Consider the following 57,671-nt stretch of genomic DNA (forward strand, 5'->3'; position numbering starts at 1 on the left):
TATAGCGAACAATGCCATATTCACGTATAACTTCCGTACGCTGACTAATCGTCTCGATTATTTCATAGCCGATTAAGGCAAACGTAGTTAGCAAAAAAAGAATGCCGGCAACAGGTTTTTTAGCCCATGTAATCGTCGAGTATTTCGCTACGCCATACGCAAAGAGCACCAGAGTAGGGGTAAATAAAGCGTGAAACCAAAAGCGAAGCATGCTGAGTGAACGTAAAGTATCGCCTTCACCGATAAATGAACCAATCCCAATCATTATATTATCGTAAATTAGTCCAGCTATTACTAAAGGAAGAAAAAGCATGTAAAACGGCGAAGTGTTTTTTCTTACTACATATATGCTAAAGAAAAACAGGACGATATAGCAAAAAGAAAATAGAAAATAAAGGATTGTATCAACCATTGTTTTCCTCCTTTTGATGATACTTCTTCTTTTTATGATAACATCATATGCCAAAAAAGTGAGAAATCATGCATTTTTCTAGGCAATCTTATCGGACGAAAGCTACCTTTATCGGCAGAAAGATTCAGAAAATATTGAAATAAAAATAGGAAAAGAGGCCATAGTCAAGAGATTTAGATTTACTGAATTGATTATTAAATAAAGGAAATCTATAAAACAACAACAAAAGAACTAGTCACATATAGAGTCTAAATACTTATATAATTAGAAAAAAATATTTAATGTCCTTTCTATCTAAGTAAGTTAAATGTAAGCGGAAAATGATAAGAAAATGTATTTTTTTTACTTTTATATCTATCTATAATCCTTACAAGTACGGTTGTTAGACAAATTAAATTGGTATATCCATAAAAAGGAATTAATGGGATAAAATATTTTTTATCCCATCTTTATATTACAAAACGTTTTCTAAAGTTAAGAAATTTTTAATTACGTAATATTTCCGTGTGTTAATTGTAAGAGTGATGTATAAAATATTCCTGTTGTTATGGTAAAAAAAGGTATCGATGGAATTTTTATAGGTAAATAAACTTTAGACCTATTCTGTAAATTTCAAATAAAACGATGAGTTTTTAATTCTGTAAATAGACAATCGGAATTGTAAGAATATATAACATTTGAGCTATTGACCACTAATGAGCGCAGATGATAGTTTTAGAGCTGTTGAAATTGGTACTCGAGTCCATTTTTCAAAGCAGGTGTTTTAGCAGCATGCTAGCGCTGTTAATTGATTAGCTCCCATACATATATAAAGGGAGTAAAACTATGAAATCGTATATCTATCATTATGAATCAAAAGCATTCATAACGTATCCAACAGGAGAAGTTTGGAAGGAGAAGAATGAAACATGATCTTAATTATCCTATGCTGCCTATTTTTAGTAGGGTATGGCGTTTGGGAGTATCGCAGACATTTACGCAAGCTGCATTCAATTCCTGTACGAGTGAATGTTAATGGTATTCGCGGAAAATCCACCGTTACACGATTGATTACAGGTATTGTAAAAGAAGCAGGTTACAAAACGGTAGGGAAAACGACAGGAACACAAGCGCGTATGATCTACTGGCATACAAGTGAAGAAGAACCAATTATTCGTCGTAAAGAAGGTCCGAACATTGGAGAACAGCGACGAGTGGTAAATGAAGTTGCCGATATTGGCGCGGAAGCTCTTATTTGTGAATGTATGGCGGTACAGCCTGATTATCAAATCACATTCCAAAATCAGCTGATTCAAGCCAAGGTAGGCGTTATTGTAAACGTACTAGAAGATCACATGGATGTAATGGGGCCAACTCTAGATGAAGTTGCTCAAGCGTTTACTGCTACTATTCCTTATGATGGTCACCTTGTCACAATTGAAGGTCCATATTTGGAATACTATAAAAAAATAGCCGAAGAGCGTAACACAAAGGTTATTGTAGCTGATAACGATAAAGTATCTGAAGCGTATTTACGTGAATTTGATTATATGGTTTTCCCTGATAATGCTTCCATCGGTTTAGCAGTAGCAGAAGCACTTGGTATCGATGCTGAAACAGCGATGAGAGGGATGTTAAATGCCCAGCCTGACCCAGGAGCTATGAGAATTACAACGTTTGGCGATGAAAAGAATCCAGCATTTTTAGTAAATGGATTTGCTGCCAACGACGCTTCTTCTACGCTTCGTATTTGGGAACGTGTAGATTCAATGAACTATAGCGAAAAGCTTCCTATTGTCATTATGAACTGCCGTCCGGACCGTGTAGATCGCACGGAGCAATTTGCTGAAGATGTAATGCCATACATTGAAGCGGACGTAATGATTGCAATTGGTCAGACGACCTCACCAATCGCTGCTGCATATCAAAGAGGCGAATTGCCAACAAAAGAATTCTGGGATATGGAAGGCGCTTCTACAGAAGAAATTTTAGAGCGCATGAAGCCTTATTTAAAAGATCGTATCGTATACGGTGTCGGAAATATCCACGGTTCAGCCGAGCCGCTTGTTGAAGCTATTATTGAAATGAAAAAGATGAGAAAAGCAGTTTAATCTAGGAGGCCATTTCATGTTCGGATCAGATTTATATATTGCCCTTGTGTTAGGGGTTACACTAAGCTTAATTTTTACAGAAAAAACGGGCGTATTGCCAGCCGGTCTTATCGTACCGGGGTATTTAGCTCTTGTATTTGATCAGCCAATTACCATTTTAATGATTTTCTTAATTAGTATTTTAACGTATGTTATCGTCGTGTACGGAATCTCAAAAGTAGTTATTTTATATGGACGTCGCAAATTTACAGCGATGTTAATTACGGGTATTGTGATTAAAGTTGCATTTGATTATTTCTTCCCGATCTTGCCGTTTGAAGTGTTTGAATTACGCGGAATTGGTATCATTGTACCGGGCTTAATTGCAAATACAATGCAAAAGCAAGGTCTTCCTTTAACAGTTGGAACAACGGTTTTATTAAGTGGTGTAACATTTGGAATTATGCAAGTTTATTATTTATTTTAATACACAAACAAACCGCAGCTGGTAAAGGAAGGTGAAAGCGTTGAAAGAGAAAAAATTAAACTTTCAAGAAAAAGTATTGATGTTTATAAAGAAAACAAAGCCTACAACGGGCAAGCAAGCTCTTATCTTAACGCCAATTTTAATCGTAATTTTAGCTCTTTCAGGATGGATGGAGCGTTCGGATGCTCTTGAAAACCCTGAGACGGCTAATCCAGAGGCCAATAATGATTTAACGATGACTATGGTCGGAGACATTATGATGGGTCGCCATGTAAGAGAAGTAACTGAACGCTACGGAGAAGATTTTGTATTCCGCAACGTGGAGCCGTTCTTTAAAAATTCGGATTACGTAAGCGGGAACTACGAAACGCCGATTTTAACAAATGACGTAGATTCATATAAAGCAATGGAAAAAGGTATTCATTTATATAGTAAGCCTGCTGATCTAGCGACTGTTAAAAATGCAGGTTTCGACGTATTAAACTTAGCGAACAACCATTCAATGGACTACAGTGCAAAAGGGTTAGAAGATACGATCTCTACTTTTGAAGCAAACAAATTAGATTTTGTTGGTGCTGGCCGTAACTCTGAAGAAGCAAAGCATATTTCGTATAAAGATGCTGACGGTATCCGCATTGCAACCGTAGGTTTTACGGATGTATATTCAGACGGAATGTCGGCTGGAAAAAACAACCCAGGTATTTTAAAAGCAGACCCGGATCTTATTTTCAGCACGATTCAGCAAGCGAAAGCAAATGCTGATTTAGTTGTAGTAAATGCCCACTGGGGTGAAGAATACGATGCACAGCCAAGTCCTCGTCAAGAAGGACTAGCAAAAGCGATGGTAGACGCTGGTGCGGACATTATCATTGGTCACCATCCGCACGTTCTACAGTCATACGACGTATATAAAGGTTCGGTTATTTTCTATAGCTTAGGAAACTTTATTTTTGACCAAGGGTGGTCAAGTACAAAGAATACAGCGATGGTTCAATATCATTTAAACAAGCAGGGCCAAGCTAAAATTGATGTTATTCCAATGGTTATTAAAGCAGGTACACCAACTCCAACAGATAACCCTTGGCGCATGAAGCGTATTTATAACGATTTAAACAAGTTTTCTTCAAACCCTGAACTGTTAGAAAAAGAACGAAACAAGTTTGAATTAAACTTAGATCATTCTCGCATTATAAAACATGCAGAGGAGCGCAAAAAGAACGAAGCGCAAGCTAACTAATAGCCCGTCATACACAGAGGAGGTAAAAGATGATAAATAAACGTAATACGATTATTGTTTCCATTGTCATCTTTTCACTCATAGTAGGTGTATGTGTTTATCAATTTATGTTTCCAAAACAAGAATATGCAGTAAGTACTTCAGATCCTCGCGCCACAAAAGTAGGTATGGAAATTCTTAAACATGGTGGTACAGCAGTTGATGCGGCTATTGCCATTTCCTACACGCTTGGTGTTGTGGAACCGTACGGATCAGGACTTGGGGGAGGCGGCGGAATGCTGATTGATCCAGCGGATGCCTCTCCAACATTTATTGACTACCGAGAAATTGCACCTAAGAATGATAAAGAAGATGAGATTGGTGTACCAGGGTTCGTCGCTGGTATGGATTATATTCAGCACCACTACGGATCTATGTCGATGAGCAAACTAATCGACCCGGCCATTAATTATGCCGAGAATGGGTACAAAGTGGACAAAGATTTGCACGATAGGCTGGTTTCATACAAAGGTAATGTGAATGAAGATGAAATTCCTAGCTTTTATCCAGATGAGGACGCCATTAACACAGGTGAAATTGTCAAACAGCATGAATTAGCGAACACGCTGCAAAAGATTAAGGAAGAAGGGCCAAATGCTTTTTATAGAGGGAAAATTGCAGACGATATTACAGAAGAAACAAAAGTAAGTCACAAAGACTTGCGGAAGTATGCGCCTGTTGAACGCAAACCTCTATCGACGAATTATAAAGGTCATCAAATTATTTCAGCACCTCCGCCTTTTGCTGGTGCTACGCTTATTCAAATGTTAAAAATGACGGATCAAGAAGATATTTGGAAGCTGAAGGAATCGCATCCTAGTCTTTATTATCATTTTCTTGGTCAAATTTCAAAAGTAGCTTATCAAGACCGCTTGAAAAAAATTGCCGATCCGGCTTTTATAAAAGAAACGCCAAATGATTGGATCGACGATCATTACGTGCATTTACTTCGTAATAAATTAAATAATACTGAAACAGATCATACCAAAGTAAGCGACGTCGAAGAACATGAAAGTACCACTCATTTTGTTGTTATGGACGGTGAAGGAACCGTTGTATCAACAACAAATACGCTGAGTAATTTCTTCGGCAGCGGTGAATATGTAGATGGATTCTTTTTAAATAATACGCTCAATACGTTTGGTGAAGGAATTAATAAGCGTCAACCTGGTAAGCGTCCAAGAACATTTACAGCCCCTACCATTATTCGTGAAGGTGATGAATGGGTAATGTCCATTGGCACACCGGGAGGAAATCGCATTCCTCAAGTGTTAACGCAAGTAATTGGGGATTATTTTGAAGACAAAGATTCCATTAAAAACGCAGTAGAAAACAAGCGTGTCATTTTTGATTCTCATAAGTTTTATTCAGAAGCTAAGCTTAAACAGTCAACTAAAGATGGTTTAAAAACGTACGGCTACGACTTAAAAAACAATGATAACGCGATGTTTTACGGAGGCGTTCAAGCTCTTGTGAAAGACTTAAAGAAAAATAAGATTCAAGGTGACGCTGATCCGCGCCGCCACGGTTTATGGGAAAAAAGTACAGACTAACTTAATTGGAGGAATAGAAAATGATCGCAAAACGAATCGTAGGGATTGTAGGACCAATTGCTATTGTAGCAGGAGTAGTAGCAGGACTTGGAGCTTTAAAACATCCGGCTACTCTTTCAACAGATGAACAGCAAAAAATTGAAAATAACGTAAAAATGATTGAACAAACAAAATCAGCTGCTACAGATGCAGTAAATGATGCTGCGGCAGCTGCTGGAAAATAAATCTTATGTAGTAACAAAAAGGCATCGTCCTAGACGATGTCTTTTTTGTGTTCAATGTAATGTATGGATAAAAATGAAAGCGCTTCACAAAATATACAGATGAGTAAAAATGGAGGGTAAGATGTGAATAAAAAATTACTGTTGTTTAATATTATTGCTTTTTTTTTATTAATTTGCGTTATAGCCGCTTTTTTTATGACTCAATCGAGTACAGACCTTAGTCCTGAAAAGCTTCTTAGAAAAAATAATGATCATTCTTATGGTGTGAGTTCCTCTAATTCTCTGGCAGCAAATGTAGGGATGGACGTATTAAAAGAAGGCGGGAATGCAGTAGATGCGGCCATTGCTATTTCGTATGCCCTCAACGTAGTCGAACCTTTTGGATCTGGAATTGGCGGAGGTGGAGGTATGCTGATTGCCAAAAAAGATCAGCCTGCTACCTTTATCGATTACCGGGAAACCGCTCCAACTTCTATGAGCGGTAAAAACGGCGTGCCGGGATTTGTCGCTGGTATGGAATATATTCAGCAGAAGTATGGTACAAAATCAATGAGTGATTTGATTCAGCCGGCTGTTGAATACGCTGAAAAAGGGTTTGAAGTAGACTCTCTTTTATCTTCTCGATTGTATTACTCTAGAGGAAGGATGGATGTAGACGATCTATCCGCTTTTTATCCGAAGGGAGAAGCAATCGAAGAAGGAGAAACGCTGTCGCAGCCCGTGTTAGCTAAAACGCTAATCAAGATTCAGCGAGAAGGTGCATCTGCATTTTATAAAGGAGATGTGGCACAAGATCTTGCTGATGCAACGCCTATTTCTAAAAAAGACTTATCTTCCTATCAAGTGACAGAAACCAAGCCTGTCGTTTCTGCTTACAATGGAACGGAAGTGATTTCAGCGCCTCCGCCTTTTTCCGGAATTACACTGATTCAAATGTTAAAAATGGCAGAGAAAGAAAATCTTGAAACAATGCCTGACAAAGAATATTACGAAACGATGAACAGAATTAAAAAAGCAGCTTACTCCGACCGGTTAAAACAAATCGGAGATCCAGACTTTCATAATCAAAACTCAAGTGAATTAGTTAGTGATGATTATATAACAAACTTGGTCAATCACCCGACACGTTCTTCAGGTGAAGGCGATGAAGAACACGAAAGTACAACACATTTTGTGGTTATTGATTCAGAAGGAACCGTCGTATCTACAACCAATACGTTGAGTAATTTCTTTGGTACAGGCGAACAAGTTGACGGCTTTTTTCTTAATAACAATGCTGATACCTTTGGAAGCAAAGAACCGAATAATCGCGAGCCAGGAAAAAGAGCAAGAACTTTTACAGCTCCAACTATTATAAGAGAAAAAGGCGAGTGGGCGATGGGAATAGGTTCTCCGGGCGGAACACGGATTCCTCAAATTTTAACTCAGGTACTTTCTAAAAACCTTGAAGGAAATGAACCGCTTCAAGAAGCTGTAAATGAACCGCGATTTATTTTTGACGATTCGACTATTTATGTAGAGCCCGATTTAAATACAAAAAATATTCCTTCTGCGTTTCGAATAGAAACAAAGGAAAGCGACGTCTTTTATGGAGGCATCCAAGCGTTAACCATTAATTTTCAAGATAAACAAATGGAAGGAGCGGGAGACCCTAGAAGGAATGGAGTTTGGAAAACAGGAGATTAATGAAAAGAAAGATCCCTTCTCATATGCTTAGGCATAGTGAGAAGGCGTTTGAAAATATCGAATGGAATGAAAATCTTTGTCGCTGGAATGAAAATGTACGTAAATGGGGGAACGATCTAAAGCAGGGTGAGCGTTGAAAAACGTGGCATCACCGTAGCGCAAAGCTTTTAGCAAGTAAGGCATTTCCTGTTTGAAAATAGCATATCGTATGGCTTGAACGGATTTTTCCGTTTGTTCATTTCCAATAAATACGTATACATACAGCGTATCAACACCGTCTTTGTGGAGCCATTCGGCAAAAAGCTCATTTCGCTGCTCATTTAATTGATCAACAGCAAACTTTTCGTCGATCCAAAGAAATAAATCGTCTGTTTGTTCAGAATGTGTGAGCGTATAGCGTCGCCCAATAAAAGGAAAGGTGGGCGTGCTTCCTTGCCGGTATGTGACGCTAAATTGCTGAGGATTAAAAGCAGACAAACGGCATCTTCCTTTCACGCTTTTAAGTAGTTTATGCATAAAAAAGAGAAATTTCACACATTCGTCAAGAATTTTAAGCTGTTTTTCTTACATGCATACTTATGAAAAAGTTGTTACACTGAAGAAAAGAAATAGTGGGTGATAAAAGATGGAGCCGCTGTATATTGTCTTATCGATTTTTTTAGCAGCGATGCTATCGTATGATATTGCTAAATTTGTTCGAGGGGACCGGCCGGATTGGAAAGAGGGTCTCGTGACGGGCCTTGTGTTCGTGGGCTTTTTAGCAGCCATGCAAATGGCTTTTCACATTGTATAGCGCAGAAAGAGGCTGAGACAAAAGTAGTTTAGTTGAAGGGAAGATCCGAATGATGAATTGAGATTCTTGCTTAAGAATCGACTTCGTTCGGATTTTTTTATCGGTATAGTGAACCTAGATTTCATGTATGCAGCTGCTTCTAGCTGTTGTTTGGAGGGTAAGGCGAATACTCCTGCGGGAAAAGCCGAAGAGGTGAGACCCCGCAGAAAGTGGAGTCCTGCACGGAAATCAACAGCGGTGGAACAAGCGATCCATACTAACTCATTTATCCCATTTATTCGTCTTTAGATTCCATTGATTTCGTTATGTCTCAATCTCTTTTTTAAAGATATGCCGGATAAGTTTAGTCCGGCAAGACTAAAAAGCTTGGATATAGAATAAGCTGTTGTATACTGCATTTTTGATAAAGGGGCTTTTTACTTGTATCGAAAAAAAACACTGCTTTTGAAGCGAAGTTTAGGATTAGCTGTGTTTCTTTCTGTTATTGCGCTAGGAATTTGGATGTTTCAATTTACATTCTTTTCTCCGAGTCATCAAGCCAAATCTGCCGTAAAAGAATTTTATACGCTAGAACAGGAAGGGAACTTTTCGGAATCATGGAACCTTTTTCATTCATCCATGAAAAAGAAGTGGACAAAAGGTGCATACATACAAGATCGAGCACACGTATTTCTCAATCATTTTGGGGTAGACACTTTTACGTATTCCATTGAAGATGTTGAAAAAAGAAAGAGCTGGAAGATGGAAAATGATCGTAAAGCGTTTCCTGTTGTTTACGAAATGACCGTTATCCAAACGTATAAAGGGAAATATGGAAACTTTGATTTGGTGCAGAAAGTGTATGCTGTTCGTGAAAAAGGAGAATGGAAAGTCGTGTGGGATTATAAACAGTAGGAGAGCCTGCTGTTTTTTTATCTTCATAAGAAATGAGCATACCTCAGCTGTTAATATGCCTCTTTTTTAACAGAAAAAACGTTATGTTTTTTTACGAGTGGGTAAAATGAAAGAAGGAGGCGAACACAGATGAAATTTAAAACGATTTTATTTGATGCATATGGAACACTGTTTGATGTACATACCGTTATTGAAACGTGTGATAAGCTGTATCCGGAACGAGGAGAAAGTATTAGCCATTTATGGCGTTTGAAGCAAATTGAATATGCAATGCAATATCAGCTGATGGGACGATACGTTGACTTTTATACATTAACAAATCAATCCCTGAAATATGCAGCAGAAGCAAATGATATTGATTTAACGGAACATGAAGAAAAAATGCTGATGAGTGCTTACATGAAGCTGAATGTCTACGATGAGGTCAAAGAGGTGCTCGCCTATTTAAAAGAAAAAGGATATCGTCTGGCTATTTTTACGAATGGTCCTAAGCACATGATTGATCCGCTTGTTTCTTATCACAACATGAATCATTTATTTGAAGACGTTATTTCCGTAGACGAAATCAAACAGTACAAGCCTACGATGGCAAGCTATCACTATGCAAAAAATAAAATGAACGCCAAAAGAGAAGAAGTATTATTTTTGTCATCGAATACATGGGATATTGCCGGTGCTAAAAACTACGGGTTCGCAACGGCTTGGGTCAACCGAAAAGGAAATGTAGCTGAACATAAAGAATTGCAGCCAAACGTAATCATTAAAAGCTTAAATCAGCTTATTAAATAAAAAAAGAACGAGCATTAAGCTCGTCCTTTTTATTTATTGCTAAATGTATCTTTTGTTTCGCCTACTGCTTTTTGAGCATTTCCTTTTGTTTTCTCAGCTTTTCCTTCACGCTGAAGGTCGCGGTTATTCGTTGCATTTCCCACTTGATCTTTTACTTCACCTTTAGCTTTGGATACATTTCCTTTAATTTTATCTCCTAAACCTTTACTCATTTTAATCTTCCTTTCTATTAGTAATTAAGTAGTGTTACTTGTCTGTTCCACCATTAGAAAGAAATTAAACATATTTTCTGATTTCAACTTAAACAGAAGCTAAGCATACGATATTCAGGAGTAATGTGTAGGCACTATCATTATTATTGTTCGGAGGTTTTAAGCTCCCAATCATCATAAATCTGAGATTCATAAGGCCATGATAATAAGCTTAAAGATTCCACTGCTTTTAGAACAAGAGGCGAAGCATTATCGATGTTGAGATCCTGCGGTGCAATCCACAATGCTTCCAAAGAATCCTGTCCTTCAAACTGTACGGGATGGGAAAGGAGCTCACCGCCGGCAATGTCTACGTAATAAAAAACGGCAATGTGATGCACGTGGGTAAATTCTTTCCACTTACAGGGATACTGAAAATCTGTTGTACCCGCTTGAGAAACAATGTTAATCTCAAAGCCTGTTTCTTCACTAAACTCTCTTTTCATCGCATTTGTTAAAGTTTCACCGTGTTCTAGCTGTCCGCCTGGCAAATCAAAACGATGAATATACGGACCTCTATTTTTTCGAATAACAAGCAGCTTGTTATTTCGCATACAAATTCCATATACGCCAAAGGCGCGATCATAGTTTGGTTCCATCTTTTTTTCACTACTTTCTATAACAGAATGGCTTGATAAAGCATAGCTGGATTTCTTTATCCTACCATACATTTTGTTATAGAACCTTTTTTAATGAGGTGCTTTTACAGTAAGCGTGCGGGAAACAGCACTTTCGTTATGCAAACGGTCAACAGAGGTTACAACATATGTGTATGTTTGATTTTTGAGTGCATTTTGATCTACAAACAATTGTTTTTCTCCTGTTTTCCGAACGGTTGTCAGCAAGTTTTCTGCGTTGTTAATGTCGCCTTTTTTATTGCCTTGAAAGCGATAAATGGCATAATAAGCGGAATCATTCTGCTGATGATCTCGAATTTCAAACGCTGCTTCTTTTGTATGAGGGCCCGCGTTTTTTAATTTTGGTGCTTTTGGGGCCGTATTATCAAGCCAAGGCATTGACGGAATAAGCGCAGGGTGTTTATAAATATCGTTTTGCAGCTTGTATTTTATTCCTAGCGGGTTTCGGTTCAAATCTTTCAGGCTAAAATGCATGCTCCCCTGTACTTCTGGAAACTGGTGATTCAGAGCAATTTGCCTTGGGTACTCATCGGGATCAGACCAAGCTTCCACCGCGTTGTTATTAATTTTGTAAGCAGCTTGTCCAATATAAAGGTGGACTGGCTTTCCGCGAACTTCATCTCTCCACCAGTTGAGCAGCGTATCGTAAGCAGCGGGTTCAAATCCGATATTCCAATAAATTTGCGGAGTGATGTAATCAATGTATCCATTTTGAATCCACGTACGCGTATCGGCATACAAATCATCGTAGTTTGTTTGTCCAGCAGTCGTCTTAGAGCCAGTTGGATCATTAGCAATGTTTCTCCATACGCCGAACGGACTGATACCAAACTTTACGTATGATTTTGTTTTTTTAATAGACGTGTTTAAATCTCGAACAAGCTGATTAACATTGTCACGTCGCCAGTCTTCAATGTTGGAAAACGTTTGAGCGCCATAGGTTTCATATGTTTTTTGATCTGGGAACGTTTGACCTGCAATTTTGTAAGGGTAAAAATAGTCGTCCATATGAACAGCATCAATATCATAGTTTCTTACGACTTCGAGCACTTCTTCAATAATAAAGTTTTTTACTTCTGGAATACCTGGGTTATAGTAGAGTTGTTTTCCGTAGGAGACGACCCAATCAGGATGTTGTTTGGCAGGATGATTATCGGCTAGTTTGTTTAAATCAGTATGATTCATGGTAATGCGGTAAGGGTTAAACCATGCGTGGAATTCTAAGTTGCGCTTATGTGCTTCGTCTACCATAAAGGCTAGAGGATCATAGCCGGGATCTTTTCCTTGTGTTCCGGTTAAATATTCTGACCACGGGCCATATTTTGACGGATAAAAGGAATCAGCAGTGGGTTTAATCTGAACAACTACAGCATTCATCCCCATCTTTTTTACTTCATCTAGCAAATAGGTAAACTCTTTTTTCTGCTGCTCAACCGGAAGACCAGGCTGAGAAGGCCAGTCAATGTTGTATACGCTTGCAATCCAAGCGGCTCGAAGCTCCCGCTTTTGATACGTAGTAGGTACGTCTGCTTTAGCAGGTAATGTGCTCGAACAAAACAGCAGCAAAAACAAGATGCCTCCAACCCATTTTTTAATATGCATGTTCGTTCCTCCTTTTTTTTTGGTTGAGATAAAATTTCTTTCATAATATAGCATGCGGTCGTTATATTCACAATAGATTTTAATAAAATATTCTGAAAAATAAAATAAAGTTTTAAAAATATCAGAAAAATATTGAAATTAAACTTCAGAAAAAATATAATAATGGTAATTTAAAGAATATTTTAGAAATACGTTGCTTAACGATGGAGGAATTCATGCGCCAATTTTCCGTACTTACTTTAATCGATGCACAAATGAATCATTACAGTCCTGCTGAAGGAAGAGTAGCTGATTACGTGCTAGAAAATCCCACGACCACGTTGAACTTAACGACCAAACAGCTAGCTAAGCAGTGTCAGTGCAGCGAAGCTACGATTATTCGCTTTTGTCAGCGTGTAGGCATTAATAGTTTTAAAGAATTAAAGATTGAATTAGCAAAAGATGCTCATAAGGTGAATACCGAACAGCTGCCGAATCTTCCAGTTAATTTTGAAGACGAGACCGATGCTGTGCTTGAAAAAGTCATAAGCAAAAGTATGAGCGCACTGATGAATACAAGTCGATTAGTGAGCACTTCTGCAATTGATGCAGCTGCGGAAGCTATTCATGGAGCGAAACGAGTGTTTTTATACGGAGCAGGAGGATCATCTGTAGTTGCACTAGATGCTCAGTATAAACTGCTTCGAATTGATATTTCGGCTCTGTTTTCATTAGATAGCCATGTTCAAATGGTGATGGCTACGAATATGACAAAAGATGATGTGCTGTTTGTGGTATCCACTTCCGGTCAAACAAAAGAAGTGATAGAGCTGATGCAAATAGCCAAAGACAAAGGAGCAGCGGTCATTTTGCTAACGCAGCACGGATCATCGCCAGCTTCTAGATTAGCTGATATTCTGCTGACTATTTCGGTAGAAGAACAGCATATTCGAATTGGAACGATGAGCGCTCGTATTGCTCAGTTAGCCATTGTAGATGCGATGTTTATACGGTTATGTATTCAAAAAGGCAATCAAGTGTTTGAACGCATAATCGATACACATAATGTAATTCAAAAAATAAAGAGGTAGGGGGAAACGAGAAAATGAAGGTATTGTTTGTATGTTCTGGAGGAATGTCAAGTGCGATTGTGGTAAAAGCATTAAAAACGGAAGCCCAAAAGCACGGAACGGATATGGAAGTGCTGGCAATTGGAACAAATGAAGTGGCAGAGGAAATTCAAAAGGGCTGGGACGTTGTAATGGTTGCACCGCAGATTCGTCACCGGTTTAACGCAGTGAAAGCGGAAGCGGATAAAGCTTCTGTTCCATGCGGGCCCATTCCGCCGCAGGCTTATACGCCGCTTGGAGGTCCGACGCTTTTTAAAACGGTTCAACAGCTCGTTAGCTAAGAAAAGCAGGTGTATTCCTGCTTTTTAAATAGATAAGGGGTTTAGCTTACACAAGGGGAGAATATAGAGGGGGAAAGGGTATATGAGCAAATTTGTGTCGTTTTTAGAGAACAATTTATCGGGACCCATGGCCAGGTTATCAGAACAGCGGCATCTTCAAGCCATTCGCGATGGTGTTATTTCCGCTTTGCCGTTTATCATTATCGGAAGTTTTTTCTTGATTCTAGCGTTTCCGCCTGTGCCTCAAGATAGCACAATTGCGAAATGGGCCGCTGATAACAGCGCCAACATTTTAATACCATATCGAGTAACGATGTTTATTATGTCTTTATATATAGCCTTTGGGATAGGATACAACTTGTCTAAAAGCTATAATCTCGATCCGCTGTCAGGAGCGCAAATTGCAGTAGCTGCACTACTTCTTACGCTGACTCCAAAGCTGATTGAAGAAGAAGGGTTTATGCTTCCAATGACAAACCTTGGAGGTCACGGTTTATTTGTAACGATGATTGTATCGATTTTATCGGTCGAAATTCTCAGGTTTTGTAAAGCAAAAAATGTCACCATAAAAATGCCGGAACAAGTGCCGCCTTCGGTATCGAGGTCTTTTGAAGCACTAATTCCGGTTGCGATTGTTGTGGTACTTATGACGATTATTACCATTGTTTTAGGTATCGATCTTCACCATTTAGTTGATAAACTAGTTGCTCCGCTTGTGGAAGCAGGAGATAGTTTAGCAGGAGTGTTAATACCGGTCTTCTTAATTACGTTTTTCTGGTCATTTGGAATCCACGGCGTCTCTGTTGTTGGGACAGTGGCACGGCCTGTATGGGAAGTGTATTTAGCAAAAAATGCTGAAGCGGTAGCAGACGGAGCTTCCACGCTTCCGTATATTGCACCTGAAACGTTCTTTCAGTGGTTTGTTTGGATCGGAGGATCTGGAGCGACGCTAGGCCTTGCTTTAGCGATGCTGTTTTTCTCAAAATCTAAATATTCGAAAGCGCTTTCTAGGACATCTTTTATTCCAGCGGTTTTTAATATTAACGAACCAATTATTTTCGGTCTGCCAATTGTCTTAAATCCTATTTTAATTATTCCATTTATCATTATCCCGATTATTACAACGATCATTTCATACGCAGCAACGGCGACAGATCTTATTACTCCAACCTATGTAATGGTTCCTTGGACGCTCCCGGCGCCAATCGGAGCTTATCTATCAACCGGAGGAGACTGGCGGGCGGTTGTGCTAGTCGTTATTAATATTGCTATTTCTGTTGTCATTTATCTTCCGTTCTTTAAAATGTACGACCGAAAGATGGTCGAAATGGAAAAAAGCGATGAAGCAACGGTTGCACCATCCGATAGTTCAGTTCAAATGTAAAGAAAGAGAAGCCAACTTGTTTGGCTTCTATCTCTTTAGTAGGAGTGAGGGTCAATGTTTGTTCGGTTTCGATATAAAACTGTGTTTTTATTTCTGTTAACCATGGTTCTTTGCAACGTTATTTTTACACCTCTGCTGCAGTATGCAGGTTTATCAGCGCAGCATAGTTTATTTGCCATTACAAGCCTATCAGCAGCGCTGCTTACAACATTTATTTCCATTCGGCTTTCAACCGCAGCTTTATCTAAAACCGCCGTTTGTATACGCTTTGTTTTGCTAGGAATAGGGTGCACAGCCGTTACATATTTAGCCGTTTTTTAACAAGGAGGGGCAAAAAATGAAAGTAGTGACAATAGGGGGAGGATCAAGCTACACACCGGAATTGGTCGAAGGGTTTATTAAACGATATGATGAGCTTCCAATTCGAGAGCTATGGCTTGTAGATGTTGAAGAAGGAAAAGAGAAACTTGAGATTGTAGGGGCACTTGCGAGAAGAATGGTCAAAAAAGCAAGTGTTGATATGGAAATTCATTTAACGCTTGATCGACAAAAAGCGTTGATAAATGCTGATTTTGTAACGACACAGCTTAGAGTAGGTCAGCTTGATGCGCGTATTCAAGATGAACGCATCCCTCTTAAGTACGGAATGATTGGTCAAGAGACAAACGGGGCGGGAGGATTATTTAAGGGCTTACGAACGATACCGGTTTTGTTGAAAATTGCCGAGGAAATACACGAAGTTTGTCCAAACGCCTGGCTTATTAATTTTACAAATCCTGCAGGTATGGTAACGGAGGCGCTGCTTCGCTACGGAAAGCATTCTAAAGTAGTAGGAGTCTGTAACCTGCCTGTACATATGACAAACTCCATCGCCAGCTTGCTTCAAATAGAAAAAGAAGATGTTCACATTGAATTTGCAGGGTTAAATCACTTGGTATATGGACTGCATGTGTATGCAAAAGGAAAGGAAGTAACGCAAGAAGTCATTCGGCGATTAAGTGATCCAAAGTCCCAAGTAACAATGAGAAACATAGCTCCTATTCCGTGGCAACCGGATTTTTTGGAAGCTCTTGGCGTGATTTTATGTCCTTATCACCGCTACTACTACAAAACAAAAGAAATATTAGCAGAAGAGCTTCTGGCCTTTCAGTCAGGTACCACGCGCGCTGAAGCGGTCAAAGCATTAGAAGCCGAGCTTTTTGAACTCTATAAAAATCCAAATCTAGAAATGAGGCCTCCGCAGCTGGAAAAACGAGGAGGCGCTTATTACAGCGATGCCGCATGCAATTTAATTTCATCCATTCATAACGATAAAGGCGATATTCAAACATTAAATGTAAAAAACAATGGCGCTATTTCCTCACTCCCAAACGAATCTGCGGTTGAAGTAAACTGTGTAGTAACAAAGCAAGGGCCAGTACCACTCGCTGTCGGTGAACTTCCGGTAGAAGTGAATGGACTTGTGCAGCAAATTAAATCGTTTGAACGAGTAGGGGCAGAAGCTGCGGTTACAGGATCTTATGAAAAAGCACTAGTTGCGCTGAGCATTAATCCGCTTGTTCCAAGTGACGAGCTGGCTAAGTCGGTCTTAGATGAACTGCTTCAAGCTCATCGCAAGTATTTACCCGCTTTTTTAAGGAAGTGAACGCGTAGTATGTATGCTGTTGGACTTATGTCAGGAACGTCACTCGACGGAATTGATGCAGCTCTTGTTCAAATTGAAGGAAGCGGCTATGAAAGTAAAGTTAAGCTTCTTTATTTCATTACCATGCCGTTTTCACCGCAGTTAAAAAAGGAAATTGAGCAGGCGCTTTCTTTTGAACATTCAAATGTACAGCTGATCTGCAGCTTAAATTTTAAACTTGGCTATGCATTTGCAGATGCAGTGAAAAGAGTGTGCCAAGAAGCCGGCTTTTCTCTTGAACAAATAGATGTTATTGGATCGCATGGGCAAACCATTTACCATCAGCCTTATGCTTCGGGAAGTACAGCGATGTCTACACTCCAAATTGGAGAGCCGGCTGTTATTGCCTATGAAACCAAAACGAAGGTAGTAGCAAACTTCAGAGTGATGGACATGGCAGCGGGCGGGCAGGGTGCTCCGTTAGTTCCTCACACGGAACGGATTTTGTACAGCCGCGCTGACCATACAAGGCTGCTTCAAAACATTGGAGGTATTGGAAATGTAACGTTGGTTCCGCCAAAACACTCTCCTATACCTGTAGTAGCTTTTGATACGGGGCCGGGAAATATGATGATAGATGAAGCGTGTCAGCAGCTTTTTAATGTTTCATTTGATGAAAATGGGCGTTTAGCAGCTGAAGGAAAGATTATTTCAGAGCTTTTAGAAGACTGTATGAATCATGATTACATGAAGCTTTCTCCTCCTAAATCGACGGGAAGAGAACTGTTCGGTACACAGTACACAAAGAGACTGCTAGAGAAATATAGCAAACATAAAAAAGAAGATCTGCTAGCTACAATTACTATGTTCACGGCATCATCCATTGTACATCACTATGAAACATTTATTTTTCCTGCCTATTCTATTGACGAAGTGATTATTGGAGGAGGCGGAAGTTATAACAATACGCTGATGAATATGATTAAAACACAGCTCGGGAAGCGCTGCAGCGTGTACACACAAGAAGAAATTGGAATGTCTTCAGAAGCAAAAGAAGCCGTAGCTTTTGCGGTGCTCGCAAATGAAACACTTTCAGGTTATCCAAGCAATGTACCAAGCGCAACCGGCGCCTTGTCTCCTGTAATATTAGGAAACATTACGCCTGCACCACTATAAAAAAGGGGATGGAAGAAATGACAGAAGCAGCAAATATGGAAAATGAAATTTTTGAACTTATTGCATACGGAGGAAATGCTAGGTCACTTGCATATGAAGCGTTAGAAGCAGCTGAAGACTATGATTTTAATAAAGCTGACGAACTTTTAAAGCAGTCTCAAGAAGAGCTCAGTCATGCTCATAAAACGCAAACTGCGCTTATTCAACGTGAATTGAACGGAAAAACAATTGAAAAGTCGCTGCTTTTAATTCACGCACAAGATCATTTAATGACGGCTATTTCAGAGCAAAAATTAATTGAGCATATGATTAAGCTTATTAAAAAATTTAAAAAAGAAGGCGAAAATCAATGAAAAAGCTAGGTATTGCGATTTACCCGGAACATTCGACTGTCGAAAAAGATAAAGCGTATATAGCACTTGCGCATCAATACGGATTTACCCGCATTTTTACATGCTTGCTTTCTGTTGAAGGCGATCAGAAAAAAGTAATGGCAAATTTTAAAGAAATCATTGAGTTTGCCAATGAGCTAGAGATGGAAGTAGTAGTGGATATCGCTCCTCGCGTATTTGGGGCGCTTGGCATTTCTTATGATGACTTATCTTTTTTTCACAAATTAGGGGCTTATGCTATTCGTCTTGATCTAGGGTATACGGGAAATGAAGAGTCCATTATGACCTTTAATCCATACGGCTTAAAAATTGAAATTAATATGAGCAATGCAACGAAGTATGTGGATAATATTTTAAGTTACCGACCGAATCGAAAGCAGCTGCTCGGGTCGCACAACTTCTATCCTCATCGATACGCGGGATTGTCGTATGATCACTTTGTAAAGTGTTCAGCATTGTTTAAAGAACATAACCTTGAAACAGCAGCCTTTATTAATTCACCAAGCGCTACTTTTGGACCGTGGCCTGTTACTGAAGGGCTTTGTACGCTTGAAATGCATCGCGCGCTTCCGATCGACGTGCAGGCTAAGCATCTTTTTAAAACGGAGTTAATTGATTGTGCAATTATTGCGAATGCTTATGCATCAGAAGAAGAAATGAAGGCGCTGCGTGATGTTGTTCAGCAAGAGCGCTTTACTTTTAATGTGACGCTGTATGATACGATTACTGAACTTGAGAAAAAAATTGTGCTGGAAGAGTTTCATTTTTACCGCGGAGACGTATCCGATTATTTAATTCGCTCTACGCAAAGCCGAGTAAAATATAAAAAAGAAGAATTCAAGCCTACGCATACTCCTTCCATTCGAAGAGGCGATATTTTAATAGAAAATGAACTCTACGGACAGTACAAAGGAGAGCTGCAAATTGCGCTGTTAGACATGGAAAACTCAGGTAAAACAAACGTAGTAGGACGCATTGCAGAAGAGGAAATATTCTTATTAAATGAACTGCAGCCATGGGACAAATTTGCTTTTTGTGAGCGGTGATGAAATGGACTATATTATTGGTATCGACGGTGGCGGAACAAAAACAGAAGGCGCTGCGTACAGCTTAGACGGTCAAGAGCTCGCTGCTTCAAAAAGCGGCTATGGAAATTTGCTTATTAATTACAATACGGCTATTACTCATATTGATGAATGTATTACGGCGTGCAAAACTGCGCTTGCTGGTCATACATGTAAAGGCATTTCACTAGGACTTGCTGGAAGTAAAGCATTATCTAAAGAAGAAATAAAAAGATATTTTTATGATCGTTATCAGGTAGAAGTAGGTTTATATGATGACGCCATGATTGCACATGAAGCACTACTACATGGAAAAGACGGGATTTTAACCATTGCAGGAACTGGAGCCGTCAGCATTGGGAAAAAAGACGGGGTGTACGAATACGGAGGAGGGTGGGGACACCTTCTTGGAGATGAAGGAAGCGGATATTGGATTGGTCTTCAAGCACTTATATTGCTGACGAAAGAGCATGATCAAAGCCGTCCTTACAGCAGCCTTAGTCAGACAATCTTGCAACATGTAAAAGCAGATACCATACACGATATAAAAAAGTTTGTCTATTCATCTCCTAAATCAGAAGTTGCTTCACTCACTCCGTTTGTTGTAAATCAAGCGAGAAATCATAAACAAGAAGCAAGTGACATTCTTCAACAAGCTGGAAAGAACCTCGCAAACATGACTCTTCATTTATATAAGAAACAGCAGTTTGAAGGGAGCTGCTTGCTGGCATGCAAAGGCAGCATTTTAACGGAAGTTCCAGAAGTATTTAATGTTTATAAGGAAGCGTGTGAAAAAGAAATAAAGCATATCCAGTGGACAACACAGCGAGTATCATCTGCTAAAGGAGCTTATCAGCTGTTCATGAACGAGTATAAATAGAGAAAAAATGATGGTGGAAAAGGCAGGGGATCACAGTGAACTTAAATCATATCTTAACAGAAAAACGCAATCCGCAAACCTTAAACATTGATGAATTGTCAAGCCTGGAAATTGTAAAAAAAATTAATGAAGAAGATCATCAAGTGCCTCATGCAATCAATAAGGTGCTGCCTGTTATTGCTTTGTTAGTAGATGAAATTGTCAGTGCTTTTAAACAAGGCGGACGTCTTATTTATATCGGAGCAGGTACAAGCGGACGTCTAGGTGTGTTAGATGCATCTGAATGCGTACCAACATTCGGTACACCTGCTGAACAAGTAATTGGTATCATAGCCGGGGGAGACAAAGCGCTTCGGCATGCGTTAGAAGGAGCAGAAGATAATAAAGAAAAAGCGATAGAAGATTTGAAAGCGATTAATTTATCAAATAAAGATATTCTTGTAGGTATAGCTGCAAGTGGAAGAACTCCTTATACATTATCAGCGCTTGGGTATGCAAACAGCCTGGGGGCAGTAACCGGCTGTGTTGTAAATTCTCCTCAATCAGCTATGGAACAAGAAGCAAAGTATGCAATAGTAGCAGAATCAGGGCCGGAAGTTGTAACAGGTTCAACAAGAATGAAAGCCGGAACTGCTCAAAAGCTTGTTCTTAATATGCTGACGACCGCTTCTATGATTCAAATTGGTAAAGTCTACAGCAATCTAATGGTAGACGTACAGCCGACTAATGATAAACTCGTACAGCGTGCTAAAAATATTATTGCGGAACTAACAGGCGTCTCACCAGAGGAGGCAGCGGAAAGTTTACAAACATACAAAACGCCAAAAGCCGCCATTCTTGCGCTTCTTACTTCTACAGAAGGTGATGATGTGCATCGGCTGCTTGATAAGCATGACGGACATTTAAAAAAAGCCATTGGAGAAGCAATGGAACAGCAGATTAAAGATTAAGCCGCCAGCAAATTAAATTATTTACGTCAAGATAAAAAACTCATGTTACGCTAGTAGCATGAGTTTTTTATGATATTGGAAGTGGAGGAGCAATGAATGAAAATTGGGTTAGCGCAAGTGAGATTTCCAAAGTCAGCCGCAGAGGGTGTAGAAACGGTAGAAAATTGTATGAAACACGCAGCAGAAGAAGGATGTAACCTTGTATGTTTTCCAGAATCAATTGTGCCGGGACTTAGAGGAGTAGGGTTTGAAGTTGAGACATACAATCACGAAATTCAACAAAATACGCTTTATAAAGTTAAGTTGCTTGCCAAACAGTTAAAGCTCAACGTAATTTTACCACTGGAATGGCGCGACGAACTTGGTATGCATTTAACTGCTTTTGTAATTGATGAAAATGGAAAAGAATTAGGGTATCAAACTAAAAATCAAATTGATCCGGCAGAAGATCAATTTGGTTATAAGCCTGGAAATGGCCGCCAGTTGTTTGAAATAAACGGCGTGAAATTCGGTATTGTTATTTGCCATGAGGGATGGCGCTATCCTGAAACTGTCCGATGGGCTGCTGTAAGAGGAGCCAGCATTGTGTTTCATCCACAGTTTACTGGTGAAGTACCAGATCCGAAGTTTTATGATTATGCAATGATTGCAAGAAGTACGGAGAATGGTATTTACTTTGCAAGCGTGAATTATGCCCTAGAGAACCAAAAAAGCACGACTTCTCTTCTTTCTCCAAAGGGTGAATGTTTGATAAAAGCGAAAGCTGAAAAGCAAGAACTACTAACGTATACGATAGAGCCCGGTAAGGCTAACCGGCTGTTAGCTCAGCGTCTGTTATCAAATTTACTATTGTAAAAAAGTTTATTTTCTCTAGTTAAATTAGCATGTGCGCTCTTATAACCCTTTGGTTATTTCTCCTTATGACGATATAAACGTCAATATGGTATTATCAAAAGTTAAAGGGGTATTAAAAGGTGTGTGGAAACAATGGATCGAAAAAAAGCCGCATCAGTAGCTGGAGCATTGGTCATTGCCGTAGGAATTTGGCTGTTTCAAAGCGGGAAATTTAAAAGTGAAGCGCAGGCAGATAAGTTTACGAGTACATTTTTGGTCGATCATGAACAAACAGACAATGGATTTGAATTATTTACTTCGGATACCAATCAATACATTATGTGGTTTCCGCTTCAGTATGTTATTCATAAATCTTCTTATAAAAGCAGTGAAGATGAAAGTGAAGTATGGACAGCATCAACGAAGGAAAATGATTCATACAATGCTGGGAAAATAACGGCTTTATTTTCTAAGAAAAAAAGCAAAGCAGCTCAAAATAAAATGGATGCGTTTCAGCCTGATTACATGTTAAAAGGTAAAAATGCAACGATTTATGTGAAAAAACAAACAAGAGATGGAAAGCATAGCATTTATCATGCTTATGTGAATGATGATTATTCAGACAAGTATATTTACTATACGTTTGAACTAAAAAGCAGCGAACAGACAAACAGTACAAAACAGCAGTATTGGGTAGAAAAAATTCTTCTAAATACACAGTTTCAAAAAAACTCAGCTGAATAGTCAGCTGAGTTTTTTCGTAAGGGTTCATAATACTTTTGCTTTTTTATGTAAACGGGTACAATATGAGTAAGGAGGCCTTTGTATGATTGAAAAACAAGCAGTTGGTGAAAAAGCAGCACAATTTGTTGAAGATGGAATGATTGTAGGGCTAGGGACAGGTTCAACAGCTTATTATACAATTGTAAAACTAGGTGAACGAGTAAAAAATGGATTAAACATCAAAGCGGTTCCTACTTCTCAAAAAACAGAAGAGCTGGCAAGGAAACTAGGTATTCCCATTGTTACCTTAGCGGATGTTGAATATATTGATATAGCAATTGACGGAGCGGATGAAGTGGATAGCGAACTTTCTTTAATTAAAGGAGGAGGAGGCGCACTGCTTCGAGAAAAAATGATTGCGTACGCAGCGAAGCGGTTTATCGTGATTGCGGATTCTAAGAAAATAGTGAAGACGCTAGGAGCTTTTCCTCTTCCTGTTGAAGTTATACGTTTTGGCTGGGAAATGACGGCGAAGCACATTCGCAGTGCAGGTTGTGTACCGCAGCTTAGGCTTTTAGAGGATCATACGCCGTTTATCACCGATAACGGAAATTACATTCTAGACTGCCATTTTTCAGAAATTGAAAATCCTGCTGAGTTGGAAAAACAGCTGATAAGGGTTCCAGGCGTAGTAGAAAGCGGTTTGTTTGTAGGAATGACGGAGGAAGTCATTACCGTACAAAATCAAGATATTCATATCATAAAAAAATAGAAGCTTTGGCGTCGGGCCTAGGCTTCTATTTTTTAATTGGAAAGAACGTTCCAATTTTTCTCTAATTGATATATGTATTGAGACGCGTTCAGTACATTTGGATGAACGAAAGTATCAATTGTTTTTTGCGGACAAGCAGATCCGTATAATGAAAAAATGACAAGCTTGCTATGCTCGATTGGTGATACAACGTGAGATAAACAGCGATAAGAAGGATTTATCAAGCTTTTTACCATCTCATGGATATCTTCTTTGTCGTAAAAATCGACTTCAATTTCCGTCTTTACTAAATAACGGCTTTCAATGGCGCTGCTTCTATAATAATTGTAGCGTGCTCCTATGAAGTAAGACGGATCTGATGTTGAAACGTCCAAATTCGTATATGTTTGATCCTGCTTGCTTTTATAAAAAATAGAATCATGAGTATGCTTCATGAATTCTTGATAAGTTGTTCCATCTTCCCACAGAGCTAAAATACAAGCATCTGTTTCATCTTCCACGTTCCAACCCCCTAATTGGCCAATGAAACCATTCACGTGTGCAAGAGCAGCCCAATGCTGTTGCGTATATGAAAAAGATGCTTTTTTATCAGTCGGTATGCTGCATTTCACAATTTTTGTCAACATTCTCCCATCACCTCAATTAATTACTTCGATAAATGAAGGAAAAATCCTTCTAAAAAGAGGAAAATCATAGACATATCCCCCCTTTAAAAGCCATACATTTCAAATAGGACAATGTTAGGGAAAGAAGGGGAAATGAATGAAAGTTTTTCGTGCAAAAGCCTGTCAATCTCCTATGAGAAAAGGCTGGTCAATTATGTTTCAGCATCCGTTTAAAAAAGATGAAAGAGGCAGATCGCACCCGTTTGTTAAACGGTTTATGTATACAGAGCAACACGATGAAATTGACATTCTGGTTGAAGAGATGAATGAACTGCTGAGAGTGCAGGATTTTTGGACAAGTACTGCAAAAGGAAGAGCAAAAGCAAGATATGATGAACGAGTAGTGAATGCTTTTTATAACGATATTGAAAAAAGGACGAGCGAACAAATTGACAGTGAGTATGAGTACATTCATGTAATCGGAGAACAAGGAAGCGGCAAAACATCCTTGATCCGCCAGCTTCTTGGTATAAAAAAGGAATGTGGCTTTCTAGGAATAGGCAGTAAAGGCGCTTATTCTGCTACGTATAAGGTGAAGGATTCCCAACATTATGAAGCTGCCGTCTCTTTTTTTACGCGAAGTGAAGTGCAAAGGAAATTGGAGAATATCCTACTAAGAAGCGCTGAAGTGTATGCTGAAGGAGGCACGGATTATGACTTGGTCTTTGAGTTATTACACGGAGATTCCTCTTTTAATCTGCGCGCTCTTTTGGGAGATATCCCATACAAAGCCCGTTATTTTAATGATGATGTTCCTTTAAGAATGAGCGACGAAAATAGTTCATTCAAACAATTTGTAGATGCAATTAAACGAGAAAGTGAAATAGTAAAAGACGCTGTTGATCAAGAAGGAAGAGATTTTGCAGAGGTATGGCACAAGCGGCTTGAATGTAGGAAGATCACCGAGCAAATGCTTCTTGCAATTGAATCCCGGTTGAAAGAATACAAGGAAGGAACATGGGAAATAGGAGAAGACGACTGGCCAATATCCTGCCGTCTCACAGCAAAAGAGCTGTCTTCCTTTGGGCCGCTAACAAATGAAGAAGAAGAAAATAACGGACATCTTATTTATCCATTGTTTCGTAGAATTGAAGTTTGCGGCCCTTTTTCTTTTAAAAAAGGGGTAGCGATTTGCGAGCATCCGTGTTTTGAATATACGAGCACCATCCACGATTCTTTAAAAAAAGCAGCTTCTATTCTATACGTACATCATGGGCTTAAAGAATTAGATATTCAATTTCTTCAACAGCTCATCGTACATGGTCACGGTGCTAAGGTAAACGTTTGTGTTACACACGGAGATTTGCTTACCTCTCCAAGCTGCAGTACGGATTATGCTAAAAAACATGGCATGGCTAAAATGATAGATTATGCGCTTAAAAGCGTTTCACCTCTTATGAAAAAGCAGCTTCACTACTATTTAACAGTAGGGAGTACTACTATTTTAGAATGTGTACACGAGGAATTCAAAGAGAGTCACCTTCTGTATAAAGACTTAAAGGCAGCTTTAGTATCAGAAACGAGAAAAAAGCAGCAAGAGCTGCATCCTATTTATTTAAACTTGACTGTCTCTCAGGCTTTTTATGAAGCGATGGAGTCGCTGAACATTCCTTATATGGATAGAGAAACGTGTTTGAACATTTCTTTAGGAGAGCATGAAGGACCGGTGCCAGTCATTGCGTCCGCCTTTATTTCATCTGTCTACGAGCATTTTCTAAGCCAGCCGTCTGGGTGGTCAAGTACCTATCATTCGGTCACCGACCGACAGCAGGTTATTCAAGAATTGGCAGGTGAGTTTGCAACCGTCGTTTATTCCTATTTCAACGAACAGTTGCTTGAAAAATCCCGTAATGGCTGGCTCGCTCTTTATAAACAAAAAGAAGACGATCAAGCCTACAAATATAGCAGACTGATAGAAAACGTAATTCCTGCCAAAAATGATATCTATCAGCAGCAAATTCTTATGAGAACGGTTTATCAGTTGATCAAATATGTTGTAGAAAAGAAAGACGGCGTAATGGTTCATTAAGGAGTCAAGGGAGGTCAATATAAAAAAAGGTTTATCAATAAAAAAACAGAGCCTGATTTCAGGCTCTATTAGCGTTTAGAAATAGCAGTTAAAGTATTAGGTCCGGCAATGCCGTCAGCTGCTAGCTTATTGTCTTTTTGAAAATTACGTAAAGCAGCTTCTGTATTGGCACCGAAGATACCGTCTGTACCTTTTGTATTATAGCCAAGTGCTGTTAACTTCTTTTGAAGAGCTTGAACATTGCTGCCTTTGCTTCCTTTTTTAAGCGTTTGTTTTGTGTTAATTGTTGTATCTGCTGGTGGATTTGTTGGCTTTGGATTTGTTGGATTTGTTGGGTTTGTCGGTGTCGTCGGGTTCGGGTTCGTTCCTGAACTTCCTAAAGCTTTATACGTTGATGGGCCAACAATGCCGTCAGCCGTTAAGCCGTGGTCTTTTTGGAACTTACGAACAGCTGAATCTGTATTGACACCGAACACACCGTCCGTACCTTTTGTATTATAGCCAAGTGAAGTTAGTTTCTGCTGAAGTTCTTTAACTGCATTTCCTTTGCTGCCTTTCTTTAAAACAGTTCCTGTAGAAGGAGCTGGAGTAGAACCTGAGTTTCCAGAAACGTTGTACCCGTTTGCTGCGGCAATGTCGTTAAATGATTTAGAAGAAGTTGTAATCACTACTGGTGTACCGACGGTCACTTTACTAAATAACCATTCTACTTCTTCATCGTACATACGAACGCACCCGCTGCTTACATATTTGCCGATGGAAGCAGGATTATTATTTCCGTGAATAGCATACGTCGTGCCGTATGTACCTCTAGCATTTAGGCCTAGCCAGCGATTGCCAAGGGGATTTCTAGGATCTCCACCAGGAATGTTCCCTTTGTAATAAGGGCGATTGACGATTTTATTTACTACTTTGAAATGGCCTTCTGGTGTAAGAGACTGTGTACGTCCTGTTCCTACTGAAAACGTTCGGACAAGTGAACCATTTTGATAATAAGCGAGTTTATTCGTCGCTTTGTTAATAACAATTAAATGAGATGGTGTTGAAGCAGCTTCTGTTTTTGGAACTCCTACAAACAAGCAGGCTAGAGCTAAAATAGCTGATATGAGTACGATTGTTGTTCTTGATATTCTATTTGCCATGTGCTGCGCCTCCTTAGGCTGCATTAATGAAAAACGTATGATGCTTTGGGCTGTGCTATAAATTCTTCACTAATAAAATAAAAGACGAATAGCTGCATTTTCTATACCTGTATGTATGCGCTTAATAAGGAAATCATTAAGTAGAAAGACTTTACTAGCGGGAATTTATAATAATAAGAATAACTAAGCTTTTCTTGATAATTTGTACAACTTTAGGAATATAAGTTTACTAATCTAGCGGATTCACATTTACATAAGCATCACATCCTTTCCAGTTCTTCATTTTTATGTAAAGAAATGAAAGCGTTATACAGATTGTTTTGTAATCATATTGTAACATAGTTGTATTTTTTGTACCATAAAAAGACATAAAATAGTATAAAAATACTTTATATGGGTTTTATGTACAAAAAATTCAAAAGTTCAGGAGAACGAAGCTATTATTAGATATACGAAACTGGAAAAGAAGTATGCGTAGTTTTATGGAAATAGATAAATATTCTTATTCGAATATAGGGAGGGAAAGAGTAAAAAAACTACTTGCAAAGAGACAAGCAGTTTTTAAACCGTTATTTTTGAGCATACATCACAACAAAATTAAAAAATTTATAGATGCAATCCACCGTGCTAAACCCGCTTGCTGTTAACCAACTTAACTGATCATGTAAAGTTGCCATTTTATCTAACTTCGTACGTTCATGAGCAGCCTCAATTTGCTCATGAGTTAATCCGCTTGCGGCAATTCTTTCGCTCCAGTCTTTTTTATATAACTCTTCAACAATAGAAGAATGGCCTAATACTTGATCGGCATTAATAAATATTCCTCCTGTATGCAGCAAATCATAAATTTGTCCATACAGCTTTTGTTTTTGTTCGTCTTCTAAATGATGAATAGCAAGTGAAGAAATCACAATGTCAAATGAGTGCTCAAATTTGTAGCTTGTTATATCTGATACGATAAATTCTATATGCTGTTCATTTTTAAAGCGTTCCTTTGCTTTTTCAAGCATTTGATCTGAGACGTCAATCAACGTAAAATGCGCATCTGGGTATTTTTCTTTAACAAAAGAAGAAAACAAGCCTGTACCTGCTCCGATATCAAGTATGCGAAGCGGCTTTTTTGAAAAGTGAAGAAGCGAAACGGGAATAGAATAAAAATCAAAAAAACAAGGAATGAGTTTGCGGCGCTGCTCATCATACTGAGAAGCATGAGCATTAAATTTTTCTTTAACGTTATTTTTCATTTTTACAGCTCCTTTATTTGGTAATATTGAGATACATATATCGTATAGAAGTTTAATAGAAAAGAAAATAAACAAAAATAAGCAGTATTGATTCCAGTTTGTTATGAATAGAAAGAGATGGAGAGAAGAGAATGGAGATCAAATGGTTAAAAACATTCATCATAGCGGCTTCTTATGAAAATTTCAGGCAAGCGTCTGAAGATTTATTTTTAACACAGCCTGCTGTATCAAAGCATATTCAGCGACTGCAGCAAGAATTAGGAGATGAGCTTTTTGAAAAAAAAGGTAAATATATCGCGCTGACTGAGGCAGGACGCTTTTTTTTGCCTCATGCTCAAAAAATGGTGAGAGCATATGAAGAAGGAGTAGGGAATTTTAAGTTATGGAAGCAAGGATATAACCGAAAACTGACTATATCCGCTGCTCCTCAAATAGCAGCATCTGTTTTGCCGAGTCTAATCAAACAATTTGTAGAGAGATATCCCCATATTGAAGTAACGGTTAATATCACAAATTCGTTTCAAGTGGGAAAAGACATCAGCGACAGAAAATCAGATATTGGATTAACAAGGATGCTTCCGGGTCAGGCAGACGTTTTTTATGAGTTAATTCATAAAGAAAAAGCAGTCTTAGTTGCCCCGTTTTCTGTAGGAGCACGTACGGAACAGGAGCTGTTATCTTCCTACCGGCTCCTTACGAATAATCATCCTGTTTATTGGGAAGATTTACTCCTTCAAATCAAGGCTTGTTATCCTCACATTCAGCTGCTTCCTGTGACGCAAGTAGAAATTACAAAGCGCTTTATTGAAGAAGGCCTAGGCGTATCTTATTTGCCATTTTCTATGGTGAAAAAGGAAGTTGAAAATCAAACGTTAAGCGTAATTTCACAGCAAAAAATTATCCGGCCTTCTTCACATACGTATATCGTAACAAAAGGCGAAACAGAAGAAACAAAGCAGTTTAAGCACTTTGTGGCTGAGACCTTAACAGAAACGAGCTGAAATGATACCATAAAAAGGAAGGGGAGATGACGATGTATATATTGATCATGCTAGTATCAGCAGCAGTCTTAGTAGATTTTATTTTAAGAAAAGTGCTTGATATACCTCGCAGCAAATTTTGGGGTAAATATGAGTATGAAAGTCTAGCTTTAGGACGATGGGATAAATATGTGACGATAGCTTTTGTTCTTTTTCTAGTACTCGATATGATCTTTATGTTTGTCGAGCCTTATATCGTGTCTTGCCTATTTTTAGTTGCGGCTATTTTGCTGAAAGGGATAGATGAATGGAAATATAAACAAGAAACCAAAGAGTACATAACAAGCTTTGTACAGATGGGATTCTTCCTTATGGCTTTTGTTCTATTAGCCAGCGGAATTGTATAGAAAAAAGAGCTTTACCTATGGCAAAGCTCTTTTTATATTATTTAAAAATATGATCAATGTCTTTAATTTCCGAAGAAGTGAGCTGAACATCTAATGTTTTTAAGTTATCAAGTACTTGATCAGCGCGTTTTGCCCCCGGAATTAATACATCAATTGAATCGCGCGTTAAGTACCAAGCCAGAACAAGATGAGCTACTTCTACGCCTTTTGCGTTAGAGATTTGACGAAGACGCTCTACTTTTTCTAGATTTTGCTGAAATGCTTCCCCGATAAAATGAGGCATATCTTCGCGCAAGTCATTAAACTTTGTATTTTTATCGTATTTCCCAGCAAGTAAACCAGCAGCTAGCGGGAAGTATGGAATAAATGAAATGCGGTTTGCAGCCGTATAAGGTAAAATATCGTTTTCTGCTTCTCGCTGAATTAAGTTATATTGCCCTTGTACCACGTCTACATAACCATCTTTATTTGCTTCTTTTAACTGATCTAATGTGAAGTTTGATACGCCGATAGAACGGATTTTTCCTTCATCTTTTAATTCTTTTAACGCACCGACCGCTTCGTCTTTAGGTGTGTTTTTATCTGGAAAGTGAATATAATATAAATCGATATAATCTGTTTGAAGGCGTTTTAAGCTATCTTCAACCGACTGTTTTAAAAACGCAGGAGAATTGTCTAGCAGTACCTCATCTCCAACAATTTTATGTGCTCCTTTTGTGGCGATAACCGCTTCTTCACGATTTCCGCGTTCTTTTAGCACTTCACCAATTAATTCTTCAGAACGTTTTGGACCATAAATGAACGCTGTATCAAGTAGGTTTATGCCATTATCTAGCGCCTTATGAACAAGGTCTTTGCCGACTTCCTCGTTTAGGTTAGGATATAAGTTATGTCCTCCCACAGCATTTGTTCCAAGTCCAATAGGATTAACATATAATTCGGATTTTCCAATCTGTACTTTTTCTGCCATGTCTAACGTCCATCTCCTTTTTTATATCTTCTTTTTTACTATAGCAAAATATACCATGAATCAAAAATAGTACGCTCATATGAAAAGCAGCTTTAAAAAAGTATGTGAACTAAAGTTTTATGTAAATAAGGATTATATTCTACAGGGCTCTATTCTCAATAACAGAAATAAAAAAAGAACCTCTTCTAAATAAGAGATTCTCTTTTAGTCATGGTAATATGATAACTTTTTGACAGCTGAAATGTTTCAGCAAGCTGCCTGCGTCCTTGCGCTCCTTGTTCGCGTACATACTCTAATTCGTTTGGTGTAAGAAGCTTCATACTAATCAGTTTAATAGATTCGTAAGGTAAAGAGAGGCTAGCTGAAACAGAAGGAGACTGAACTCCTAGCAATACACCAATTTCTCCATTTTCATTTACAAAATGAGATGGTACGTCCAAATCAGTAAATTCAATTGAAAGAATATCATGCTTCATGAATAGTTCTAGCATATTAGGGTGAGCGGCAGCATTTTGGCTCATTTGATAAAGAAGGTCAAATGCCCAGTGATCCTGGATATCAGATAAAGGTCCGCGCAGAGATTCATCATCGCATTCGATATAGAATTCTAATCCTTTTCCTTGCTTTCGGCTCTTTTCTTCGGGGGATTGAAACGGATCGGACAAGCCGTCGCTTGCGAGAATAACCGTATCTGTTTTTTGAACACGAATAAATGTTTGACGTCCAGATGGCCAGGCAGGCCCGCCAAAAAACATGGGATTTAACAAATGAGTTAATACGTCTCCGTCGACATGTCCAATTGTGTTCCAGTAGTCTTTTCTTTTTGAGATTGCTTCCTCAAGAACACGCTCTACTTCTTTTTCCTGCTTTTTTTGCTTCCACTTTAAAAATAATGACAAGTATCCCACACCTCTTTACGACTTCATAGTACCCAATATATACCTCATTAAGGGAACTCGTAAACTATTATTTAGTGCATGAAAGTAAATTATTCCTTTAAATTATAAAATTTCCAAAGTTTTCTTAGGAGATTATAGAATTTTGTCTTTAATAAATCAGTTGAAAAATCAAATAAGCCACATACACGGCCTGTGCGAAAAATAAAAAACCCCAAAAGCGTGCTGAAAGATGGGTAAGCTGCTTTAAACTCGTAGCGTCACCTGCATCGTGTGGATATTTGATGCTTAACACAAAAATAATAAAGGCAGAAAATAGAGATTCTACAAGCAACAGCGCACCAACAAACATCATGCTGTAGCGCATAAGCTGTGGATCTTGCAGATAATAGATGCCTCCGAGGATCAAACCGATAGAAAAAAGCCACACAATTCCGTATCCGTTACGTACCCAAAGCAGTAAATTAATAACAACAACACTTCCTAACCCGTAAAAAAGCCAGTCGTAGTGATGGTGAACCAGCAGGTAGAAAAACAAATAAGCCATTGCTGAGCTGAACGGGTAGCCGGCTAAGGCAATAATGACGCGCGGCAGCCATCCACGGGATCCCGCGTAGGTGGCAGTCACAGCTACACCTTCATTATTGGTATAAAGCTCAATGCGATTGACGCCTTTTCCGACAATGAGCCCCATTAACGCATGGCCATCTTCATGAAACATCGTATTTAAATTTGAAAAATAACGTCCAATATGCCGAAGCAGCTGATTAATGCTAGGAGCAAATGAACCTATAAATGGAATGCCTCTTGTTAGCACAAAAGCTAATAAAATAAATAAGAAAAGCGTAGTAGATTGTTCCATCGCGATAGTCCTTTTCGTAAAATGATATGTTTCTACTTTACTCGCAAACGTGCTAAAAGGGAAATGAAACGGCTAGTTTCTCTAGGAAAAGAGAAGCTGGGAGATTTACATAATATTAATGTTAACAGACCTGACACATTCATTGACCAGCTTATTCCAAATTTTATATTCTAAACAGATATAAGAAATGAGGAGATGGTTGAATGAAAGATACGTGGAACGCATTTGTAGACAGTGATCTTTACGTACCTCCAACAGGAACGGGAATGTTAAATAACTTGAGTTTTGCGTTAAAAGACGTATTTGATGTACAAGGACATAGATCAAGTGCAGGAAATCCAGATTGGCTCGCCACGCATCAGCCTGCAAGCGAACATGCAGACGTAGTAGCTGCTCTTTTAAAAGAAGGAGCTGCACTCAAGGGAGTTACGCACACTGACGAGCTTATGTACGGATTAAATGGAGAAAACGCGCATTACGGAACACCGGTAAACCCAAAAAGCGCAGATCGAATTCCGGGAGGTTCTTCGAGCGGATCAGCGGTTGCTGTGGCAGCGGGAATAACTGATTTTGCGATTGGAACAGACACGGGAGGATCGGTTCGAATTCCGTCAAGCTACTGCGGTATTTTTGGCTATCGTCCTTCTCACGGACGCATTTCTACAAACGGTCTCATTCCACTGGCTCCAAGCTTTGATACAGTCGGTGTAATGGCTAGAGACGGCCACACGCTGCAAAAAGTTGGAGCGGTTTTATTAGACTCAGCGTCGCGCGCTAGTGAATTTACACGACTGTATGTACCAACCGACGTGATGGAACTTGTGGATGAACAAAGCATGCGAGCTCTTGCGCCATCTATTAACCACGTAATGGAGTCTTTCTCTACTACAGAAGAGATAGCGATTGCCCCTCAGGGTTTTTCTACATATATGGAAACCTTCCGTTTGCTGCAAGGAAAAGAAATTTGGCAAATGCACGGAGAATGGATTCAAAAAGAAAATCCAACGTTTGGAGAAGACATCGGAAGCCGCTTTCAATGGGCCAGCACTCTTACATTATTAAATATGAATTATATAGAAGAAAAGCGTCGTGAACTTCGCTATTTTATGTACTCACAGCTTGGAGAAGAAGGAATATTAGTACTTCCTACAGCTCCAGGACCCGCGCCAGTAAAAGATGCAAAAGGTCCGGAGTTAGAAAACAGAAGATTGCGAACACTTCAAATGACGTGTATTGCCGGCCTAAGCGGTCTTCCCCAAGTTACGATACCTGCAGGAGAACTAGACGGTTTGCCAATCGGCTTATCTTTTATTGCGGGATACAACCAAGATGAAAAATTATTAAATTGGGTAAAAGAAAACAGCGATCGTATCATTCAAGCATCGGTAAGGAGCGTATCATGAAGTTAGTAAATATAATAGAGCAAGGGAAAGAACAAGCAGCCATTTTAGACAATGACAGCATTCTGCTTATAGAAGATATCAATACTAAATATTTAACAAACTGGTCTACAACAATTTGGGATCTTATTCAATATAAAGAACTTCGCCACCTTGAAACATGGTATGCCCATAATAAATTTGGTATGAACAGCTCTTTTCCCGTACTGCACTTGCAGGACAGAAAACAAGCTCCTGTCATTAGTCATCCGTCAAAATTATTAGGCATTGGATTTAATTATGCGGCTTCTGAAGAAAAACTAAAAGACTACGATCGTGCCATTGATCCAGTTAGTTTTTTAAAACCCGCAACCGCCATTATTGGACCAGATGACAGCATTCGTATTCCAAAGCAGTCCTACAAAACAACGGCTGAAGCGGAACTAGCGGTGGTGATCGGCGAAACGTGTAAGGATATAGAGCCAGATGAAGCGATGAACGTAATTGCTGGTTACACGTCAGCAATTGATGTAACCGCAGCCGATATTCATGCGGCAAATCATCGCTACTTAATGCGTGCGAAAAGCTTTGATACATTTTGCAGTATCGGCTCAGAATTTATCACAAAAGAAAGTATATCAAATGTGAAAGCACTTCAAGTGCGCACATTGCTAAATGGAAACGTGCAGCATGAAAATAGAGTATCTAATATGATTTACGACATTGCGTACTGCGTTTCGTTTTTCTCAAAAGTCATGACGCTGCATCCGGGCGATATCATCCTAACAGGAACGCCGGGACCGGCTGTTATTGAAGACGGGGACTGTATTGAATGTCATATTGAAGGGATGCTTCCATTAAAAAATAAAGTAAAAGATATGAAGAAAGTGCCTCAGCAAATATAAAAAGAAAACCCGCTGCTTACAAGCACGGGTTTCTAAATAGAAATAAACATCTTCACACTCAGTTCACAATTGTTAGATATACTAATTAAAAGATAGCAGTTGCGTTATCATATACTGAAAAATGAAATATTTACAAATGGAAAAGAAACGGGTACGATATCTGTAGCGACACTTAATAAAAAGGAGCTGACTGACAGTATGATTTTAGTCATCGGAGGAGCAGGCTATATCGGAAGCCACCTAGTAAAAGAATTAGTGAAAACAAATGAAGTTGTGGTACTTGATAATCTATCAACGGGTCATCGCTGGGCAATTGATGAGAAAGCGGTATTCGTAGAAGGAAATCTAGGTAATAAAAAAGATTTAGAAAGCGTATTCACAAATCGTAAAATTGATGCTGTCATGCATTTTGCTGCTAATAGTTTAGTAGGGGAGTCAGTAACAGATCCTCTTAAATATTATCAAAACAACGTAGCTGCGACATTAACCCTTTTACAAACGATGATGAAGCACAATGTGAAAAAGTTTATTTTTTCATCTACTGCTGCTACATACGGGATTCCTTCTGTAGATATCATCACAGAAGATACGGCAACAAACCCAATTAATCCGTACGGACGTTCAAAGTTAATGATTGAACAGATTCTAGCTGACTTTGCAAGTGCTTACGATATGGAATATGTTGTGCTTCGTTACTTCAACGCAGCGGGTGCTTACGAAACAGCGGAAATTGGCGAGTGTCATGATCCTGAAACGCACTTGATTCCAATCATTCTTCAGCACCTGCTTGGTGAACGTGAAAACATTTCTGTATTCGGCTCAGACTACGGTACTGCAGACGGAACGTGCATCCGTGACTACATTCACGTAACGGACCTAGCAAATGCTCATATCTCAGCGCTTCAAGCACTGTTAGACGGCACGAAGAAAACAGCAACGTACAATCTTGGAAACGGCCTTGGCTACTCTGTAAAAGAAGTGATTGAAACGTGTGAAAAAGTAACCGGTAAAAAAGCGAATGTCGTTATGGCAGACCGTCGCGCTGGAGATCCGGCACGCTTAGTTGCATCTTCTGATAAAATTCACGCAGAATTAGGCTGGAAAGCGCAAATTTCATTAGAAAAAATCATCGCATCAGCTTGGAACTGGCATCAAAACAGCGCAAAAGTAACAAATTAATAAAAAAGCCTCTTTTCTTTTTGAAAGAGGCTTTTTTATTACGATTAAACTGATTTATGTTCTAAATAATCATTTTGAAAAGCCAGCGGTTTAGCCCATGGAAAAGCCTTCTTCTTTTCGGACATTTTCCCCAAACAAGCACGACTTTTGTTCTTTTCCATATGATGTAGGTAAATATACCATTCACAATTATCCCCGTTTATAAAATAGTCCGCAAGGAGGTTATGATATGTATTACTGTGTAAGATGCTCCAAATTTCATGACGAACAGGAAAAAGAAAACATCTTTCAAAATGGTTTTTACATTGATCCCTATTTGCTTCAAAAAGTTCATTTAGGCATGTGCGTACACAAATCGCCGTCAATCAAACAAATGAGAGCCGTAGAACGATTCGAAACGAAAAAGATGTAGAATTCACATTCACAAATAAGAAGCTAGATCTAACCAGGTCTAGTTTTTTCAGTGGGTAACAGCTTTCTTCAGCTATCTTTCATGTAATATTAAGAGAAATTTAAGACAAGCCCGCTATACTAGATATTAGACGTATACATAAGGTATGGTACGTTAAGAAATTGAAACAGCAGTCCGTTTTATAAACTAGAAAGGATGGCGTCAAATGATTTCTGAAAAACGATCTCTTTTGTTGAAAGAACAAGCAAAGCTTCTCGCATTAAAAGAATATAAAGGCATTGTCAAATCCATATCGCTGAGTAAAATACTCACTCTTCCTATTTATATAGTAGACATCCTTACGTTAAACGGAGAAGAGCATAAAGTAAAAATTAACGCCCAAACCGGCAGTATTTTGAAAGAAAAAACGATTCCTTTAACCAAAAGCCGTGCAAAAGCATACGCATTAAGACAGCATAAAGGTATTATCGAATCGATTGTTCTCACTAACAAGCAATATGAAATTGTGATTCTTGGACTTGATGGAAAAAACCACAGCGTTAAGATTGACGCTGAGATTGATGTGCTAGCACAAGAAGAGCAAACCGTTCAGTAAACGTCCTATATTATGTAATCAACCTCACTTTGTTGAAAGTGGGGTTTTCTTTATTTGAAGAAATCATTAATAAAGGTAACAATGATAAAAAAAGAAGTGATTATTTCTTTAATAGAAAGGGTAAGTAACAGTAAAAAATAACCAATTCCTAATTATGGTTCTTTGATTCGTTCTGCTTATGACTCTCCCATTATAAGTATGATAGTATCGAAAATGTATAAAACTTAGGTTATAAGATAACTAAAAGGGTGTGCGCCAATGAAAAAACGTACGAAGACCATTATTGCAGTTATTGCAGGAGCTGCTATTTTAATAGGAGGAATATGGATGATAAACGAAAGCCGATACCCAAACGTCCCTGCTTTTGATGATCACTTTACGCGTGAATTCTTAAACAAAGATAAAAAAGTGGATGATGGGTTTTATGAGTTTAAGTCGAAGACAGGGCAGTATACGATGTGGTTTCCGGAGGAGTATCAGTTGATTCATGAAAATAAAGAAGATTATTCTATCAACGGAAAGGATTATGAGCGATGGGTAGCTTCTTCGGAAAGTTTCTTTAATAATAAAAGCGAGATTTCATATATTAACGTGGAACTGGCAGATAAAGTGAAAAAAAATGAGGACATAAATGTAGAGAGTTTGTTTAAAAAAAACTTACACGTTAATATGCCAAAAAAGATAGAAACAGCTAATGCCAGTATATATTACGATTCAGCATATACATATTTTAAAGGAACTGAGGAAAAAGTTGTAAAGAACAATATTAAGTATGTTCCAAATACATATGTAGCATATATAGCAAATAAAGATACGGATAGAGTAATCGAGCTCTACTACAAATATACAGGAGAAAATTTAACAGAAAAACAAGGGGAGAAACAAGAAAAATTAATTGTGAAAATACTACAAAGCGTAAATTTTCATGAGGAGAAATGATTATGAGTGAAAAGGCATTGCTAAATAATAACCTACGAAATAGAATAACTCAGCTTGAGTACAGTGGATTATATGGATGAAAGTGAATTAACATAAGAGATACTGCTATTCCTCAGACAGTGGTCTCAGGGATTTTTATATGTTCAACAATTACAAATAGATGAGTAAGTAGTATGCAACATACATAGCAACAGATTTAAATAAAACTATTCAAATTATATTAAATGTGGTTTCTTTCAAGCAATGAAGGGAGTGTGTAACGATGAAAAAACGTACCAAGACCATTATTGCAGGAGCAGCTATTTTAATAGGAGCCATATGGATGATAAATGAAAGCCGCTACCCCAACGTTCCAGCTTTTGATAATCACTTTACGCGTAGTTTCTTGAATAAAGATAAAAAAGCGGATGATGGATTTTATGAGTTCAAATCAAAGACAAATCAGTATAAGATGTGGTTTCCGGAAGAGTATTAAGTTTTACATAAAAATAGAGAGGATTATGCTATAAATAATGATTCTTACGAGAGCTGGTGGGCTGTTTACAATGAAGAAGTTGAAGGTAAAACACAAGCGAATCTTTATCAATATGAGCAATTTGTCTATGATTACAAGCAAACGATAAGAGGTTATTGCGCTAAGTTAAGTATATGGTAAACGTAGATTTTATGTATATAGGTGCTTCTAGCGGTTGATTGGAGGGCAAGGCGAAGACTCCTGCGGGAAAAGCGGAACAGGTGAGACCCCGCAGGAGCGTAAGCGACGAGGAGGCTCAGCGGCCGCCCGCGGAAAGCGAAACCGTGCACGGAAATCAACCGCGGTGTCACAAGCAATCTATACTAGTCCCTTTATCTAATTTGCTCATCTTTAGATGGGGTTGAGTTACTTATGTCTCAATCTCTTTTTTGAAACATCCTTTACAGCCTATCTATCAAAAGTATAAAAGTCTCTAAAACACTTCTTTGTTGCTATCATAAGCCCTTAGCAAGTCTCAAAATACCTAAATTACCTAATGGAATATATTCCTTTTAATGGACAATTAGCTGTTTTTAGGATATATTTTTATAAGTTTATGTTATGGAAGAAATAGTATATTGAAAACGAAAGGTGATTAAACGAAAGAATGGATGCTCATGTTTTAAAGGAACTGACGTATGAAGACTTTCAGTTTGTATATCAGCCTATTTATGCGCTGGATTCGTGGGAGACGCTGGGTTTTGAGGCTTTGCTGCGCACAGCTTTCGCAAAAGGGCAGATTGAAGAGTTGTTTTCACTGGCAAGACGCCATAATTGTTTATATAAGCTTGATACGATGGCAATTGAAGGAGCGATCAAACACTTTCCGTTTGATGTGTTGAAATCAGAGGATGTATTTATCAATGTGTTTCCATCTACTCTTCTCCATCCGCATTTTCAACTGTTTTTAACGTATCTGTTGAACACCTATAAAAACGCGAAGCATCGCATTGTATGGGAGTTAAATGAAACGCTTCATGAAAAGATTTTATGGGAATCGCCTGCTCTTTTTGCCCGAGTAATGAGTTTGAAAGAGGCAGGATTCAAAATTGCGATTGATGATTTTGGAGCAGGAGCCGCAGCGATGAGACAAGTGAGCATGTACGAACCTCACTATATGAAGCTGGACCGAAGCTATGCTGAAGGGCTAGCCGACTGCAAGCAAAAGAAAGATCTGATTGATTTGCTTGTTAACTATTATCCGCATACGAATCTCATTTTAGAAGGCGTTGAACGAGATAAAGATTTAGCCGCAGCGATTTCGTTAAACCTACATGCTGCTCAGGGCTATTTGCTGGGCATGCCGCAGTCGATCTCTTCCTACTTAACTTATAATAAGTACCGCGGTTTATTCAGACGAGAAAGGCTGCTGAACTCTTAAACCATACACTTCACTAAATAGATAATTTATCGTAATATAGGAGTGGGTAATTAGAGCTATACGCAACATAGATGTCTTGAATTTTTATAAAATTATGTGATTTTGTGCGATTGTTAAAATATTTTAAGTGATAAAGAAGACGTGTTGGTTAGGGATAATGAGTGAATTACATGTCAAAACAAGACGTTTAGTGAAATTCCAAAGGCAGATGGAGGATATTTAGTATGTATAGTGAAGGGGTATTCCAATTTTATTTTATGAATATGCCGCAGCCTGTTATTTTAATTCAGCAAGAAAAACATCAGCTATATTATAAAGAATGTAACAAAGCAGCTCAGCAATTCTTTGACAAGATGGAAAAAAAGATAATCAATAAAGAAGAAAATCTGCTTTTTTACACACTTTGTGAAAAAGCTATTGCCACGAAAGAACCGATTCAATATCAATACATACAGCTTTTTCAGCCCGACCGGCATGCATATGAAGTAACATTTACCCCTCTTTTTAATCAAGCGACAACCCCTTCACATGTCCTTGTCATGGCTCAAGAAATTCATTATAAAAAAACACAGGAAGAGAGCACGCGTTTACTCGATGCGTTTCTAGAAAACACGGTAGACGCCATTCTAATTGCTGACTGTGATGAGAAGATCTTAACAGTCAATGGAGCATTCGAAAAGCTATTTCAGTGGAGAAAAGAAGAAGTTATAGGAAAAAGCCGTCAAGAGATGAACATCGTGTCAAAGAAAGAAGAAAAAGAAAACCTTAAATTAATCGAAGAATTAAAAAATGGTAAGACGCTGCCTCCTTATGAAACAGTCAGGTACACAAAAAACGGCGAAAGCGTGTGTGTATCTGTCAGCTATTCACCGATTTATGACTATCAAAATCAACTGGTCGCCTATTCGGTGATTTACCGAGATATCACAGCTATTAAAAGATTAGAATTGGAACTCATAAAAAGTAAACAGTGGTACAAATCGCTATTTACAAACCACCACCACGCGGTTTGTATGCTGAATTTGGACGGTACGATTTTAAATATTAACAGTGCATTCTTAGAAACGCTGCAGCTTTCTGCAAGTGATGTGCTCCATCAAAATTACCGAGATATTGCTAAACGGCTGGGAGCCTGTAATTACAAGTCCTGGAATGTATATAAAGCAATCAGCTACAGCACAGAGCTAACATTTCGTAGAAGTCAACATTCCGCACAGCACGTGTACATTACAACTATTCCTGTTAAAGTAAATAATCAAACGGTTGGCGCCTATGCAATCTTACACGATATTACGCCTCAAAAAGAAGCAGAAGAACAGCTGGCTTATACAATGAAAGAACTTGAAAATATAAAATATGCGCTTGATGAATCAGCTAGCGTTATGATTATAAATGCAAGTGGAACTATTACCTATGTAAATGATATGTATGTACAGTATTCAGGTTATGAAAAAGAAGATTTATTGGGGAAGTATTATCGAGATGCAGGGCTTCATCATGACCATTCTGAGCTGCTTGAAACAATAAAAAGCGGAAAAGTATGGCGAGGGCAGCTTGAAATGGGGACGAAGCATCATCAGTCATACTGGGTATCGAAAACAATTGTGCCGTTAAAAGATATAGACGGAAATATTACTCATTATGTGTCCATTCATAATGATATTACTGAGCAAAAAGCGTTAGAAAATAAACTTCATTTTGAAGCCACTCACGATAGTTTAACAGGTCTTCCCAACCGGGCGATGTTATTAAAAGAGTTAAACAAAGTAATTGAAAAAGGGCAGCGAAAAAGCGATGAGTTTTTTGCGCTTTTGTTTCTCGACTGTGATAATTTTAAGCAGATTAACGATGAATATGGCCATCATATAGGCGACGAATTTCTAAAAGCATACACGAAGAGATTAAAAAGCTGTGTACGGAAAGGCGATCGCATTTATCGTTTGGGCGGAGACGAGTTTATCATTATTTTAAACGTAACAAATGGACGGGAAATTGAACAAATTGCTAGGCGGATTCATGTATCTCTTCAGCAAAACTGGAATGTACGGGGCTATTGTTTGCGCACAACAACTACCATCGGCGTGTCTATTTATCCAGAGGACGGGGAATCGGCTGCTTTATTATTAAAAAATGCAGATGATGCGTTATACAAAGGGAAAAGAGAAGGGAAAAATAATTATATCCTCTATCAAACGTAAAAAAAGCCTCACTGGAGGCTTTTTTATTTTATCCATGTTTTTGCCCACTTACTGACGGGCCCTAAGATCATACCAAGCTCTGATCCTTTTTTGGTTAAGATATATTCAATGCGAACGGGACGTTCAGGAATAACGTGCCGGATCACAATTCCTTCTTCTTCCAGTTCTTTCATTCGTTCGGTTAACATTCGTTTACTTAAAGAAGGAATGCTGCTGTGAATTTCACTAAAGCGTTTAGGTCCGCTCATAAGGACATAAATGATCAATCCATTCCATCTTTTTCCGATTATATCGAATGTTTTCCACACTTTTGGACATAACTCATCAAAATCATTCATTGATGTCACCTACTTTATTGTATATAGGATATTAAAAGTAACCACTGTAATGTTATTATATACTAACATTTGGATAATGAAAAGGCTATCTTTTTTTATTTTCAAAACTTTCAGTAGCTTGGAAACGCTGTATTGTAAAGTATTTAAAAAAAGTCACAAAATCGACATATTATTGTTGACGTATCAAGAAAAAAGGTCTAAGATTGGTTACATAAAGTTACCTAGTTAAACAAAAGGTACTTTAAATTTACAATTACATCAAGAGTTTGAGAAAGAAGGTTAGTATCAAATGGATATCCTTTTGGCTATTCTTCCTGCGATTTTCTGGGGAAGTATTGTCCTGTTCAACGTTAAATTGGGCGGAGGTCCTTACAGTCAAACGCTTGGGACTACAATTGGTGCGCTGATCTTTTCAGCCGTTATTTACTTCGTAGTTCATCCCGTATTGACGCCGCTTATTTTTATTGTCGGAATCGTTTCAGGATTATTTTGGGCAGTTGGGCAAAGTAATCAGTTGAAAACGATTGATTATATTGGTGTTTCAAAAACCATGCCAATTTCAACTGGTATGCAGCTTGTGACGACATCGCTGTTTGGTGTTATCGTATTTCACGAGTGGTCAACAACAACAACCGTTATTTTAGGTGTGTTAGCTCTTATCTTTATTGTTATTGGTATTGTGTTAACATCACTAGAAAGCGAAAAAAATGCAGAGCAATCTGGACAATTCAAAAAAGGGATTATTACCCTTATTATTTCAACAATTGGATACTTAGTGTATGTAGTTGTCGCTCGTTTATTTAATGTAGACGGATGGTCGGCGCTATTCCCACAAGCTATTGGTATGTTAATTGGGGGACTTATACTTACTTATAAACACAAACCGTTTAATAAATACGCAATTCGCAACATTATTCCAGGGCTGATTTGGGCAGCTGGTAATATGTTCTTATTTATCTCTCAACCTAAAGTAGGGGTTGCAACAAGCTTCTCATTATCACAAATGGGAATTGTTATTTCAACGCTTGGCGGTATCTTCTTATTAGGAGAAAAGAAAACGAAGCGTCAGCTTATTTCGATTACGATTGGTATTGTGCTCATCATTTTAGGTGGCGTATTCCTCGGAATGGCTAAAAGTTAACGTTTACGTAAAAGTTAATGATAGTATGTATGAATAAATGAAAACACTAGGAGGATTTTATTATGTATACAGATTTAAAAGATAAAGTAGTTGTAATTACAGGTGGATCAACAGGTTTAGGACGCGCAATGGCTGTTCGTTTCGGTCAAGAAGAAGCAAAAGTTGTTATTAACTATTACAACAATGAAGAAGAAGCTTTAGATGCGAAAAAAGAAGTAGAAGAAGCAGGCGGACAAGCAATCATCGTTCAAGGCGACGTAACAAAAGAGGAAGACGTTGTAAATCTTGTTCAAACAGCTATTAAAGAATTTGGTACATTAGACGTAATGATTAACAACGCTGGTGTTGAAAACCCAGTTCCTTCTCATGAGCTATCTCTAGATAACTGGAACAAAGTTATTGATACAAACTTAACAGGTGCATTCTTAGGAAGCCGTGAAGCAATTAAATATTTCGTTGAAAACGACATTAAAGGAAATGTTATCAACATGTCTAGCGTTCACGAAATGATTCCTTGGCCATTATTTGTTCACTACGCAGCAAGTAAAGGCGGTATGAAACTAATGACGGAAACATTGGCTCTTGAATATGCGCCAAAAGGTATCCGCGTAAATAACATTGGACCAGGTGCGATGAACACACCAATTAACGCAGAGAAATTTGCAGATCCAGAACAACGTGCAGACGTAGAAAGCATGATTCCAATGGGTTACATCGGTAAACCAGAAGAAGTAGCAGCAGTTGCAGCATTCTTAGCATCATCACAAGCAAGCTATGTAACAGGTATTACATTATTTGCTGATGGTGGTATGACGAAATACCCTTCTTTCCAAGCAGGAAGAGGCTAATATAGTTTAGAATCGATGTAGAAAAAGAGACATGGCAAAATCGGCCATGTCTCTTTTTCTATACCTAAGCGAATGCCACCCCCCTTGCGGGGTTGGTGGCATTCGCCTAGGTAAAACCTTTTAAGAACTTTTTAAAACCTTTTTGGGAAGAGTCAAGGGAGCTTTTTGTGCTTCCCTTATAAGTTTATGGTATTAGCCAGCCATATTTTTGTTAGAAGAGGGCTGGTTTTTGTCTTTTAGTTTGCTGAAGATAAAGGCCAGCACTGAGCCTGAGATGTTGTGCCAGACGCTGAAGATGGCGCTTGGGACAGCGGCTAGTGGCGAAAAGTGAGTGGAAGCGATAGTGACGCCGAGCCCTGAGTTTTGCATGCCAACTTCCATTGCCACTGCTTTTTGTTTGGCTAGATCCATTCCGCATAAGCGGGCAAAGAAGAAGCCGATTGTGAAACCAAGAATGTTGTGAAGAACAACTACGGCAAAAATGATACCGCCTGTTTTAGCAAGCTGTGCTTGGCTTCCTGCCACAACGGCGGATACAATCAAGACAATCGCGACTACTGAAACAAGGGGAAGGGCTTTGGAACTTGCTTCTGCAGCTTTTCCAAAAAACTTTTTGATCGTAAATCCAAGAGCAAGCGGAATGATGACAACTTGTATAATGGAAATAATAAGAGACATGATATCAATATCGACCCACTTGCTTGCAAATAATAAAATGAGAAGCGGTGTAACAATCGGTGCTAAAATGGTTGAAACAGAAGCGATAGCAACTGCGAGCGCAACGTTTCCTCGAGCCAAAAAGACCATTACGTTTGATGATGTGCCGCTTGGACAACAGCCTACTAAAATAACGCCCACTGCTATTTCTTTTGGTAAATCTAAGCCAATCGCCAAACCGAATGCGAGAAGCGGCATAATGATAAAATGTCCCACCACGCCTAGTGCTACTTCTTTCGGTCTTCGAAATACTTCGCTGAAATCAGACGCTGACAGCGTTAATCCCATTCCAAACATGACAATTCCTAAGAGCGGAACGATGTACTTTCCAATCCATACAAAGTGCTCTGGGAATGAGTAAGCAATAACGGAAATTAAAATAACCCAAAGCGTAAATGTTTTTCCTGCAAATGTACTGATTTTCTCTATTGTTTTCATCTGTACGATACCTCCTGCGAACTATAAGAAGAAATTATACTATTTATTCAGAAAAATGAAAACAGTATTTTTGTAAAATAGTACAGAATATTTTATCTTTTGGAGATTATTTCAGTTTAAATGCAAGCATTCCTTCATTGAATGGACAGAATATGTGGTAATATAAAGAAGTTAGTTTTAGAAAGTCGGAGGAGTTTAGTCATGAAATTTATCTATATTTTGTCTGTCCTTCCGTTCGTAGGCATATTAGGATTTCTTCCTTTTGTTAATCGAGTGACTCCGTTTGTTCTCGGTATGCCGTTCAATATGTTTTGGATGGTGATATGGGTGGTGCTTACGTCCATTATTTTAGGGGTTATGTACAAGCTTGATCCCAGAAATCGGGAAGGGGAAGAAGAATGAATAGTGCACTTATTATTATTTTACTATTTTTAGTGGCAGCTATTTTTCTTGGCATACGATCAACCAAAGGCAAAGATATGAACTTGGAGCAGTGGACGGTAGGCGGACGCGGTTTCGGGGCTATTTTAGTGTTTGTGCTGATGGCCGGAGAAATCTATACAACGTTTTCGTTTCTAGGCGGAAGCGGATGGGCTTATGGCAAAGGAGCTCCTGCACTTTATGTCTTAATTTATATTAGCTTATCATATGTCTTATCATACTGGCTTCTTCCTGTTATTTGGAAGTATGCAAGAGATCATAAGCTCGTTTCGCAGCCTGATTTTTTTGTAAGCAAATATAAAAGCCCTTACCTTGGTGTGCTTGTAGCTGCTGTAGGAGTGATTGCCGTCATTCCTGTTATTGTTGTGCAGTTAAAAGGATTGGGGATTATTGTATCACAAGCATCCTACGGCGCCATTTCGATGCCGGCAGCCATTTGGATGGGAGCTATCAGTTTAACGCTGTATGTTATGATATCCGGTATCCACGGTTCTGCATGGACGGCCGTTATTAAAGACATTATGATGCTTGCTGTGATTGGATTTTTAGGCATTTATTTGCCTTTTCATTATTACGGAGGATACGGTCCGATGTTTGAAGCGGTGAATACAGCGAAGCCAGGGTTTTTAAAGTTTCCTGAGCAAGGATTAAGCGTCTCATGGTTTATTTCGACCGTTATTTTACTAGTACTTGGTTTTTATATGTGGCCGCAGGTGTTTAGTTCAAGTTATACAGCGAAAAATGCAAAGGTATTTCGTAAAAATGCAATCATTAGTCCTCTTTATACGCTGATGCTGCTCTTTGTATTTTTTGTTGGATTTGCAGCTATTTTAAAAGTTCCTGGTTTAAGCGGAGGAGACGTGGATCTTGCGCTATTACGGATCTCAATCCAAACCTTTGATCCTTGGTTTATTGGAATTATAGGAGGGGCCGGTTTGCTGACAGCGCTTGTGCCGGGGTCGATGCTGTTAATGAGTGCGTCAACGCTGCTGGCTAAAAACATATACAAACCGTTTGCGCCTCAAGCAAGCGAAGCGCGTATTGCTCTTTTAGCGAAAAGCTTTGTACCAATCGTGGCTCTCATTTCCGTTTACTTTACGCTAAACGGAGGAACGACGCTGTCAACGATTATTTTAATGGGCTATAGTCTGATGACACAGCTGTTTCCATCACTGCTTTTCAGTTTGAGGAAAAATAATTTTGTAACGAAACAAGGAGCAGCGTGGGGGATTGTTGCTGGAATTATTGTAGTGGCCTATATTACAATCAGCGGATCTACTATTGGTACATTATTTCCGTCACTGCCTCAGCAAATGAAGGATATCAATGTCGGATTTATTGCGCTGCTTGTCAACTTTATAGTAATGTGGGGAGTCAGTATGCTCACGAAGAAAAATAGCGTTTCTGCATAAGAAGCGCTGTTTTTTTGATCAAACAGTAAAGAGCCAAAGGAATAGGATCATCCTTTGGCTCTTTAAGTGGCTTTTAACCGATAATTTGTAAAATTTCCTACATCAACTGATTTACGCTAAAGCGGGAACTCGGTCGTTATAGTAAATAACTTCCGATAGGATCTTACACCCTTTAATCTCCTGAAATGTCTTTTTCGCCTCTACCTCTGATTCAAATTCAAACATAGTCGGACTTTGGTTTTTCGAGTAAACGGTAATGATCCACATTGTAAAATAAGCTCCCCCTATAAAATAATAGTTTTCCTTTTTAGTGTAGCTATCAGGTGATGTGATAATAATGAATAGTTGTGATACAGCCTCACATTTTAAAAGGTACTTCTACTATACAACAAAAATTACAAAATAAAACAAGAAAATCTAAAAAACTACAGAGAATAATGAAAGAGAATAAATAACCGTTTATATATGGGCTATATTTATAAATGGAAGTAGGAATGTAAAAAAATATAGGGAAGAGCGATTGTCTTTTAGATTGCTAAACTATATACTTATGTTCAAAAAGTGCAGGAAGTGAACGATGAAAGTTGATACGGTAGTAAAAAAAGATGTTTTACTCATTCTGGTGATGATAGTCGTTGTGCCGCTAGCAGGAGAGCTTAAATATTATCCTTTTCATGATACGTATAGAGTTAGCTTTGCTGTGCCCATTTTTTTCTTTTCACTGCTGCTTTTAAGAAAGGTATCTCCTGTAATACCAGGTATTTTAGTTGCTAGTGCTATAGTGGGCTTTCGAATGTACCTTGACTGGTATAACTACGAATCATTTGATTTTCTGCATTCTTTGCAGATCCGGTGCTCAGCAGGGATTTATTATCTTGTTTATGCAATTGCTTTTTCTTGGTTTAAGATTAACGATTTTCATTCAAAGCCGTGGATTATTGGCATATGGAGCATCATCATCGAAACGGTTTCAGGCGGAATGGAATTGTTTTTTATGTATGTAATGGTTCATCATCATATTGTGTTCCCGGAGTTCATGCAAATTTTTATTGTAGGCGTCTTTCGAAGTTTCTTTGTTCTATGCCTGTTTAGTATGATCAAACTTTACGAAGGGCAGCTTAGAGAACGACAAATCTCTCAAAAAAATGATCAGCTGCTTGTTGTGCTTTCAAATTTATATGAGGAATCCATCCATTTAAAAAAAACGCTGCAGGACGCTGAGCGGATTACGAAAAAGTCGTATGATTTATATGAAGAACTACACGAAGCGGATATCCACCAGCTTACTTCGCTGCACGATTTTAGCCAAAAAGCATTACAAATTGCAGGAGAAGTACATGATATTAAAAAAGACAACCAGCGGATATCAGCAGGACTGTCCAAGGTCATTACAAAAGAAGAATTTTCTGAGTATATGGAAATCGAAAGTCTGCTTCAAATCGTCATGCGCAGCAATGAAAAATATGCGGCGCTGTTAACAAAAGATATTCATTTTTCATATTCGATTCTAGGAGAGCATCCTCGCTATCACGTGTACTTGTTTTTATCATTAATTAATAACCTAGTAACGAATGCGGTCGAAGCGATTGAAAAAGAAGGCGCGATTATTATCGACGTATGTCGAGAAGAAGACCGTATTTTATTGTATGTAAGAGACAGCGGTCCCGGAGTGAAAAAAAGGCATGAACGTCTCATTTTTAAAGCGGGATTTACATCTAAATATGCAAAGGACGGGACGCCTTCTACGGGTCTTGGGCTTGTCTACGTTAAGCAAATGACCGAGCAGCTGGGCGGAAGTATTCAATTTATTAATCTGTCTCCAAGCCCCGGTGTTCAATTTACTATAGATTTACCTATTTCTACGTTAATGGGGGATAAGGACTAATATGCGATTTTATATCATAGATGATGACGAAGTCTTTCGTTCAATGTTAGCCGAAATTATTGAAGATAATGATCTAGGGGAGGTTATAGGAGAAGCAGAAGACGGGATTGTGTTAAATGATCAATTTTCTTTATTGCAGCAGATCGATATTTTATTTATTGATTTATTAATGCCGATTCAAGACGGAATCGAAACCGTGCGCAAAATAAAGGATATTTTTAAAGGGAAAATTATTATGATGTCACAAGTAGAAACGAAAGATTTGATTGGAAAAGCCTACTCGCTTGGCATTGAATACTATATCACGAAGCCGCTTAATCGTATGGAAGTGCTCATGGTGATTCAAAAAGTAATTGAACGAATTCATGTTCAACAATCAATGGAGAAGATTCAAGAATCGTTAAATACCGTACTTAATGTAGGAAATCAGCAAAAAACGCCTTCTTTTGGTAAAAAAGAAAGCGATCCGGCAGAAGCCTGCAGGTTTCTTTTAAGAGAACTTGGGATTTTAGGAGAAAGCGGAAGTAAAGATTTGATTGAAATCATCAATTACTTGCATCAAACGGAAAAAAGCACGATGTATGAACAGCATTTTCCTTCTCTCAAAGAAATCTTTGAGAAAATTACCGTGAGAAAGCTTGGTTCATCTTTTTCAGAAGACGTGCTGCAAAAAGAAATGAAAGCAGCCGAACAGCGAGTAAGAAGAGCCATTTATCAGTCTTTAAATCATTTGACCTCTCTTGGCATGGTTGACTTCTTTAATCCTAAATTTGAAAATTACGCTTCTAAGTTTTTCGATTTTTCAATGGTGCATCAGCGCATGAGAGATATAGAAAAAGGCACGGGAAAAAGCAGCACTCCGAGTCGCATAAACGTAAAAAAATTTATTCAAATGCTCTATTATGAAGTCAAACAAACGCTGTAGTAAAAAAACTACAGCGTTTTCATTTTGTAATTTTCTAAAAACTTTTTTGTTAGTTTCAGTAGGTTTTTGTTAGATTTTGTGATGCCTGTGATAATGTAATCTTATGAATAAAAGAACTACTTAATAAACAGTTCTTAATGGAATTGTATCTGTTGAATACATTAAGTGCAAATAAACAGCTTCGAGCTGTTAGAAAAAAGAAGGAAGGTGCAAAGATATGTTCAAAAAGCTTGGATTAGCAGGACAAATTCTAATTGGTTTGATTGCAGGTATTATTGTAGGGGCTATTTTTTACGGAAATCCTAAAGCAGTTGAGGTGCTCCAGCCAATTGGAGACGTATTCATTCATTTAATTAAAATGATCGTGGTGCCGATTGTTATATCTAGTATCATTGTGGGCGTTGCGGGTGTTGGTGATATTAAGAAGCTTGGTAAATTAGGCGGAAAAACAATTCTTTACTTTGAAATCATTACAACGGTTGCCATTGTTGTAGGCTTATTAGCAGCTAACTTGCTTCACCCTGGTACTGGTGTGGACCGCAGCGGTCTTGAAAAATCAGATATCAGCAGCTACACATCAACGGCAGAAGCTACAGAGCAAAAAGGATTTGTAGAAACATTTGTTCACATCGTTCCAACGAATGTATTTGAGTCAATTGCTGCAGGCGACATGCTGCCAATTATTTTCTTCTCGGTCCTATTTGGACTTGGAATTGCATCAATCGGTGAAAAAGGCAAGCCGGTTTTAAGATTCTTTGAAGGCACGGCAGAAGCGATGTTTTGGGTAACGAATTTAGTTATGAAGTTTGCACCGTTTGGCGTATTTGCTTTAATCGGTGTAACCGTATCAAAATTTGGATTAGCGTCTCTGATTCCGCTTAGTAAGCTTGTAATTGTTGCTTACGGCACAATGATTTTCTTTGTATTAGTTGTACTAGGACTTGTAGCTAAATGGGCAGGCGTTAACATCTTCCACTTATTAAAAGTGCTAAAAGATGAATTGCTGCTAGCATTTTCAACTGCAAGTTCAGAAACAGTATTGCCGCGTATTATTGCGAAAATGGAAAAGTTCGGATGTCCTAAAGCAATTACATCTTTTGTTATTCCGACGGGATATTCATTTAACTTAGACGGATCTACTCTTTATCAAGCGCTTGCTGCGATTTTTATCGCGCAAATGTACGGTATTGATATGAGCATCACACAGCAAATTTCACTGATATTAATTTTAATGGTTACATCTAAAGGAATTGCAGGAGTTCCGGGCGTGTCGTTTGTTGTACTGCTTGCAACGCTTGGATCTGTAGGACTTCCGGTAGAAGGGCTTGCTTTTATCGCTGGAATCGACCGTTTGTTAGATATGGGACGTACAGCGGTAAACGTAATTGGAAACTCACTTGGTGCAATCGTCATTTCGAAGTGGGAAGGTCAATTTAACGATAAAGACAAGGAAGCTTATATTAACGAAGTAACAAAAAAAGTATCGTAACAACAAAGAGTATGGGACAAAAGCATTTTAGTTGAAGAAAGATCCGAACGAATAATCGTTCGGATTTTTTTCATGTTGATGTAGATTTTATCTGTGCAGTTGCTTCTAGTTGTCGATTGGAGAACAAGGCGAAGATTCCTGCGGGAAAAGCGGAACAGATGAGACCCCGCAGGAGCGCAAGCGAGGAGGAGGCTCATCGACCGCCCGCGGAAAGCGAAGCCTTATACGGAAATCAACGGCCGTATAACAAGTGATCCATATCACCTCATTTATCCATTTTATTAGGCTTTAGATGGGATTTATTTAGTTATATCTCAACCTATTTCTTTGAATTTGCTTTGAAAAATTGGGAATAGTAACTAAAGATGAAAAACAAATGATTAATACAAGGAGGTCACAACATGGGAAGAGCAAATAATCACAAATCATCACATAACAACAAAGGGTCACTGCCTCAAACACCAAAAGAGTTAAAAATTGCTCCGGATCAAGCAAATGAAGAATTTTCACGTGAGTTAGCGCAGCATCATGATGCTAAAGCGAAACAGGACTTAATTTTGAAACAGCAAAAGGAAAAGTAAAGACAAAAGAGGTTGAACAAAAGTGTTTTAATTGAAGGGAAATCCGAACGATGAATGGAGATTCTTGATGCAGAATCCAACTCGTTCGGATTTTTTTGTGGTGATGGTAAGTGTAGGTTTCGTGTATGTAGTTGCTTCTAGCGGTTGATTGGAGGGCGAGACGAAGACTCCTGCGGGAAAAGCGGAATAGGTGAGACCCCGCAGGAGCGTACGCGACGAGGAGGCTCAGCGCCCGCCCGCGGAAAGCGAAGTCTTGCACGGAAATCAACAGCGGTGCAACAAGTAATCCATACCCGATCATTTATCTCATTTGTTCGTCTTTAGATTGAGTTGATTTCGGTATGTGTCAACCTCTTCTATACATACCGAAAGATAAAAATTCCTAAGTAACCATTTTGTAACATTATTTAATCATAGCGTAATAGTTTTTGAGGCTTTTTTCATTATAATTAAACCGAACATATTGAAAAATAAGTTCATAGAAACGTAACGTTCGGTTACATAATGGAGGAAAAAAATGAAAAAAGCCATCATTGGGTCTATAACGGCAGCGGCAGTCTTATTTAGCGGAGCCAGTCCGTTTATTGCACCTGCTCAAACAGTAGAAGCAGCGTCATATTCATACAAAGACACGGCTATTGCTACTGGTAAAAAATTAATTGGTGTTCCTTATAAATGGGGAGGCACAACAACAAAAGGTTTTGACTGCTCTGGATTTATTCAATACATTTTCAAAAAGGCTGGAAAAACACTTCCGCGCACAACGGAACAAATGTATCGAGTAGGGACAAGCGTTTCAAAAGCAAAGCTTCAAAAAGGAGATTTAGTTTTCTTTCAAACGTATAAAAAAGGTCCTTCACATGTAGGCGTGTACTTAGGAAATAATCAGTTTCTTCAAGCTTCTACGTCTAAAGGCGTGACGATTACATCTCTTAGCAACAGCTACTGGAAAGCACGTTATATTGGTGCAAAACGGATTTAACCATCCGTCATTTTTTTGAAAAACAACACTACATTATGTAGTGTTGCTTTTGTTTGCATATACATAACATATTGCCGATATTATAGACATTAATTTTTAACGTTTTATACAAAAAAATCCATATTCTGTGAGATAATAACGTTAACACATTTTGTACTTTAACATAAGGAATATCCCACTCTATTCGAAAGTTTGGTGAGCGAAGATGAAGCGCTTAGTATGGAGTTATGGAATAGGTATTGTTGCAATAATAGCAGTACTCTCATTTTTCTTTATGATGAAAGGTCAAACAGAGAAAGCCGTTGTTAGCGGAAATGTACCAAAAGCTCATGCGCAGGGAGAAAGAGTGAAGCAGCCCATCTCACAGTTCCGAGCAGTACAGCCTCACGAAGCAGGTAATGAAGTGAAAAATGTAAAAAACAACATGCCTGAAAAAGCGGATCCTCCTCCTTTTTTAGTCTACATTGACCCTGGTCATCAATCCCAGGCTAACTTAGAGAAAGAGCCAATCGGACCGGGAGCAGCAGAAACAAAAATAAAAGTTTCCGGAGGCACATCAGGTGTAGTGACCAAGAAGCCGGAATACAAGCTGACGTTGGAAGCCTCTATGATATTAAAACAGCTGCTCGAAGAAAAAGGCATAACCGTAAAGCTTACTCGGAGTTCTGATAATGTAGATATCAGCAACCGGGAACGAGCGGAGCTTGCGAACAATTCGAAAGCTGACTTATACGTACGTATACATGCAGATGGTTCTGAAAATGCTTCTGTAAAAGGATTTTCTGTGCTCACTCCTGCAGAAGATAATTCCTATACGAAGTCTATTTATCAAAGCAGTCTGCAGGCATCTCAGGCTATTCTGACAGAGGTGAAAAAAGATCAGTTTGTCGAAGCAGACGGCATTCGCTATCGCAGTGATCTTTCAGGATTTAACTGGTCGACTGTACCTGTAACGCTAGTTGAACTGGGGTATATGACGAATCCAGAAGAAGACCGGAACCTGTCTGATAAGGCTTATCTTACAAAGCTGATGAATCATGTTGCAGATGGTATAGCGGCATATGAAGAAATGACAAAATAAAAGGTGAAAAGACCTATAAAAGCGTGTGACTAAATCAATTGATTTATGTCACACGTTTTTTTTGCCGTTCATATGATATAAAAAAGCGTTTTTTCGACAAAAAAATGGACGAGCAGAAAAGAAAACTGGGTAAAATGCTTTAATTTTTATAGAACTGTGTCGATATAACGAGTGCTATTAAAATGCGTTAGACAGTACATGAAAATGGGGGAACAAGATGAGAAAGTTAACGACATTAGCTTTAGTACTAAGCGTACTGCTGTTTCAATTCACGCCGCTTGCTAGCGTGAAAGCTGAAACGGTAGAACCAGTTGTGTCTGTAAAATTAGTAAACTATTTAGGAGATCAGCATGCAATTACAATTAAGCCGTCTTATTTATACACTATTAAAAACTCGGATTTGGTCTTAAAGGCAAATACAGAGTATACGGTAACGGCAACAACTCAAGGTGTCACTCTAAAACAAGGAACCGCTGTCTTAGGTGATTTTACAAGCTTTGAAATTACACCGTCTCTTTATAAAAATCCCGTATCTATTAACGGCAGACAGTACTTAGGGGACGTTGCGTTTACAAATGAAAAAGGAACTTACGTCAGACCTGTTAATACGCTGCCGATTGAAGACTATTTAAAAGGTGTTGTGCCAAATGAAGTCTATACATCTTGGAATCTGCAAGCCTTAAAAACTCAGGCAGTAGCAGCGAGAACATACGCAATGAGCTATGCAGAAAAAGTGATCAATGACACGGTAAGCTATCAAGTATACGGTGGCTATACGTGGTACGACAGCACAAACAAAGCAGTAGATGAGACATTTGGACAAGTAGTAACGTACAACAATAAATTAATCAACGCCGTTTTCTCATCAAGCAACGGTGGAAGAACCGAATCAAACAGCAACGCCTGGGGAGGAACTCAGCTTTCTTATTTCCCGGTGAAAGAAGATCCATACGATAAGCAGACGCCGTGGACGTTAGCTATTCAAAAAACGCAAATTGATTTAACAGGAAAAGATTTAGCTAACTATAGCGCTTGGTGGAATACGGTTTCTGAAAAAGATAAAACCGTTACAGATAATTTGAAGTCATGGTTAGTAGCCAATAAGCATCCTGGTAAAACCATTAAAATTACGTCTATTCCAAAGGTGAGTTTTTATGCTCCTTCATCAGGAGGTCGTGTGACTAAAGGTGCGATTACAGTGGACTACCTCGTTAAAGGAGATGTAGACAGTTCGCAAAAACTAGTAGTTCATCATTTGGAATTAACAGATTTAACATCGACGAAGCTAAAATCGATGTTAAACAGCCGTGCGATGCTTAGTCTGCTTGTAACGGAAACAAATGAAACAAGCACATCAACAACTTTTAATGGTAAAGGAAATGGACACGGTGTTGGAATGAGTCAATACGGTGCTCAAAAAATGGCAAGCCTAGGAAAAGACTATCGTGAAATTTTAGATTTTTATTATCCAACAACTACTCTTTTAAGTTTTTATACAACAAAATATCCGCGAAAAGAACAGGAGCAAGAAGCACCGAAAGATACGGTTGCGCCTGATGCACCTTCAGTTAATGCACTAGGAGACAACCAAACATCGCTTACGGGCGTAACAGAACCAAATGCTTCGGTTATTGCAAAAGTGGAAAATGAAGTAATTGGAACGGGGCTTGCTGATGAAGCCGGAAAATTTGCAATTACGATTGCCAAGCAGCCAGCAGATACAAAAGTGTCGGTAACGTCTAAAGATGCAGCTGAAAATGAAAGCACGGCCACAGTAGTGACCGTAACGGATCAAACGCCGCCTTCTGTTCCAATTGTAAATGAAGTAAGTGACCAAGATACGACCGTAACAGGCGTAACAGAAGCAAACGCCGCCGTGACGGTAAAAGCCGGCAGTGCGATGTTCTCTACAGTAGCGGATGGTAACGGTAAATTTACTGTTTCAATTCCAGTACAAATAGGCGGAACAACAATAGCGGTAAGTGCAAAAGATAAAGCAGGAAACGAAAGCCAAGCGCCTTCTTTTGTGGTTAAATCTACGTTAAAAGCACCGCTTGCACCAAAAGTAAATGCAGTAAGTGATCAAGACACAATGATTAAAGGAACAGCTGAAGCAAATGCGACGGTCATCGTTAAAAACGGAAGTCTTCAGCTTGCAGCAGGCAATACAGATGCCAAAGGAAATTACAGCATCTCAATTGCGAAACAAAAAGCAGGAAGCACGCTGTCCGTAACGGCTCAAAATGCAGGTGGAACAAGTTCAGCCACTGCGGTAACCGTACAGGATAAAACGGCACCAGCTGCGCCAAAAGTAAACGCTGTAAGTGATCAAGATACAAAAGTTACAGGTACAGCAGAAGCAAATTCTACGGTTACTGTAAAAGTGGGAACAACAACTGTGGGAACGGCTAAAGCAGGTGCAAATGGAGCGTTTTCTGTTGCCATTTCCTTGCAAAAAGCGAATACAAAGCTAAGCGTACAAGCAAAAGATGCAGCAGGAAATAACAGCGCTGTATCGACTGTAATCGTTACAGCAAAGCAAAAAGCTCCGGTAAAACCGACAGTTAATGAAGTGAGTGATCGAAGTACAGCCGTTACGGGTACAGCAGAAGCAAATGCGACGGTTATCATTAAAAACGGAAGTCTTCAGCTTGCAGCTGGTAAAGCGGATACCAAAGGAACATACAGCATCTCGATTGCAAAACAAAAAGCAGGAAGCAAACTGTCTGTAACGGCTGGAAACACAGCGGGCGTAAGTCCAGTTGTAACCGTAACCGTGCAGGATAAAACAGCACCCGTTACACCAAAAGTAAACGCTGTAAGCAATCAAGAT

Annotated in this window: 60 protein-coding genes and 1 pseudogene (2 of these 61 cut by a window edge); 48 read left to right on the plus strand and 13 right to left on the minus strand. The window is 38.7% G+C overall.

The window, feature by feature from the left end:
* Positions 1–412, minus strand: partial view of a hypothetical protein gene (locus LIS78_RS05090; protein ID WP_252284728.1) — the 5' portion only. The gene continues 242 nt to the left of window position 1, outside the view; the window shows 412 of its 654 coding nt (coding positions 1–412); the start codon lies at positions 410–412; its stop codon lies beyond the left edge, outside the window.
* A 908-nt stretch (positions 413–1,320) separates the two neighbouring features.
* Here LIS78_RS05090 and pgsB point away from each other — a divergent pair.
* The 6 genes from pgsB (at position 1,321) to LIS78_RS05120 (ending at position 7,707) form a co-directional block, all read left to right on the plus strand.
* Complete coding sequence (gene pgsB, locus LIS78_RS05095; protein ID WP_195781007.1) at positions 1,321–2,502, plus strand: poly-gamma-glutamate synthase PgsB; 1,182 nt, start codon at positions 1,321–1,323, stop codon at positions 2,500–2,502.
* A gap of 16 nt (positions 2,503–2,518) precedes the next feature.
* Entirely contained in the window at positions 2,519–2,968 is a 450-nt protein-coding gene (pgsC, locus tag LIS78_RS05100; RefSeq protein WP_013055707.1) for a poly-gamma-glutamate biosynthesis protein PgsC, read from the plus strand.
* Between the two features lie 40 nt (positions 2,969–3,008).
* Positions 3,009–4,205, plus strand: a complete 1,197-nt coding sequence (locus LIS78_RS05105; protein WP_025749659.1) for a CapA family protein — start codon at positions 3,009–3,011, stop codon at positions 4,203–4,205.
* A gap of 29 nt (positions 4,206–4,234) precedes the next feature.
* Positions 4,235–5,797, plus strand: coding sequence for a gamma-glutamyltransferase family protein (locus LIS78_RS05110; protein WP_252284729.1), 1,563 nt, complete (start codon positions 4,235–4,237; stop codon positions 5,795–5,797).
* A gap of 20 nt (positions 5,798–5,817) precedes the next feature.
* Positions 5,818–6,021, plus strand: a complete 204-nt coding sequence (locus tag LIS78_RS05115; RefSeq protein WP_013082014.1) for a CapE family protein — start codon at positions 5,818–5,820, stop codon at positions 6,019–6,021.
* A gap of 123 nt (positions 6,022–6,144) precedes the next feature.
* The gene (locus LIS78_RS05120; RefSeq protein WP_252284730.1) at positions 6,145–7,707 is read left to right on the plus strand and encodes a gamma-glutamyltransferase family protein; all 1,563 of its coding nucleotides are present in this window, start codon (positions 6,145–6,147) and stop codon (positions 7,705–7,707) included.
* A 27-nt stretch (positions 7,708–7,734) separates the two neighbouring features.
* Here the strand turns inward: LIS78_RS05120 and LIS78_RS05125 are convergent, their stop codons facing one another.
* Complete coding sequence (locus LIS78_RS05125; protein ID WP_028407691.1) at positions 7,735–8,184, minus strand: staygreen family protein; 450 nt, start codon at positions 8,182–8,184, stop codon at positions 7,735–7,737.
* 148 nt (positions 8,185–8,332) lie between these two features.
* On the opposite strand from LIS78_RS05125, the gene LIS78_RS05130 reads away from it, so the two are divergent.
* The 3 genes from LIS78_RS05130 to LIS78_RS05140 all read left to right on the plus strand — a co-directional run bounded on the left by LIS78_RS05130 (position 8,333) and on the right by LIS78_RS05140 (position 10,183).
* Positions 8,333–8,500 (plus strand): hypothetical protein, encoded by a 168-nt coding sequence (locus tag LIS78_RS05130; protein WP_013055713.1) that lies wholly within the window; start codon positions 8,333–8,335, stop codon positions 8,498–8,500.
* A gap of 420 nt (positions 8,501–8,920) precedes the next feature.
* The gene (locus tag LIS78_RS05135) at positions 8,921–9,394 is read left to right on the plus strand and encodes a hypothetical protein (protein ID WP_252284731.1); all 474 of its coding nucleotides are present in this window, start codon (positions 8,921–8,923) and stop codon (positions 9,392–9,394) included.
* A 129-nt stretch (positions 9,395–9,523) separates the two neighbouring features.
* Positions 9,524–10,183 (plus strand): haloacid dehalogenase type II, encoded by a 660-nt coding sequence (locus LIS78_RS05140; protein WP_013082018.1) that lies wholly within the window; start codon positions 9,524–9,526, stop codon positions 10,181–10,183.
* Positions 10,184–10,212: 29 nt separating this feature from the next.
* On the opposite strand, the gene LIS78_RS05145 is transcribed toward LIS78_RS05140, so the two are convergent.
* The 3 genes from LIS78_RS05145 to LIS78_RS05155 form a co-directional block, all read right to left on the minus strand.
* On the minus strand, positions 10,213–10,395 hold the full coding sequence (locus LIS78_RS05145; protein WP_013055716.1) for a CsbD family protein: 183 nt from the start codon (positions 10,393–10,395) through the stop codon (positions 10,213–10,215).
* Between the two features lie 143 nt (positions 10,396–10,538).
* A complete protein-coding gene (locus LIS78_RS05150) occupies positions 10,539–11,033 on the minus strand; it encodes an NUDIX hydrolase (protein ID WP_053486900.1) in 495 nt (164 codons plus the stop codon).
* A 90-nt stretch (positions 11,034–11,123) separates the two neighbouring features.
* Positions 11,124–12,674 (minus strand): glycoside hydrolase family 10-like protein, encoded by a 1,551-nt coding sequence (locus LIS78_RS05155; RefSeq protein ID WP_252284732.1) that lies wholly within the window; start codon positions 12,672–12,674, stop codon positions 11,124–11,126.
* 215 nt (positions 12,675–12,889) lie between these two features.
* Here LIS78_RS05155 and LIS78_RS05160 point away from each other — a divergent pair, with 215 nt between their 5' ends.
* The 13 genes from LIS78_RS05160 to rpiA all read left to right on the plus strand — a co-directional run bounded on the left by LIS78_RS05160 (position 12,890) and on the right by rpiA (position 23,863).
* Positions 12,890–13,744 carry a MurR/RpiR family transcriptional regulator gene (locus LIS78_RS05160; protein WP_013055719.1) on the plus strand — a complete coding sequence of 285 codons (855 nt, stop codon included), beginning with the start codon at positions 12,890–12,892 and terminating at the stop codon, positions 13,742–13,744.
* A gap of 14 nt (positions 13,745–13,758) precedes the next feature.
* On the plus strand, positions 13,759–14,064 hold the full coding sequence (locus tag LIS78_RS05165) for a PTS sugar transporter subunit IIB (protein ID WP_013055720.1): 306 nt from the start codon (positions 13,759–13,761) through the stop codon (positions 14,062–14,064).
* 82 nt (positions 14,065–14,146) lie between these two features.
* Positions 14,147–15,448 (plus strand): PTS sugar transporter subunit IIC, encoded by a 1,302-nt coding sequence (locus tag LIS78_RS05170; protein ID WP_013055721.1) that lies wholly within the window; start codon positions 14,147–14,149, stop codon positions 15,446–15,448.
* Positions 15,449–15,502: 54 nt separating this feature from the next.
* A complete protein-coding gene (locus LIS78_RS05175; RefSeq protein WP_053486903.1) occupies positions 15,503–15,769 on the plus strand; it encodes a hypothetical protein in 267 nt (88 codons plus the stop codon).
* A 16-nt stretch (positions 15,770–15,785) separates the two neighbouring features.
* Positions 15,786–17,093: a 6-phospho-beta-glucosidase gene (locus tag LIS78_RS05180; protein WP_252284733.1), complete on the plus strand. Its 1,308-nt coding sequence runs from the start codon at positions 15,786–15,788 to the stop codon at positions 17,091–17,093.
* A 9-nt stretch (positions 17,094–17,102) separates the two neighbouring features.
* On the plus strand, positions 17,103–18,248 hold the full coding sequence (gene anmK, locus LIS78_RS05185; RefSeq protein WP_252284734.1) for an anhydro-N-acetylmuramic acid kinase AnmK: 1,146 nt from the start codon (positions 17,103–17,105) through the stop codon (positions 18,246–18,248).
* A 17-nt stretch (positions 18,249–18,265) separates the two neighbouring features.
* Positions 18,266–18,601: a PTS lactose/cellobiose transporter subunit IIA gene (locus LIS78_RS05190; RefSeq protein WP_013055725.1), complete on the plus strand. Its 336-nt coding sequence runs from the start codon at positions 18,266–18,268 to the stop codon at positions 18,599–18,601.
* Positions 18,598–19,686, plus strand: coding sequence for a DUF871 domain-containing protein (locus LIS78_RS05195; protein WP_252284735.1), 1,089 nt, complete (start codon positions 18,598–18,600; stop codon positions 19,684–19,686). The genes LIS78_RS05190 and LIS78_RS05195 overlap by 4 nt, the downstream gene beginning before the upstream one ends.
* Positions 19,687–19,690: 4 nt before the next feature.
* Positions 19,691–20,584 carry a BadF/BadG/BcrA/BcrD ATPase family protein gene (locus tag LIS78_RS05200; protein WP_252284736.1) on the plus strand — a complete coding sequence of 298 codons (894 nt, stop codon included), beginning with the start codon at positions 19,691–19,693 and terminating at the stop codon, positions 20,582–20,584.
* A gap of 35 nt (positions 20,585–20,619) precedes the next feature.
* Complete coding sequence (murQ, locus tag LIS78_RS05205; protein WP_209151065.1) at positions 20,620–21,534, plus strand: N-acetylmuramic acid 6-phosphate etherase; 915 nt, start codon at positions 20,620–20,622, stop codon at positions 21,532–21,534.
* Between the two features lie 96 nt (positions 21,535–21,630).
* On the plus strand, positions 21,631–22,389 hold the full coding sequence (locus LIS78_RS05210; RefSeq protein WP_252284737.1) for a carbon-nitrogen hydrolase family protein: 759 nt from the start codon (positions 21,631–21,633) through the stop codon (positions 22,387–22,389).
* A 132-nt stretch (positions 22,390–22,521) separates the two neighbouring features.
* Positions 22,522–23,112 (plus strand): YvcA-related protein, encoded by a 591-nt coding sequence (locus LIS78_RS05215; RefSeq protein ID WP_252284738.1) that lies wholly within the window; start codon positions 22,522–22,524, stop codon positions 23,110–23,112.
* Positions 23,113–23,194: 82 nt separating this feature from the next.
* Positions 23,195–23,863, plus strand: coding sequence for a ribose-5-phosphate isomerase RpiA (gene rpiA / locus LIS78_RS05220; RefSeq protein WP_252284739.1), 669 nt, complete (start codon positions 23,195–23,197; stop codon positions 23,861–23,863).
* Positions 23,864–23,895: 32 nt separating this feature from the next.
* Here the strand turns inward: rpiA and LIS78_RS05225 are convergent, their stop codons facing one another.
* Positions 23,896–24,489 (minus strand): YdbC family protein, encoded by a 594-nt coding sequence (locus tag LIS78_RS05225; protein ID WP_013055735.1) that lies wholly within the window; start codon positions 24,487–24,489, stop codon positions 23,896–23,898.
* Between the two features lie 136 nt (positions 24,490–24,625).
* On the opposite strand from LIS78_RS05225, the gene LIS78_RS05230 reads away from it, so the two are divergent.
* Positions 24,626–26,557 (plus strand): hypothetical protein, encoded by a 1,932-nt coding sequence (locus tag LIS78_RS05230; RefSeq protein ID WP_252284740.1) that lies wholly within the window; start codon positions 24,626–24,628, stop codon positions 26,555–26,557.
* Between the two features lie 68 nt (positions 26,558–26,625).
* Here the strand turns inward: LIS78_RS05230 and LIS78_RS05240 are convergent, their stop codons facing one another.
* Together LIS78_RS05240 and LIS78_RS05245 are read right to left on the minus strand one after the other, a co-directional pair.
* A complete protein-coding gene (locus LIS78_RS05240) occupies positions 26,626–27,699 on the minus strand; it encodes a L,D-transpeptidase family protein (RefSeq protein ID WP_286676943.1) in 1,074 nt (357 codons plus the stop codon).
* 569 nt (positions 27,700–28,268) lie between these two features.
* Entirely contained in the window at positions 28,269–28,943 is a 675-nt protein-coding gene (locus tag LIS78_RS05245) for a class I SAM-dependent methyltransferase (RefSeq protein ID WP_252284742.1), read from the minus strand.
* 131 nt (positions 28,944–29,074) lie between these two features.
* Between LIS78_RS05245 and LIS78_RS05250 the strand changes: the two genes are divergently transcribed.
* Together LIS78_RS05250 and LIS78_RS05255 are read left to right on the plus strand one after the other, a co-directional pair.
* On the plus strand, positions 29,075–29,944 hold the full coding sequence (locus LIS78_RS05250) for a LysR family transcriptional regulator (RefSeq protein WP_252284743.1): 870 nt from the start codon (positions 29,075–29,077) through the stop codon (positions 29,942–29,944).
* Positions 29,945–29,976: 32 nt separating this feature from the next.
* Positions 29,977–30,330 (plus strand): DUF4181 domain-containing protein, encoded by a 354-nt coding sequence (locus tag LIS78_RS05255; RefSeq protein WP_252284744.1) that lies wholly within the window; start codon positions 29,977–29,979, stop codon positions 30,328–30,330.
* A 37-nt stretch (positions 30,331–30,367) separates the two neighbouring features.
* Here LIS78_RS05255 and LIS78_RS05260 read toward each other — a convergent pair whose 3' ends face one another.
* From LIS78_RS05260 to LIS78_RS05270, 3 genes are all read right to left on the minus strand, one after another.
* A complete protein-coding gene (locus LIS78_RS05260) occupies positions 30,368–31,300 on the minus strand; it encodes an aldo/keto reductase (RefSeq protein WP_252284745.1) in 933 nt (310 codons plus the stop codon).
* Between the two features lie 185 nt (positions 31,301–31,485).
* Complete coding sequence (locus tag LIS78_RS05265; RefSeq protein WP_252284746.1) at positions 31,486–32,199, minus strand: suppressor of fused domain protein; 714 nt, start codon at positions 32,197–32,199, stop codon at positions 31,486–31,488.
* Between the two features lie 148 nt (positions 32,200–32,347).
* Positions 32,348–33,058 (minus strand): M50 family metallopeptidase, encoded by a 711-nt coding sequence (locus LIS78_RS05270; protein ID WP_209151072.1) that lies wholly within the window; start codon positions 33,056–33,058, stop codon positions 32,348–32,350.
* Between the two features lie 203 nt (positions 33,059–33,261).
* Here LIS78_RS05270 and LIS78_RS05275 point away from each other — a divergent pair, with 203 nt between their 5' ends.
* The 10 genes and pseudogenes from LIS78_RS05275 to LIS78_RS05320 all read left to right on the plus strand — a co-directional run bounded on the left by LIS78_RS05275 (position 33,262) and on the right by LIS78_RS05320 (position 42,560).
* The gene (locus LIS78_RS05275; RefSeq protein WP_252284747.1) at positions 33,262–34,461 is read left to right on the plus strand and encodes an amidase; all 1,200 of its coding nucleotides are present in this window, start codon (positions 33,262–33,264) and stop codon (positions 34,459–34,461) included.
* Positions 34,458–35,342 carry a fumarylacetoacetate hydrolase family protein gene (locus LIS78_RS05280; protein ID WP_252284748.1) on the plus strand — a complete coding sequence of 295 codons (885 nt, stop codon included), beginning with the start codon at positions 34,458–34,460 and terminating at the stop codon, positions 35,340–35,342. Before LIS78_RS05275 ends, LIS78_RS05280 begins: the two co-directional genes overlap by 4 nt.
* 198 nt (positions 35,343–35,540) lie before the next feature.
* Entirely contained in the window at positions 35,541–36,521 is a 981-nt protein-coding gene (gene galE, locus LIS78_RS05285; protein WP_252284749.1) for a UDP-glucose 4-epimerase GalE, read from the plus strand.
* 229 nt (positions 36,522–36,750) lie between these two features.
* Entirely contained in the window at positions 36,751–36,933 is a 183-nt protein-coding gene (locus LIS78_RS05290; RefSeq protein ID WP_013055747.1) for a DUF3973 domain-containing protein, read from the plus strand.
* A gap of 205 nt (positions 36,934–37,138) precedes the next feature.
* Positions 37,139–37,528 (plus strand): PepSY domain-containing protein, encoded by a 390-nt coding sequence (locus tag LIS78_RS05295; protein ID WP_252284750.1) that lies wholly within the window; start codon positions 37,139–37,141, stop codon positions 37,526–37,528.
* A 258-nt stretch (positions 37,529–37,786) separates the two neighbouring features.
* Positions 37,787–38,467, plus strand: a complete 681-nt coding sequence (locus LIS78_RS05300) for a YvcA-related protein (RefSeq protein WP_252284751.1) — start codon at positions 37,787–37,789, stop codon at positions 38,465–38,467.
* Between the two features lie 262 nt (positions 38,468–38,729).
* Positions 38,730–39,032: pseudogene (locus tag LIS78_RS05305) on the plus strand (YvcA-related protein); the annotation flags it as partial.
* 124 nt (positions 39,033–39,156) lie between these two features.
* Positions 39,157–39,321: a hypothetical protein gene (locus LIS78_RS05310; protein ID WP_245210657.1), complete on the plus strand. Its 165-nt coding sequence runs from the start codon at positions 39,157–39,159 to the stop codon at positions 39,319–39,321.
* A gap of 267 nt (positions 39,322–39,588) precedes the next feature.
* Entirely contained in the window at positions 39,589–40,362 is a 774-nt protein-coding gene (locus tag LIS78_RS05315) for an EAL domain-containing protein (protein WP_209151077.1), read from the plus strand.
* Between the two features lie 224 nt (positions 40,363–40,586).
* Positions 40,587–42,560, plus strand: coding sequence for a sensor domain-containing diguanylate cyclase (locus LIS78_RS05320; protein WP_252284752.1), 1,974 nt, complete (start codon positions 40,587–40,589; stop codon positions 42,558–42,560).
* A 23-nt stretch (positions 42,561–42,583) separates the two neighbouring features.
* Here the strand turns inward: LIS78_RS05320 and LIS78_RS05325 are convergent, their stop codons facing one another.
* A complete protein-coding gene (locus LIS78_RS05325) occupies positions 42,584–42,898 on the minus strand; it encodes a winged helix-turn-helix transcriptional regulator (protein ID WP_028407725.1) in 315 nt (104 codons plus the stop codon).
* Positions 42,899–43,187: 289 nt separating this feature from the next.
* Here LIS78_RS05325 and LIS78_RS05330 point away from each other — a divergent pair, with 289 nt between their 5' ends.
* Both LIS78_RS05330 and gdh read left to right on the plus strand, forming a co-directional pair.
* Complete coding sequence (locus LIS78_RS05330; protein WP_025749619.1) at positions 43,188–44,039, plus strand: RhaT/GlcU family sugar-proton symporter; 852 nt, start codon at positions 43,188–43,190, stop codon at positions 44,037–44,039.
* A 62-nt stretch (positions 44,040–44,101) separates the two neighbouring features.
* Positions 44,102–44,887, plus strand: a complete 786-nt coding sequence (gene gdh / locus LIS78_RS05335) for a glucose 1-dehydrogenase (RefSeq protein ID WP_025749618.1) — start codon at positions 44,102–44,104, stop codon at positions 44,885–44,887.
* Between the two features lie 192 nt (positions 44,888–45,079).
* On the opposite strand, the gene LIS78_RS05340 is transcribed toward gdh, so the two are convergent.
* Complete coding sequence (locus LIS78_RS05340) at positions 45,080–46,042, minus strand: bile acid:sodium symporter family protein (RefSeq protein WP_252284753.1); 963 nt, start codon at positions 46,040–46,042, stop codon at positions 45,080–45,082.
* Positions 46,043–46,243: 201 nt separating this feature from the next.
* On the opposite strand from LIS78_RS05340, the gene LIS78_RS05345 reads away from it, so the two are divergent.
* The 11 genes from LIS78_RS05345 to LIS78_RS05395 all read left to right on the plus strand — a co-directional run.
* Positions 46,244–46,444, plus strand: coding sequence for a DUF3311 domain-containing protein (locus tag LIS78_RS05345; protein ID WP_013055761.1), 201 nt, complete (start codon positions 46,244–46,246; stop codon positions 46,442–46,444).
* A complete protein-coding gene (locus tag LIS78_RS05350; protein ID WP_252284754.1) occupies positions 46,441–47,895 on the plus strand; it encodes a sodium:solute symporter family protein in 1,455 nt (484 codons plus the stop codon). Before LIS78_RS05345 ends, LIS78_RS05350 begins: the two co-directional genes overlap by 4 nt.
* Before the next feature lie 577 nt (positions 47,896–48,472).
* Positions 48,473–49,780 carry a sensor histidine kinase gene (locus tag LIS78_RS05355; protein WP_252284755.1) on the plus strand — a complete coding sequence of 436 codons (1,308 nt, stop codon included), beginning with the start codon at positions 48,473–48,475 and terminating at the stop codon, positions 49,778–49,780.
* A 1-nt stretch (position 49,781) separates the two neighbouring features.
* Positions 49,782–50,705 carry a response regulator gene (locus LIS78_RS05360; protein WP_209151082.1) on the plus strand — a complete coding sequence of 308 codons (924 nt, stop codon included), beginning with the start codon at positions 49,782–49,784 and terminating at the stop codon, positions 50,703–50,705.
* A gap of 217 nt (positions 50,706–50,922) precedes the next feature.
* The gene (locus tag LIS78_RS05365; RefSeq protein ID WP_028407730.1) at positions 50,923–52,194 is read left to right on the plus strand and encodes a cation:dicarboxylate symporter family transporter; all 1,272 of its coding nucleotides are present in this window, start codon (positions 50,923–50,925) and stop codon (positions 52,192–52,194) included.
* Between the two features lie 109 nt (positions 52,195–52,303).
* Complete coding sequence (locus LIS78_RS05370; RefSeq protein ID WP_252284756.1) at positions 52,304–52,441, plus strand: hypothetical protein; 138 nt, start codon at positions 52,304–52,306, stop codon at positions 52,439–52,441.
* 154 nt (positions 52,442–52,595) lie between these two features.
* Positions 52,596–52,775, plus strand: a complete 180-nt coding sequence (locus LIS78_RS05375) for a YfhD family protein (protein ID WP_013055768.1) — start codon at positions 52,596–52,598, stop codon at positions 52,773–52,775.
* Positions 52,776–52,919: 144 nt separating this feature from the next.
* Complete coding sequence (locus LIS78_RS05380; RefSeq protein WP_209151083.1) at positions 52,920–53,099, plus strand: hypothetical protein; 180 nt, start codon at positions 52,920–52,922, stop codon at positions 53,097–53,099.
* Positions 53,100–53,292: 193 nt separating this feature from the next.
* Positions 53,293–53,757, plus strand: a complete 465-nt coding sequence (locus LIS78_RS05385) for a C40 family peptidase (protein WP_013055770.1) — start codon at positions 53,293–53,295, stop codon at positions 53,755–53,757.
* Between the two features lie 205 nt (positions 53,758–53,962).
* Complete coding sequence (locus LIS78_RS05390; protein ID WP_209151084.1) at positions 53,963–54,838, plus strand: N-acetylmuramoyl-L-alanine amidase family protein; 876 nt, start codon at positions 53,963–53,965, stop codon at positions 54,836–54,838.
* 217 nt (positions 54,839–55,055) lie between these two features.
* A protein-coding gene (locus tag LIS78_RS05395) for an Ig-like domain-containing protein (RefSeq protein WP_252284757.1) crosses the window boundary here: on the plus strand, positions 55,056–57,671 show its 5' portion. Its footprint extends 699 nt past the window's final position; the window shows 2,616 of its 3,315 coding nt (coding positions 1–2,616); its start codon is at positions 55,056–55,058; its stop codon lies off the right edge, out of view.

The sequence above is a fragment of the Priestia megaterium genome (assembly GCF_023824195.1).
GTDB lineage: Bacteria > Bacillota > Bacilli > Bacillales > Bacillaceae_H > Priestia > Priestia megaterium_D.

Coding starts and splice junctions, on each gene's coding strand:
- LIS78_RS05340 (WP_252284753.1), bottom strand. CDS start 46,042: ATGAAAACAATAGAGAAAATCAGTACATTTGCAGGAAAAACATTTACG.
- LIS78_RS05280 (WP_252284748.1), top strand. CDS start 34,458: ATGAAGTTAGTAAATATAATAGAGCAAGGGAAAGAACAAGCAGCCATT.
- LIS78_RS05175 (WP_053486903.1), top strand. CDS start 15,503: ATGTTTGTTCGGTTTCGATATAAAACTGTGTTTTTATTTCTGTTAACC.
- LIS78_RS05215 (WP_252284738.1), top strand. CDS start 22,522: ATGGATCGAAAAAAAGCCGCATCAGTAGCTGGAGCATTGGTCATTGCC.
- LIS78_RS05145 (WP_013055716.1), bottom strand. CDS start 10,395: ATGAGTAAAGGTTTAGGAGATAAAATTAAAGGAAATGTATCCAAAGCT.
- LIS78_RS05245 (WP_252284742.1), bottom strand. CDS start 28,943: ATGAAAAATAACGTTAAAGAAAAATTTAATGCTCATGCTTCTCAGTAT.
- LIS78_RS05255 (WP_252284744.1), top strand. CDS start 29,977: ATGTATATATTGATCATGCTAGTATCAGCAGCAGTCTTAGTAGATTTT.
- LIS78_RS05240 (WP_286676943.1), bottom strand. CDS start 27,699: ATGGCAAATAGAATATCAAGAACAACAATCGTACTCATATCAGCTATT.
- LIS78_RS05225 (WP_013055735.1), bottom strand. CDS start 24,489: ATGTTGACAAAAATTGTGAAATGCAGCATACCGACTGATAAAAAAGCA.
- LIS78_RS05315 (WP_209151077.1), top strand. CDS start 39,589: ATGGATGCTCATGTTTTAAAGGAACTGACGTATGAAGACTTTCAGTTT.
- LIS78_RS05320 (WP_252284752.1), top strand. CDS start 40,587: ATGTATAGTGAAGGGGTATTCCAATTTTATTTTATGAATATGCCGCAG.
- LIS78_RS05365 (WP_028407730.1), top strand. CDS start 50,923: ATGTTCAAAAAGCTTGGATTAGCAGGACAAATTCTAATTGGTTTGATT.
- LIS78_RS05165 (WP_013055720.1), top strand. CDS start 13,759: ATGAAGGTATTGTTTGTATGTTCTGGAGGAATGTCAAGTGCGATTGTG.
- LIS78_RS05130 (WP_013055713.1), top strand. CDS start 8,333: ATGGAGCCGCTGTATATTGTCTTATCGATTTTTTTAGCAGCGATGCTA.
- LIS78_RS05350 (WP_252284754.1), top strand. CDS start 46,441: ATGAATAGTGCACTTATTATTATTTTACTATTTTTAGTGGCAGCTATT.
- LIS78_RS05230 (WP_252284740.1), top strand. CDS start 24,626: ATGAAAGTTTTTCGTGCAAAAGCCTGTCAATCTCCTATGAGAAAAGGC.
- LIS78_RS05385 (WP_013055770.1), top strand. CDS start 53,293: ATGAAAAAAGCCATCATTGGGTCTATAACGGCAGCGGCAGTCTTATTT.
- LIS78_RS05355 (WP_252284755.1), top strand. CDS start 48,473: ATGAAAGTTGATACGGTAGTAAAAAAAGATGTTTTACTCATTCTGGTG.
- LIS78_RS05260 (WP_252284745.1), bottom strand. CDS start 31,300: ATGGCAGAAAAAGTACAGATTGGAAAATCCGAATTATATGTTAATCCT.
- LIS78_RS05115 (WP_013082014.1), top strand. CDS start 5,818: ATGATCGCAAAACGAATCGTAGGGATTGTAGGACCAATTGCTATTGTA.
- LIS78_RS05210 (WP_252284737.1), top strand. CDS start 21,631: ATGAAAATTGGGTTAGCGCAAGTGAGATTTCCAAAGTCAGCCGCAGAG.
- LIS78_RS05170 (WP_013055721.1), top strand. CDS start 14,147: ATGAGCAAATTTGTGTCGTTTTTAGAGAACAATTTATCGGGACCCATG.
- LIS78_RS05155 (WP_252284732.1), bottom strand. CDS start 12,674: ATGCATATTAAAAAATGGGTTGGAGGCATCTTGTTTTTGCTGCTGTTT.
- LIS78_RS05300 (WP_252284751.1), top strand. CDS start 37,787: ATGAAAAAACGTACGAAGACCATTATTGCAGTTATTGCAGGAGCTGCT.
- pgsC (WP_013055707.1), top strand. CDS start 2,519: ATGTTCGGATCAGATTTATATATTGCCCTTGTGTTAGGGGTTACACTA.
- LIS78_RS05360 (WP_209151082.1), top strand. CDS start 49,782: ATGCGATTTTATATCATAGATGATGACGAAGTCTTTCGTTCAATGTTA.
- galE (WP_252284749.1), top strand. CDS start 35,541: ATGATTTTAGTCATCGGAGGAGCAGGCTATATCGGAAGCCACCTAGTA.
- LIS78_RS05160 (WP_013055719.1), top strand. CDS start 12,890: ATGCGCCAATTTTCCGTACTTACTTTAATCGATGCACAAATGAATCAT.
- LIS78_RS05250 (WP_252284743.1), top strand. CDS start 29,075: ATGGAGATCAAATGGTTAAAAACATTCATCATAGCGGCTTCTTATGAA.
- LIS78_RS05390 (WP_209151084.1), top strand. CDS start 53,963: ATGAAGCGCTTAGTATGGAGTTATGGAATAGGTATTGTTGCAATAATA.
- LIS78_RS05180 (WP_252284733.1), top strand. CDS start 15,786: ATGAAAGTAGTGACAATAGGGGGAGGATCAAGCTACACACCGGAATTG.
- LIS78_RS05270 (WP_209151072.1), bottom strand. CDS start 33,058: ATGGAACAATCTACTACGCTTTTCTTATTTATTTTATTAGCTTTTGTG.
- pgsB (WP_195781007.1), top strand. CDS start 1,321: ATGATCTTAATTATCCTATGCTGCCTATTTTTAGTAGGGTATGGCGTT.
- LIS78_RS05325 (WP_028407725.1), bottom strand. CDS start 42,898: ATGAATGATTTTGATGAGTTATGTCCAAAAGTGTGGAAAACATTCGAT.
- LIS78_RS05150 (WP_053486900.1), bottom strand. CDS start 11,033: ATGGAACCAAACTATGATCGCGCCTTTGGCGTATATGGAATTTGTATG.
- LIS78_RS05290 (WP_013055747.1), top strand. CDS start 36,751: ATGTATTACTGTGTAAGATGCTCCAAATTTCATGACGAACAGGAAAAA.
- LIS78_RS05195 (WP_252284735.1), top strand. CDS start 18,598: ATGAAAAAGCTAGGTATTGCGATTTACCCGGAACATTCGACTGTCGAA.
- LIS78_RS05110 (WP_252284729.1), top strand. CDS start 4,235: ATGATAAATAAACGTAATACGATTATTGTTTCCATTGTCATCTTTTCA.
- LIS78_RS05330 (WP_025749619.1), top strand. CDS start 43,188: ATGGATATCCTTTTGGCTATTCTTCCTGCGATTTTCTGGGGAAGTATT.
- LIS78_RS05375 (WP_013055768.1), top strand. CDS start 52,596: ATGGGAAGAGCAAATAATCACAAATCATCACATAACAACAAAGGGTCA.
- anmK (WP_252284734.1), top strand. CDS start 17,103: ATGTATGCTGTTGGACTTATGTCAGGAACGTCACTCGACGGAATTGAT.
- LIS78_RS05295 (WP_252284750.1), top strand. CDS start 37,139: ATGATTTCTGAAAAACGATCTCTTTTGTTGAAAGAACAAGCAAAGCTT.
- LIS78_RS05345 (WP_013055761.1), top strand. CDS start 46,244: ATGAAATTTATCTATATTTTGTCTGTCCTTCCGTTCGTAGGCATATTA.
- LIS78_RS05275 (WP_252284747.1), top strand. CDS start 33,262: ATGAAAGATACGTGGAACGCATTTGTAGACAGTGATCTTTACGTACCT.
- LIS78_RS05200 (WP_252284736.1), top strand. CDS start 19,691: ATGGACTATATTATTGGTATCGACGGTGGCGGAACAAAAACAGAAGGC.
- LIS78_RS05190 (WP_013055725.1), top strand. CDS start 18,266: ATGACAGAAGCAGCAAATATGGAAAATGAAATTTTTGAACTTATTGCA.
- gdh (WP_025749618.1), top strand. CDS start 44,102: ATGTATACAGATTTAAAAGATAAAGTAGTTGTAATTACAGGTGGATCA.
- rpiA (WP_252284739.1), top strand. CDS start 23,195: ATGATTGAAAAACAAGCAGTTGGTGAAAAAGCAGCACAATTTGTTGAA.
- LIS78_RS05140 (WP_013082018.1), top strand. CDS start 9,524: ATGAAATTTAAAACGATTTTATTTGATGCATATGGAACACTGTTTGAT.